53 protein-coding genes and 2 tRNA genes (2 of these 55 running past the window's edge) are annotated in these 57671 nt (G+C 38.9%); 27 read left to right on the top strand and 28 right to left on the bottom strand.

Translation table 11 applies throughout. The annotated features are described in order from the left end of the window. Positions 1 to 1020, bottom strand: the start of a protein-coding gene (locus ABD000_RS09640) for a DUF4175 family protein (RefSeq protein WP_343766584.1). Its footprint begins 2469 nt before the window's first position; 1020 of the gene's 3489 nt are visible here — the first part of the coding sequence; the start codon lies at positions 1018 to 1020; the stop codon falls past the left edge of the window. Positions 1021 to 1117: 97 nt separating this feature from the next. On the opposite strand from ABD000_RS09640, the gene ABD000_RS09635 reads away from it, so the two are divergent. Further along, positions 1118 to 2188: an alkane 1-monooxygenase gene (locus tag ABD000_RS09635; RefSeq protein ID WP_343766581.1), complete on the top strand. Its 1071-nt coding sequence runs from the start codon at positions 1118 to 1120 to the stop codon at positions 2186 to 2188. Here the strand turns inward: ABD000_RS09635 and ABD000_RS09630 are convergent. Continuing rightward, entirely contained in the window at positions 2175 to 2873 is a 699-nt protein-coding gene (locus tag ABD000_RS09630) for a T9SS type A sorting domain-containing protein (RefSeq protein WP_343766577.1), read from the bottom strand. The genes ABD000_RS09635 and ABD000_RS09630 overlap by 14 nt on opposite strands. 209 nt (positions 2874 to 3082) lie before the next feature. Here ABD000_RS09630 and gltX point away from each other — a divergent pair, with 209 nt between their 5' ends. Next, a complete protein-coding gene (gltX, locus tag ABD000_RS09625; protein WP_343766574.1) occupies positions 3083 to 4600 on the top strand; it encodes a glutamate--tRNA ligase in 1518 nt (505 codons plus the stop codon). 85 nt (positions 4601 to 4685) lie between these two features. Next, positions 4686 to 5627, top strand: a complete 942-nt coding sequence (locus ABD000_RS09620; protein WP_343766569.1) for an SPFH domain-containing protein — start codon at positions 4686 to 4688, stop codon at positions 5625 to 5627. A gap of 51 nt (positions 5628 to 5678) precedes the next feature. On the opposite strand, the gene ABD000_RS09615 is transcribed toward ABD000_RS09620, so the two are convergent. Further along, a complete protein-coding gene (locus ABD000_RS09615; protein WP_343766566.1) occupies positions 5679 to 7352 on the bottom strand; it encodes a glutamine--tRNA ligase/YqeY domain fusion protein in 1674 nt (557 codons plus the stop codon). 99 nt (positions 7353 to 7451) lie between these two features. Here ABD000_RS09615 and ABD000_RS09610 point away from each other — a divergent pair, with 99 nt between their 5' ends. From ABD000_RS09610 to ABD000_RS09600, 3 genes are all read left to right on the top strand, one after another. After that, positions 7452 to 7661 (top strand): zinc ribbon domain-containing protein, encoded by a 210-nt coding sequence (locus tag ABD000_RS09610; RefSeq protein ID WP_343766564.1) that lies wholly within the window; start codon positions 7452 to 7454, stop codon positions 7659 to 7661. A 42-nt stretch (positions 7662 to 7703) separates the two neighbouring features. Then, positions 7704 to 8063: a dihydroneopterin aldolase gene (gene folB, locus ABD000_RS09605; RefSeq protein WP_343766562.1), complete on the top strand. Its 360-nt coding sequence runs from the start codon at positions 7704 to 7706 to the stop codon at positions 8061 to 8063. A gap of 46 nt (positions 8064 to 8109) precedes the next feature. After that, positions 8110 to 8180 (top strand) — tRNA-Cys (locus ABD000_RS09600). 49 nt (positions 8181 to 8229) lie between these two features. Here ABD000_RS09600 and ABD000_RS09595 read toward each other — a convergent pair. Then, the gene (locus ABD000_RS09595) at positions 8230 to 8967 is read right to left on the bottom strand and encodes a LysE family translocator (protein WP_343766559.1); all 738 of its coding nucleotides are present in this window, start codon (positions 8965 to 8967) and stop codon (positions 8230 to 8232) included. A gap of 55 nt (positions 8968 to 9022) precedes the next feature. Beyond that, positions 9023 to 11239: a ribonuclease R gene (gene rnr, locus ABD000_RS09590; protein WP_343766556.1), complete on the bottom strand. Its 2217-nt coding sequence runs from the start codon at positions 11237 to 11239 to the stop codon at positions 9023 to 9025. A gap of 196 nt (positions 11240 to 11435) precedes the next feature. Between rnr and ABD000_RS09585 the strand changes: the two genes are divergently transcribed. From ABD000_RS09585 to ABD000_RS09565, 5 genes are all read left to right on the top strand, one after another. Beyond that, on the top strand, positions 11436 to 11567 hold the full coding sequence (locus tag ABD000_RS09585; protein ID WP_343766553.1) for a hypothetical protein: 132 nt from the start codon (positions 11436 to 11438) through the stop codon (positions 11565 to 11567). Positions 11568 to 11627: 60 nt separating this feature from the next. Further along, positions 11628 to 11867, top strand: a complete 240-nt coding sequence (locus ABD000_RS09580; protein ID WP_343766550.1) for a DUF2007 domain-containing protein — start codon at positions 11628 to 11630, stop codon at positions 11865 to 11867. 524 nt (positions 11868 to 12391) lie between these two features. Further along, complete coding sequence (gene rpiB / locus ABD000_RS09575) at positions 12392 to 12823, top strand: ribose 5-phosphate isomerase B (protein WP_343766546.1); 432 nt, start codon at positions 12392 to 12394, stop codon at positions 12821 to 12823. Further along, a complete protein-coding gene (locus tag ABD000_RS09570) occupies positions 12823 to 13275 on the top strand; it encodes a GNAT family N-acetyltransferase (RefSeq protein WP_343766543.1) in 453 nt (150 codons plus the stop codon). The genes rpiB and ABD000_RS09570 overlap by 1 nt, the downstream gene beginning before the upstream one ends. Before the next feature lie 46 nt (positions 13276 to 13321). Then, positions 13322 to 15196: a M61 family metallopeptidase gene (locus tag ABD000_RS09565; RefSeq protein WP_343766541.1), complete on the top strand. Its 1875-nt coding sequence runs from the start codon at positions 13322 to 13324 to the stop codon at positions 15194 to 15196. Positions 15197 to 15227: 31 nt separating this feature from the next. On the opposite strand, the gene ABD000_RS09560 is transcribed toward ABD000_RS09565, so the two are convergent. The 9 genes from ABD000_RS09560 to ABD000_RS09520 all read right to left on the bottom strand — a co-directional run bounded on the left by ABD000_RS09560 (position 15228) and on the right by ABD000_RS09520 (position 26087). Continuing rightward, positions 15228 to 16058 (bottom strand): sterol desaturase family protein, encoded by an 831-nt coding sequence (locus tag ABD000_RS09560; protein WP_343766538.1) that lies wholly within the window; start codon positions 16056 to 16058, stop codon positions 15228 to 15230. Positions 16059 to 16060: 2 nt separating this feature from the next. Beyond that, on the bottom strand, positions 16061 to 16723 hold the full coding sequence (locus ABD000_RS09555; protein WP_343766535.1) for a hypothetical protein: 663 nt from the start codon (positions 16721 to 16723) through the stop codon (positions 16061 to 16063). Positions 16724 to 16733: 10 nt separating this feature from the next. Next, the gene (locus ABD000_RS09550) at positions 16734 to 18356 is read right to left on the bottom strand and encodes a S41 family peptidase (RefSeq protein ID WP_343766533.1); all 1623 of its coding nucleotides are present in this window, start codon (positions 18354 to 18356) and stop codon (positions 16734 to 16736) included. Positions 18357 to 18434: 78 nt separating this feature from the next. Then, positions 18435 to 18830 (bottom strand): ribonuclease P protein component, encoded by a 396-nt coding sequence (rnpA, locus tag ABD000_RS09545; RefSeq protein WP_343766531.1) that lies wholly within the window; start codon positions 18828 to 18830, stop codon positions 18435 to 18437. A 93-nt stretch (positions 18831 to 18923) separates the two neighbouring features. Beyond that, on the bottom strand, positions 18924 to 20621 hold the full coding sequence (locus tag ABD000_RS09540) for a T9SS type A sorting domain-containing protein (RefSeq protein WP_343766529.1): 1698 nt from the start codon (positions 20619 to 20621) through the stop codon (positions 18924 to 18926). A gap of 147 nt (positions 20622 to 20768) precedes the next feature. Then, positions 20769 to 21644: a WD40/YVTN/BNR-like repeat-containing protein gene (locus ABD000_RS09535; RefSeq protein WP_343766527.1), complete on the bottom strand. Its 876-nt coding sequence runs from the start codon at positions 21642 to 21644 to the stop codon at positions 20769 to 20771. A gap of 10 nt (positions 21645 to 21654) precedes the next feature. Next, positions 21655 to 23478 (bottom strand): M1 family metallopeptidase, encoded by a 1824-nt coding sequence (locus tag ABD000_RS09530; protein ID WP_343766524.1) that lies wholly within the window; start codon positions 23476 to 23478, stop codon positions 21655 to 21657. Between the two features lie 32 nt (positions 23479 to 23510). Next, positions 23511 to 25208, bottom strand: coding sequence for a S8 family peptidase (locus tag ABD000_RS09525; RefSeq protein WP_343766521.1), 1698 nt, complete (start codon positions 25206 to 25208; stop codon positions 23511 to 23513). 15 nt (positions 25209 to 25223) lie between these two features. Next, a complete protein-coding gene (locus tag ABD000_RS09520; protein ID WP_343766518.1) occupies positions 25224 to 26087 on the bottom strand; it encodes an MBL fold metallo-hydrolase in 864 nt (287 codons plus the stop codon). Positions 26088 to 26243: 156 nt separating this feature from the next. Between ABD000_RS09520 and ABD000_RS09515 the strand changes: the two genes are divergently transcribed. Further along, on the top strand, positions 26244 to 28103 hold the full coding sequence (locus ABD000_RS09515) for a cation:proton antiporter (RefSeq protein ID WP_343766515.1): 1860 nt from the start codon (positions 26244 to 26246) through the stop codon (positions 28101 to 28103). 64 nt (positions 28104 to 28167) lie between these two features. Here ABD000_RS09515 and lepA read toward each other — a convergent pair whose 3' ends face one another. Continuing rightward, entirely contained in the window at positions 28168 to 29964 is a 1797-nt protein-coding gene (gene lepA, locus ABD000_RS09510; protein ID WP_343766512.1) for a translation elongation factor 4, read from the bottom strand. Positions 29965 to 30222: 258 nt separating this feature from the next. Between lepA and ABD000_RS09505 the strand changes: the two genes are divergently transcribed. After that, entirely contained in the window at positions 30223 to 32622 is a 2400-nt protein-coding gene (locus ABD000_RS09505; protein WP_343766509.1) for a TonB-dependent receptor domain-containing protein, read from the top strand. Between the two features lie 16 nt (positions 32623 to 32638). Here the strand turns inward: ABD000_RS09505 and ABD000_RS09500 are convergent, their stop codons facing one another. The 3 genes from ABD000_RS09500 to ABD000_RS09490 all read right to left on the bottom strand — a co-directional run bounded on the left by ABD000_RS09500 (position 32639) and on the right by ABD000_RS09490 (position 36138). Beyond that, positions 32639 to 33547 (bottom strand): hypothetical protein, encoded by a 909-nt coding sequence (locus ABD000_RS09500; protein WP_343766507.1) that lies wholly within the window; start codon positions 33545 to 33547, stop codon positions 32639 to 32641. A gap of 1 nt (position 33548) precedes the next feature. Next, positions 33549 to 34970, bottom strand: a complete 1422-nt coding sequence (locus ABD000_RS09495; RefSeq protein ID WP_343766505.1) for an MBOAT family O-acyltransferase — start codon at positions 34968 to 34970, stop codon at positions 33549 to 33551. A 73-nt stretch (positions 34971 to 35043) separates the two neighbouring features. Further along, positions 35044 to 36138: a TolB family protein gene (locus ABD000_RS09490; RefSeq protein ID WP_343766502.1), complete on the bottom strand. Its 1095-nt coding sequence runs from the start codon at positions 36136 to 36138 to the stop codon at positions 35044 to 35046. Positions 36139 to 36178: 40 nt separating this feature from the next. On the opposite strand from ABD000_RS09490, the gene ABD000_RS09485 reads away from it, so the two are divergent. Continuing rightward, entirely contained in the window at positions 36179 to 37408 is a 1230-nt protein-coding gene (locus ABD000_RS09485) for a M20/M25/M40 family metallo-hydrolase (protein WP_343766500.1), read from the top strand. A gap of 1 nt (position 37409) precedes the next feature. Further along, the gene (gene dusB / locus ABD000_RS09480) at positions 37410 to 38405 is read left to right on the top strand and encodes a tRNA dihydrouridine synthase DusB (RefSeq protein ID WP_343766498.1); all 996 of its coding nucleotides are present in this window, start codon (positions 37410 to 37412) and stop codon (positions 38403 to 38405) included. Here the strand turns inward: dusB and ABD000_RS09475 are convergent. Next, entirely contained in the window at positions 38402 to 39598 is a 1197-nt protein-coding gene (locus ABD000_RS09475) for an ABC transporter permease (RefSeq protein ID WP_343766497.1), read from the bottom strand. The two genes, dusB and ABD000_RS09475, sit on opposite strands and share 4 nt — an antisense overlap. Continuing rightward, the gene (rbfA, locus tag ABD000_RS09470; RefSeq protein WP_343766496.1) at positions 39595 to 39993 is read right to left on the bottom strand and encodes a 30S ribosome-binding factor RbfA; all 399 of its coding nucleotides are present in this window, start codon (positions 39991 to 39993) and stop codon (positions 39595 to 39597) included. Before rbfA ends, ABD000_RS09475 begins: the two co-directional genes overlap by 4 nt. Positions 39994 to 40098: 105 nt before the next feature. On the opposite strand from rbfA, the gene mce reads away from it, so the two are divergent. The 3 genes from mce (at position 40099) to ABD000_RS14040 (ending at position 41219) form a co-directional block, all read left to right on the top strand. Then, positions 40099 to 40500, top strand: coding sequence for a methylmalonyl-CoA epimerase (mce, locus tag ABD000_RS09465; RefSeq protein WP_343766495.1), 402 nt, complete (start codon positions 40099 to 40101; stop codon positions 40498 to 40500). 79 nt (positions 40501 to 40579) lie between these two features. Further along, a tRNA-Ile gene (locus tag ABD000_RS09460) sits at positions 40580 to 40653 on the top strand. Positions 40654 to 41015: 362 nt separating this feature from the next. Further along, positions 41016 to 41219, top strand: coding sequence for a PID-CTERM protein-sorting domain-containing protein (locus tag ABD000_RS14040; RefSeq protein WP_425545358.1), 204 nt, complete (start codon positions 41016 to 41018; stop codon positions 41217 to 41219). Positions 41220 to 41223: 4 nt separating this feature from the next. Here the strand turns inward: ABD000_RS14040 and ABD000_RS09455 are convergent, their stop codons facing one another. After that, complete coding sequence (locus ABD000_RS09455) at positions 41224 to 41814, bottom strand: riboflavin synthase (RefSeq protein ID WP_343766493.1); 591 nt, start codon at positions 41812 to 41814, stop codon at positions 41224 to 41226. Between the two features lie 89 nt (positions 41815 to 41903). Here ABD000_RS09455 and pdxA point away from each other — a divergent pair, with 89 nt between their 5' ends. The 7 genes from pdxA (at position 41904) to ABD000_RS09420 (ending at position 48304) form a co-directional block, all read left to right on the top strand. Next, positions 41904 to 42944, top strand: a complete 1041-nt coding sequence (gene pdxA, locus ABD000_RS09450; protein ID WP_343766491.1) for a 4-hydroxythreonine-4-phosphate dehydrogenase PdxA — start codon at positions 41904 to 41906, stop codon at positions 42942 to 42944. Positions 42945 to 43030: 86 nt separating this feature from the next. Beyond that, positions 43031 to 43567, top strand: a complete 537-nt coding sequence (locus ABD000_RS09445) for a YceD family protein (RefSeq protein WP_343766489.1) — start codon at positions 43031 to 43033, stop codon at positions 43565 to 43567. A 9-nt stretch (positions 43568 to 43576) separates the two neighbouring features. Beyond that, positions 43577 to 43774, top strand: coding sequence for a 50S ribosomal protein L32 (rpmF, locus tag ABD000_RS09440; protein WP_343766486.1), 198 nt, complete (start codon positions 43577 to 43579; stop codon positions 43772 to 43774). A 219-nt stretch (positions 43775 to 43993) separates the two neighbouring features. Beyond that, on the top strand, positions 43994 to 44989 hold the full coding sequence (locus tag ABD000_RS09435; RefSeq protein ID WP_343766483.1) for a beta-ketoacyl-ACP synthase III: 996 nt from the start codon (positions 43994 to 43996) through the stop codon (positions 44987 to 44989). A 19-nt stretch (positions 44990 to 45008) separates the two neighbouring features. Then, the gene (gene accB / locus ABD000_RS09430; RefSeq protein ID WP_343766481.1) at positions 45009 to 45503 is read left to right on the top strand and encodes an acetyl-CoA carboxylase biotin carboxyl carrier protein; all 495 of its coding nucleotides are present in this window, start codon (positions 45009 to 45011) and stop codon (positions 45501 to 45503) included. 75 nt (positions 45504 to 45578) lie between these two features. Then, on the top strand, positions 45579 to 46928 hold the full coding sequence (gene accC / locus ABD000_RS09425) for an acetyl-CoA carboxylase biotin carboxylase subunit (RefSeq protein ID WP_343766479.1): 1350 nt from the start codon (positions 45579 to 45581) through the stop codon (positions 46926 to 46928). Between the two features lie 260 nt (positions 46929 to 47188). Continuing rightward, positions 47189 to 48304 (top strand): NAD(P)/FAD-dependent oxidoreductase, encoded by a 1116-nt coding sequence (locus ABD000_RS09420; RefSeq protein WP_343766476.1) that lies wholly within the window; start codon positions 47189 to 47191, stop codon positions 48302 to 48304. 1 nt (position 48305) lies between these two features. On the opposite strand, the gene ABD000_RS09415 is transcribed toward ABD000_RS09420, so the two are convergent. The 6 genes from ABD000_RS09415 to ABD000_RS09390 all read right to left on the bottom strand — a co-directional run bounded on the left by ABD000_RS09415 (position 48306) and on the right by ABD000_RS09390 (position 55021). Beyond that, a complete protein-coding gene (locus ABD000_RS09415) occupies positions 48306 to 49274 on the bottom strand; it encodes an ABC transporter ATP-binding protein (protein WP_343766473.1) in 969 nt (322 codons plus the stop codon). 8 nt (positions 49275 to 49282) lie between these two features. Next, a complete protein-coding gene (locus tag ABD000_RS09410) occupies positions 49283 to 51445 on the bottom strand; it encodes a prolyl oligopeptidase family serine peptidase (protein ID WP_343766470.1) in 2163 nt (720 codons plus the stop codon). Between the two features lie 203 nt (positions 51446 to 51648). Continuing rightward, positions 51649 to 52644 carry an aspartate-semialdehyde dehydrogenase gene (locus tag ABD000_RS09405; RefSeq protein ID WP_343766468.1) on the bottom strand — a complete coding sequence of 332 codons (996 nt, stop codon included), beginning with the start codon at positions 52642 to 52644 and terminating at the stop codon, positions 51649 to 51651. A 147-nt stretch (positions 52645 to 52791) separates the two neighbouring features. After that, positions 52792 to 53202 carry a large-conductance mechanosensitive channel protein MscL gene (mscL, locus tag ABD000_RS09400; RefSeq protein WP_343766466.1) on the bottom strand — a complete coding sequence of 137 codons (411 nt, stop codon included), beginning with the start codon at positions 53200 to 53202 and terminating at the stop codon, positions 52792 to 52794. An 80-nt stretch (positions 53203 to 53282) separates the two neighbouring features. Further along, positions 53283 to 54380 (bottom strand): alanine racemase, encoded by a 1098-nt coding sequence (alr, locus tag ABD000_RS09395; protein ID WP_343766463.1) that lies wholly within the window; start codon positions 54378 to 54380, stop codon positions 53283 to 53285. A gap of 2 nt (positions 54381 to 54382) precedes the next feature. Further along, the gene (locus ABD000_RS09390; RefSeq protein WP_343766461.1) at positions 54383 to 55021 is read right to left on the bottom strand and encodes a thymidine kinase; all 639 of its coding nucleotides are present in this window, start codon (positions 55019 to 55021) and stop codon (positions 54383 to 54385) included. A 187-nt stretch (positions 55022 to 55208) separates the two neighbouring features. Here ABD000_RS09390 and ABD000_RS09385 point away from each other — a divergent pair, with 187 nt between their 5' ends. Both ABD000_RS09385 and rsmI read left to right on the top strand, forming a co-directional pair. Continuing rightward, the gene (locus tag ABD000_RS09385; RefSeq protein WP_343766459.1) at positions 55209 to 56054 is read left to right on the top strand and encodes a hypothetical protein; all 846 of its coding nucleotides are present in this window, start codon (positions 55209 to 55211) and stop codon (positions 56052 to 56054) included. Further along, entirely contained in the window at positions 56051 to 56719 is a 669-nt protein-coding gene (gene rsmI, locus ABD000_RS09380; RefSeq protein ID WP_343767308.1) for a 16S rRNA (cytidine(1402)-2'-O)-methyltransferase, read from the top strand. Before ABD000_RS09385 ends, rsmI begins: the two co-directional genes overlap by 4 nt. A gap of 198 nt (positions 56720 to 56917) precedes the next feature. Here the strand turns inward: rsmI and metG are convergent, their stop codons facing one another. Further along, a protein-coding gene (gene metG, locus ABD000_RS09375) for a methionine--tRNA ligase (protein ID WP_343767305.1) crosses the window boundary here: on the bottom strand, positions 56918 to 57671 show its end. Its footprint extends 1334 nt past the window's final position; only the last 754 of its 2088 coding nucleotides appear in the window; the start codon falls outside the window, past its right edge; it ends in the stop codon at positions 56918 to 56920.

Raw genomic sequence — 57671 nt, 5'->3', positions numbered from 1 at the left:
TTGCTCAAACGCGTGCACGGTATCAGAAGTAACAAAATCAACATTGCTGGTCGATTTAGTATTAAGTTTCCAATTGATTACGGTGCCTTCTGGAATAGTGACTGTACCTGTAGAAGAAATAATCTCATCCTTTTTCAACGTGTATTTGGGGTAGTCTAAGATCATTTCAAAATTTAGTAGTGCAGGCACTTGAATGACTTTAATGGTATATAATTGACTTCTGACTTCGTTGGCAGCTAAATAAAATGTGAGGTCTTCCGTAATATTTTCAAATGTAAAATATAATGTACTGGATTCACTACTCTTCAAATAATACTCCTGATCATTGAAATAGATTTTGACATCTTGAGGAATGTATTCTCCTTCAGTTTTTACCTTAAGAGTTAAGGAGTTATTTTCATGAACTCTTAGAGAATTATTGATGACGAAAAACTGAAATGGCGCTGGAGGCAAATAAGCTTTGTCATAGTTTACGACACGCTCATAACTTTCAGAAAAAATAGATCCATTTCCTGAAGCCCATACTGCAAAAAAAACTAAAACTGGTATTGTCGCGTATTTTACGTAGGTAAGATTCCTTTTAAAGTTGATTGCCAACCCAAACGGAATCGGCTGTAGCTCTGCAGATTTTTGATCAATACTTGCTAATAAAAGATCAGAATCTTTATGTTGATTGTTAAGTTGTAGTACATTAAGCAACTTATCATCAACCTCATGAAAATAGTTCCCTATGATGTGTGACGCTTCTTCATAGTTAATTCCCTGAGCCAATTTGAAAAGTTTTGATAGTGGAATAACTATAAAACGAATTAATAAAAAAACAACCAAAACAATAAAGCTCCAAAAAAGGATACTTCTACCTAAGGTTCCTAACCACAAATAATACTCTAATATCAAAGAAACTACAACATAAATCAGCCCTAACCCTACAAAAAAGATCGCTCCCTTGATAAGCTGATTTGTGTAATACTTTCTAATAAAACTTTCTAGCTTTGAACAAAGCTTTTCGTAGTTTGTCATACGTTAAAATTGGATTGATGTTGAGTATGTTACAGCAATTATCTTGCTAAATTATTAACTTTGTTTCATTACAGTGACCTTTTAACGTTAAAATGACATGAAAAATATCAAATATCTTTTCGCCTATACCATACCTATTTCTGCTATACTAGGTATTTACTTTAAGGATATTTGGTCTTTTACAACTCCAGTATTCGCCTTTGTCTTAGTTCCAGTTATTGAATTACTGGCTTACCAAAACACAAAAAATTTAGATGCTGAAGAAAGAAACAAAAAAAGCAATCTTATTTGGTTTGACATTTTACTGTATCTCAACCTCCCTATTGTCATTAGCATTTTAGTGTATTCCATCTATACTTTTAATACCTATGCGCTTACCTCTATTGAAATTATAGGTTTAATTTTAACAACCGGAATCGTTCTTGGTTCTAGCGGAATCAATGTAGCACATGAACTTGGTCATCGTAGCACTGTAGCTGAAAAAATTATCGCTAAAATTCTACTCCTTCCCTCTTTTTATATGCATTTCTACGTTGAACACAATTTTGGTCATCACTTGAAAGCTGCTACTGCCGAAGATCCGGCAACTGCCCAGTATAATCAAAGTTTATATGAGTTTTGGGTAAGCTCTGTCATAGGGCAATATCTCAGTGCATGGCGTATTCAAAAAAAATTACTTGTAACTAATGGCACTGGTTTCATATCAATCAAAAATGATATGCTGTGGTATATACTAGCTCAGCTGGGTTATCTGGCTACGGTAGGTTTCTTTTTTGGAATCACTGGAGTGTTGTATGCGATTGCCGTAGGGGTAGTTGGCTTTTTATTATTAGAAACCATCAACTACATAGAGCATTACGGCTTACGAAGAAATAAAAAAGAAAGCGGTCGATATGAACGCGTTACCGAAGTTCACTCATGGAATTCCAATCACATTATTGGTCGTATCCTCTTGTATGAACTAACCCGCCACAGTGACCATCACTATAAATCAACTAAAAAATATCAATTATTGGATTACCATGATATAAGCCCACAGTTGCCTTATGGTTATCCTACTTCTATGGTTATTGCATTAATTCCTCCCCTTTGGTTCAAAATAATGAACAAAAGAGTTCCTCAACACATGAAGGAAAATTTGATAGAATATAAAGTTACTCTACAATGAGTTTGTACGTAGCAAATTCATCACTAGCGGCCAGATTCAAATAATAGGTTCCTTTACTCAACTTCTCTTTTATCGAAATACGGGAGTAATTTAAATATACATTTCTAAACGTTAAGAATCCTCTTTCATTGAATATCGAAACTTGGATGTTTCGTTTTGTTTCTCCAAAGTCTATTTGAAACGCCCCTTTTGTAGGATTAGGATAGAGGTTTACATTATGCTTAAAACTATTATCGACCTCTTGAACAGCTTTGTCCGTATCGATAAAAGACAATAAGCTTTTAGTCTCTTCATCACTAACCTCGACATTATCTTCAATATTCTCAATAACTGTTGGTGTTGACTTAGGATATACAGGAACTAACTCTTGAAGCTTTTTAGGATCCTTAATGGCTACATACTTCTTTGGCTCTTTCTTACCAGGTAGAATCTCATTTTTCTTCTTGGTAGGGTCTTCGTCCTCAATTATTATTTCACGTGTATTCCCATCTTTATCGGTTAATGTAATATTAGAGGCATTTTTTAAACGTTCTCTAAAAGAATTGTCAACTCCTCTGTAATAACTAAACTGTTGTTTTTCGTTTACCGTTTTCTTCTTAAACACCTTATTTTCGATTTCAAGCGCTTGCCCAAACCCAACACAGCATAAGAATAAAGCGATGATAAAACTCCCCGATTTTTTCATACAATATATTTACTATACAAAGCTAAAATTATCTAAACCCCTGTAAACAATAGGGTTTCTGAGGTTTTTAAAAGGTTATCAACAATTGTATCTAGCCGATATTTTTAAACCTCTCGACCCAATATTTACCACAATGTGTGCCGTTTTTAACGACGAAAAGCATTTTTACGCGAAGATTTAGGTCGTATCTTTGAAGTTAAAATCCAATTATGACCAAAAACGTTCGCGTAAGATTCGCGCCAAGTCCTACTGGACCTCTACATATAGGAGGTGTGAGAACCGCCCTTTTCAATTATTTATTTGCCAAAAAACACTATGGCACCTTTGTGCTTAGAATTGAAGACACTGATCAAAATCGTTATGTAAAGGGAGCTGAACAATACATCATCGATGCCTTAAAATGGTGTAATATTCCGTATGACGAGGGTCCTTTAAAAGAAAGAGTTTTTAGTCCTTATCGGCAGAGTGAGCGTAAAGAAATATATCGGCAATATGCAGATCAGTTGATCGCTACGAATAATGCCTATTACGCATTTGATACGGCAGCAGAGTTAGACCATCACCGTAAAGATCACGAAGCAAAAGGAAAGACCTTTATATATAACTGGCACAATCGCCTAAAGCTTAAAAATTCCTTGGCACTTTCTTCTCAAGAAGTCCAAAAACGCTTAGATGCAAGTGAGGATTATGTCATAAGGTTTAAGACTCCCCAGGATGAAACTTTGACCATGTTTGACGAGATTAGAGGCGAAATTTCTATTGATACCAATACCTTAGACGATAAAGTTCTTTTTAAAAGTGATGGCATGCCAACCTATCACTTGGCCAATATTGTTGATGATCATTTAATGGAAATCTCTCATGTGATTCGTGGTGAAGAATGGTTGCCCTCTATGCCGTTACATATGCTATTGTATCGTGCATTTGACTGGAAAGCACCTAAATTTGCGCACTTACCTTTAATACTAAAACCTGTAGGTAAAGGAAAGTTAAGCAAACGTGATGGAGACAAAATGGGCTTTCCTGTTTTTCCACTTGCGTGGAAGGATCCCGCTACCGATGAACTGTCTGCCGGATATAGAGAAAATGGTTACCAGCCTGAGGCGGTGGTCAATATGTTAGCGTTTTTAGGGTGGAATCCCGGTACAGCACAAGAAATCTTCTCCATCGAAGAGTTAGTACAAGCCTTTGATCTTGAACGCATCAACAAATCTGGAGCTAAATTTGATCCTGAAAAAACTAAATGGTTTCAACAACATTATTTTCAAGAAAGAGATAATGAATCCATTGCGACAGAATTTAAGGAGCTTCTCAAGGACTACGATGTTCACGCGGCAGATGAGCGAGTCTTAAAAGCTGTAGAAATGCTCAAAGAACGTGCGGTATTTACCAAAGACCTCTGGGATTTAGGTCACTTTTTATTTGTTGCTCCGGTTGTTTTTGATGAAAAAGCAGCTAAAAAAGCCTGGAAAGATGGAACTGCAACCCTAATGGGAGAACTTGCGCAGAAAATAGAGACAATCGAAACCTTCAATGTAGAAAATCTAACAAACCAAGTAAAAGAGTGGATTGGTCAAAAAGAAGTGGGCTTTGGTAAAGTGATGATGCCCTTTCGATTAGCATTAGTAGGTAGCTTACAAGGACCAGATGTTTTTGAAATCACAGCGTTTGTTGGGAAAAGAGAAACGATTGAGCGAATTCGCTTCGCAATAGATTCTTTATCTTAAAAGTCTCCAAAACCTTAAATTGTAACAATGTTACACTTATTGCGACATATAATTTACGACGATCACTAACTAAACTTTGACTATTATGGGCTACATCTTTTTTATTGTTCTATCCTTTTTTTCGCTTATCATTCTTATTTCAGCAATTTTTATTGTTCGTCAGCAAACCTCTGCCGTCATTGAACGTTTTGGAAAGTTTCATAGCATTCGATCCTCAGGGATTCAATTAAAAATTCCGTTGGTAGATCGCATTTCAGGGCGGGTAAATCTGCGTATTCAGCAATTGGATGTGATTGTAGAAACTAAGACCAAGGATGATGTCTTTGTACGTCTTAAAATTTCGGTTCAGTTTCAGGTACTGTCTCAAAAGGTTTACGAAGCTTTTTATGAACTCCAAAATCCGCAAGATCAAATTACCTCTTACGTCTTTGATGTAGTACGTGCCGAAGTACCTAAAATGAAATTAGACTACGTTTTTGAGCGTAAAGATGATATCGCCATCGCAGTTAAAGGAGAATTGAATGAAGCTATGGGGGACTATGGTTATGACATTATCAAAACTCTTGTGACCGATATTGATCCGGATCCGCAGGTAAAAGAAGCTATGAACAGAATTAATGCTTCTGAACGTGAAAAAGTAGCTGCTGAATATGAAGCTGAAGCTGAGCGTATCAAAATCGTAGCTAAAGCCCGTGCAGAAGCTGAAAGTAAGCGTTTACAAGGTCAAGGTATTGCAGATCAGCGTAGGGAGATTGCGCGTGGTTTAGAAGAGTCTGTAGAAGTCTTAAATAATGTTGGTATCAACTCTCAAGAAGCTTCTGCCCTTATCGTAGTAACGCAACATTACGATACCTTGCAGTCACTGGGTGAAGAAACCAACAGTAATTTAATTCTCCTCCCAAACTCTCCCCAAGCCGGTAGTGATATGCTTAATAATATGATTGCCTCTTTTGTCGCTTCAAACCGCATTGGTGAAGAGATGAAAAAGAAAAATGAAGATCAGGCGAAGTTGGGTGGGAAGAAATAAAATTTCAAAATTATCAGTCAATATAAAGATTCCCGCTTTCGCGGGAATCTTTTATTTCTTAACCCAAGAATCTCTTAAAGTAACCGTGCGATTGAAGACGATCAAATCCTCAGTACTATCTTGATCTACACAAAAGTATCCCTTACGTTGAAATTGTACACGCTCACCTGGTTTAGCCGCAGATAAGCTTGGTTCTGCGTAGGCAGTAATTACCTGTAACGATTCGGGATTTAAAAATTCAGTAAAATCCTTATCCTTGTCGCTATCTGGAGCCTCATGACTAAATAAACGATCGTATAAACGCACTTCCGTTTTCAGCGCGTGCCTAATGGAGACCCAGTGTAAAGTTCCCTTTACTTTACGCATGGAGGCTTCGGTACCACTCCCACTTTTACTTTCAGGGTCATAGGTACAGTGTATTTCGATAATATTCCCGTTATCGTCTCTTACTACTTCTTCACCCTTAATGATATAAGCGTTTTTTAAACGTACTTCTTTCCCTAAGGTTAATCGAAAGAATTTTCTGTTCGCTTCTTCTTTAAAGTCTTCGCGCTCAATGTATAGTTCTTTTGAAAATGGTACTTGGCGTGTTCCTGCTGCTTCGTCTTCCGGATTGTTTTCGGCTTCAAGCCACTCTTCCTCACCTTCCGGGTAGTTGGTGATGACTAACTTCACCGGATCCAATACTGCCATGACTCTGGGCGCTGTTTTATTCAAATCTTCCCTAATGTTAAATTCTAAGAGAGACACATCAATCACATTATCTCGTTTAGCCACCCCTACGGTATCAATAAACTTACGTATGCTCGCAGGCGTGTATCCTCTTCGGCGAAGACCACTAACCGTAGGCATTCTGGGATCATCCCAGCCACTAACTAAACCTTCTTCTACCAAACATAACAGTTTACGTTTACTCATGATAGTGTAACTCAGGTTTAAACGGGCAAATTCTCGCTGCTTAGGGCGTAACGTACCGGGCTCTACCACTTGATCTAAAAACCAGTCATAGAGGTCCCTGTGGGGCTTAAATTCAAGGGAACATAATGAATGTGATACGCGTTCTATATAATCGCTCTCTCCATGTGCCCAATCATACAGCGGGTAGATACACCAACTATTACCGGTGCGATGATGAGATTTATTAATCACGCGATACATCACCGGGTCGCGCATAAGCATATTTGGGCTAGACATATCAATTTTTGCTCGCAACACGTGAGTTCCTTCTTGATATTCCCCTCGCTTCATTCCTTCAAAAATAGCTAGGCTTTCAGTAATAGGTCGATCCCTAAATGGACTATTTGTACCAGATTGTGTAGGAGTTCCTTTTTGTTCTGCCATTGCTTCACTGGACTGTGAGTCGATATAGGCTTTATCGTTTTTAATAAGAAGAACCGCCCAATCATATAATTGCTGAAAGTAGTCTGAAGAATAGCATTCTTCTGCCCATGTATATCCTAACCAAGCAATATCACGTTTGATCGCATCTACATATTCCTGCTCTTCTTTTGCAGGATTGGTATCGTCAAAACGCAAATTAACCGGAGCACCATATTTTTCGCCTAATCCAAAACTGATGCATATGGCTTTACAATGACCAATATGCAGATAACCGTTGGGCTCTGGCGGAAATCGAAACTTTAGATCTTCACGTGTGTAGTCCTTTGACAGGTCCTCCTCTACGATTTGCTCTATAAAATTCAGCGGAATATATTCCTCATTCATAATGTCTCATTAAGTCTGGCAAAATTAGTGAAAAGCATTGAGGTGACCACTTGTAACAAAAAGCATTTGCTCAGTACTAATCTATAAAACAGTACACCTATGAAACCCTTACAGTATACCTGTCCAAAATGCCGACATCACCAATATACCATTGGAGAAATGCGTGCAACAGGAGGACGATTTTCCAAATTATTTAATATCCAGACCGAAAAGTTTAGTTCTGTTACGTGCAAACAGTGTAAATACACCGAATTTTACAAAGCTCCCTCTAGTGCACTAGGTAATTTCTTTGACTTTTTTACCAATTGATGTAAACCTGTTAGATTTATTACTTTTGTTTAAAATTATCATATGGGAAAGATTACCTTAGAAAACATTCGAGTATACACCAATCACGGATGCCTAACGGAAGAAGAAAAAATAGGTAGTGATTATCGGGTAGATCTAAGTGTCCAGGGAAATCTTTCTATCTCTGCTGAAAGTGATCAACTAAGCGATACCATAGATTATGTTCACCTTAATGCTATTGTAAAAGATGAAATGGCGGTGCGTTCTAAATTGTTAGAGCACGTCGCTCAACGGATTCTAGACCGTATATTTAAGGAATTAATCTTAGTTCAAAAAGCAACAATTACTGTTTCTAAAATTAATCCACCCTTAGGAGGCGACGTCGCGTCGGTAAGTGTAGAATTAACTAATTCGCGCAATTAGTTGATGGTTGCCGCAAAATCTTCTTATATTTGCGCAACCTTTTAAGGGTGTCGTGGCCGAGTGGCTAGGCAGTGGTCTGCAACACCATCTACAGCGGTTCGAATCCGCTCGACACCTCTCACTAGTACTAAACCTTCTCAAGAAATTGTAGAAGGTTTTATATTTTCTAATTTTTTTCTATCTCTTGTCGTGACTTACCTTGTTTGATTGTTGGGATTTTATCCTTTTCTTCTTGTTGCCGGATTTGATCAATTCCTTTTTTAAGGTCTAATTTTTCAGCAGGAATAAAGCCTTTTACGATAAGTACCAATCCACAAATGATTAGAATTAGACCCATGAGTTTTTTAAGCTTAAATATTCTTCGTGGTGTTAATTTTCTCTTGAGTTGTTTGGCTAATAAAATTTTTAAAATGTCTGTTACAAAGTAAGAAGCTAACATAGTTCCAAAAAACAGCCCCATTCTACCTTGATCATTATCTAGTGAAGGTCCTACAATTATAATCACACCCATCCAAAAGACAAGAACTCCTATATTGATAAAATTGAGTAAAAAACCTTTTAAAAATAGACCTGCGTATTTGCTTTTGGTAATACTTACTCTACCCGGATCCAAGGCTTTACGCGTAGGTTTTTGCATATATACTACGATCCCGTAGATGGTAAGAATCATTCCACCAAAGACGTACAAACCAGGCTGATTACTTAAATTCTCAAGGAGCTGAAAACTACTAAGATAAGCAACTAAGATAAAGAATACATCTGCTAATAGAACACCTAGATCTAAGAAAATAGCCGCTCTAAATCCTTTTATAGCTGCAGTTTCAAGCAGTACGAAAAAAACGGGACCTATGAGAAAAGCTAAAGCAAATCCTAAGGGAATCGCAGTAGTGATATCTTGGAGCATTAAAACAAAGTGGTTTTACACAAAGCTATGAAAAGTTAAGCAGAATATGAGATTGTTACTTTTCTACTTCTGCTCTACTTCCTAATAAGGTGAAATCTAACGTTCTTCGGATTAGATCAGTATCTTTTACTTTTACGTATACTTCATCTCCCAGTTGATAGACTTTTTTTGTTTTTCTACCCACGGCAGCGAAATTTTCGGCATCATACTCATAATGATCATCTTCAATATCTCTCAACCTAATCATTCCTTCACATTTATTAGCGATAATTTCAACGTAGATTCCCCATTCTGTAACTCCAGAAATTACGCCTAAAAACTCCTCATTCATATGATCCTGCATGAACCTAATTTGCATAAACTTTATGCTATCACGTTCTGCTCTGGTCGCCAAATATTCCATCTCGCTTGAATGGGCACACATAGCTTCATATTTATCTTCGTCGGCAGATTTACCACCATCCAAATAGTGCTGCAATAAACGATGTGCCATCACATCTGGATAACGTCTAATAGGCGACGTAAAATGCGAGTAATAATCAAAGGCTAATCCATAATGACCTATATTTTCGGTTCCATAATACGCTTTACTCATCGTACGAATGGTCAAAGTATCTACCATATTCTGCTCCTTGGTTCCTTGAACATCAACTAGGAGCTTATTTAAGGAAGAAGCAATTGAGTTGCGATCTTTAAAATTTAATTTATGTCCAAATTGTCCTACAATGTTTTGCAACGCGGCAAGTTTTTCTTCATTAGGTTCGTCGTGACAACGATAAACAAAGGTTTTCTTAGGCTGTTTTTTTCCAACAAATTCTGACACCTTTTTATTAGCCAACAGCATAAATTCCTCGATGAGCTTATTGGCATCTTTTGAGGTTTTAAAGTATACTCCGGTAGGATCATTATTCTCATCAAGTTGAAATTTCACTTCGACTTTATCAAATGAAATAGCTCCATTGCGCATACGTTTTGCCCGCATGGTCTTTGCTAGCTGATCCATAATGATAATGGCTTCAGCTATCTTCTTATCTGGAGCGTATTCTTTTCCTGTGAGAGAAATTTCTTTTGGGATTTTAATCTCCTGATCAGTCTGATGTTCAATAATATGCTGAGCTTCTTCATAGGCAAAACGTGCATCACTGTAGGTTACGGTTCTACCGTACCATTCTTTTTTTAAATTGGCTTTTTTATCCAATTCAAAGATGGCAGAAAAGGTATATTTTTCTTCATGAGGCCTTAGTGAACAGGCATTATTTGAAAGTACCTCTGGTAACATGGGTACCACGCGATCAACCAAATAAACCGAAGTAGCTCTTTCTAAGGCTTCATCATCCAGAATAGTTCCTGGTTTCACGTAGTGAGAGACATCTGCAATGTGAACGCCTATTTCATAATTGCCATTTTCTAAGATTTTGAAACTTAGCGCATCATCAAAATCTTTGGCATCCTTAGGATCGATGGTAAAAGTTAGTGTATCCCGTAAATCTCTTCGCTTCTTAATTTCTTCAGGAGTGATTGAAGTATCAATTTGATTGGCAAATTCTTCAACTTCTGCAGGAAATTCATGCGGAAGACCATTTTGGGCCAGTATAGCGTGAATTTCGGTATTATGTTCACCCGGTACTCCGAGGACATCGGTAATTTTTCCGACAGGAGAATCTGCTTTATCCGGCCATTCTAAGAACTCTGCTACCACCATCATACCGTCTTCTGCATCCTTGGTTTGGCTTTTCGGAATAAAAATATCGGTATACATTTTTGAATCTTGTATTTCTACAAATCCAAACTTTTCTTGTAATCGAAGTACGCCAACAAAAGATGTTTTTTTGCGTTCAATTATTTTGGTGATTTCGCCTTCAGGATTTTTTCTTCTTCGTTGTTTATACATGTAGACTAACACTGTATCGCCATTAAAAGCTTTATTAAGCGCATTTTGCGGTATATAAATATCTTTCTCAAGCTCTTCAACCACAACATATCCGCCATTTTTAGAAGACATATCTAAGACTCCCTGATAATAATTTTGATTACCAGAAAGTTTAAACTTACCGTGATCTACCTCTTCAATCTGTTTTTTAGCTGCTAATTGTGCTAAACGTTTGATAATTTGATTGCGACTACTGGCATCATCTACTCCTAATTTGGCAGCTATCTGTTTATAATTAAGAGGTTTAGAGTGATCTTGACGAAGGATATCTAAAATTGCCTTAGAAATGTTAGGAATTTTAGTTGAACTGCGCTTTCTATTTTTGCTTTTGCGTTTTGCCATATAATGCTAAATGTACTAACTATTATTAGGATGAGCCTTTGGTATATCTTAAGAATAATAGAAAAAAGTAAAATAAGGACTCAATTGATGAAATAGTAATCTTTTTTAAACGTTTTAGAAACAACATTTGTTAAATAAACACTAATTTTGATCCAGTGTTACCTGTAAGAGAATGTCTAACCTAAATCTTACATCTATGAAAACCTATAAAAATCACGTATACCTTATCGTTTTCCTTTCCATTTTATTGGTGGGTATTTCATTGGTAGTTCTATACATCAATCGTTTTTTAAGTACCTCTTCAGAACAATTACTGCTTAGTCTTTAATTTTCTCTAAAAACCTGAATTTACTAGTACGAATAGCGTATTTTAGTAGAAACCTTTTTTGTGGATACTTACATTACCATAGCGCATTATACGTTTACGCATGAGTATGCCGTATTAAAACTAATCTTGCAGCAAGAGCATATTCGGTTCTTTTTTCAAAATGAAACGATGATCGGGGTGCTTCCTTTTTCTTCTAATGCCCTTGGCGGTATAGCCCTTAAAGTACATCCAGCAGATATTTTACAAGCTAAAGAAATTCTGGATAACTTCAACTTTAATACAAACCTTACTGTGGTATAACCTTATAAGGTTATCAACACATAATACTATATTATCTTTTTCTTCTTTTTAAAAAAATAAAAAATGATGATAATGATGTAGTGTGAATAGCGGTATAATTATTTCTCTTTTTGTTTTGTATTTAAATTATGAGCAGATAGTAACAGGTTGTAAACAGCCAGATTAAATCTAAACGGTTAAGTGTGAAGCATCTTCTAAAAATTTATTCAGGTTTGTTTAAGAATTTGTTAACAGCATTTTACTCATAGTTTATACGATAGTTAAGTGTTTAGAAACTCCTTTAATTGCTGGATAAATTCAGTTTAAATAATGATAGATAAGAATTGATTTTAAGAAAACATTCACATCTAGAAAATTAATTGACATATCAAAATAAAGTAATGATAATTGATTCTTATTTTATTGACATCGTCTTACTCATAATGCATCCTTGATCCTTAACGCATTAAAGATTTCTATTAACAGTGCAATAAAATTGAATTACACTCGCGGTTTAGTTAATTTTGTTGATCTAAATAAATATTATGAAAATAGCTATTGGTAATGATCATGCAGGTACATCTTATAAACACGCCATTGTAGATTACCTTAAGTCAAATGGATTTAGCGTCATTAATCATGGAACAGATAAAGAAAACAGCGTAGACTATCCAGACTTTATTCATCCTGTCGCTAAAGATGTAGAAAACAAGGAGGTGGATTTTGGCATCATAATCTGTGGGAGTGGTAATGGTGCATCAATGACTGCCAATAAGCACCAGGGAGTAAGGTCTGCATTATGCTGGACAAAAGAAATTGTAGCCCTAGCCCGAGAACATAACGATGCCAATATCTTAAGTATACCCGCGCGTTTTACCTCTCAACCGCAAGCAGTAGAAATGGTTAAGACGTTTTTGAACACCACTTTTGAAGGTGGTAGACATCAACGCAGAGTAGAAAAGATTGCCTGCCAATAATGAACCTTCATACATATTCGTTTCAAGATTTATCTACACAACAGGTATATGACATTCTACAATTACGGGCAGAAGTATTTGTTGTAGAACAAGACTGTGTGTATCAAGATGTGGACGACAAAGATCAAAAGGCACTACACGTTTTAGGGTATGATAGCCAAGAAAAATTGATTGCGTATACACGTTGCTTCGCCCCGGGTGAGTATTTTGAACAAGCAAGTATAGGTAGAGTGGTGGTAAGAAAAGATCAGCGTAGTGAGGGGTACGGCTATGATCTAATGAAGTACTCGATAGCCCAGATACAATCAAACTTTTATACAACTACAATTAAAATATCTGCTCAAACCTATCTTCATCAATTTTATACTTCACTAGGTTTTATTCCTATCGGAAAAGAATATCTAGAAGACGGTATTCCTCACATCGCGATGATTTATTCCGATAATTCGTAACAAAAAGTGAACACAGGCGTCTATTTAACTGAAAATTAAAAAACACATGAAACCTATTTTAGTTACAATTATGCTATCTGCTGTAATTATTTCCTGCGGAAGTAAGCCAACTTCAAATGATCTGGCTGGAAATACACCCATAGTCACTTCACTGGATTTGGGTGACTTATCAGATGATCAAATTAAAGTAGAAGTAAACCCCGGAAGATTCCAGACCGATACAGTAACCTATTATTTACCACTTGTCGTTCAAGGAACCTATAGTGTAAGTGATTTTGGTAAATACGTCAAAAATTTTACTGCCTTTAATTACGACGGTATTCCAGTAGATGTAGAAAAGCTTGATACAAACTCTTGGCAGATTACCAATGCCACTACGGTAGATAAAATCATCTATTCGGTCGAAGATACGTTTGATCAAGAGGCTGGGGGAGGAGCCCCTTTTTCTCCATCTGGAACTAATATAGAAGAAAATGTGGTTGTGCTTAACCTGCATGGTTTTGTAGGTTATTTTGATGCACTCAAACAAAACCAATACGAAATTAACATTACCGCCCCGGCGACTTTTAAAAAAACGTCTGCGTTACCCCTTTCTAAAACTACACCAACAGAAGACGGCGCAACTGTAACTGATACTTATCTGGCTGCACGTTATTTTGATGTGACTGATAATCCTATGATGTATGGAGATCTGGATGTAGAACGTTTTCAAGTGGGAGATATAGAGATTGTACTTAGTGTATATTCTCCAAATAATGTTCATACAGCAGCTGCGATCAAAGAAAATGTGTTTACCATGATGCAGGCCCAAAAAGAATATATGGGCGATATTAATAGCACACCACGGTATGATATTTATCTGTACTTAGCTGAAGCTGGTGAAAATGCACCTAGAGGATTCGGAGCTTTGGAACATCATACGTCTACGGTGGTGGTGCTACCAGAGCAAATGCCGAAAGAGCAATTGGATGCCAGCATGACTGATGTGGTTTCTCATGAGTTTTTTCATATTGTAACTCCACTAAGTGTTCATTCTGAAGATGTGCATTATTTTGACTACAACGATCCCACCTTTTCAAAACACCTTTGGATGTATGAGGGTGTAACCGAATATTTCGCAACGCTCTTTCAGATTGATCAGGGATTGGTCGACAAAGAAGCATTTTATAGTAAAGTCATGGGCAAAATTAAGTCTTCCATGAGCTATAACGATAGTATGAGTTTCACTATGATGAGTGAAAATATTTTAGAAGCTCCTTACGACCAAAATTATGTCAATGTTTACTCTAAGGGAGCGCTTATAGGCATGTGTATTGATATTTTAATGCGAGAAGAAAGTAACGGTCAACGCGGGATCTTATCTCTTATGAAAGAGCTATCCACAAAATATGGAGTAAACAAGCCTTTTGAAGATGATAATCTGATTGCCGAAATTACAGCCATGACGTACCTCTCTGTGGGCGAATTTTTACGCACACATGTAGAAGGAACCACACCAATTGATTATAACAGATTTTTTGAAAAAGTGGGTCTTACGATAAAAGAGGCACGTGTTGAGACCAATTATATTCAGAATGACGGAGCTCTAATCGTTGCAGCGAATAGAGAAGAAGGAACACTTTATTTTAATGATTTAGTAGCAAAAAACAGTTTTTGGCATGATGCCGGAGTCAGATCTGGAGATGTGATCAAATCATTAAATGGTACCGATGTAACTTTAGCAAACGCTAATATGGTCATTTCACAAACCTTTTCATGGCAAGTAGGAGATGACGTAACCCTTAATGTAATGCGAGAGGGTGAAGAAAAAGTGATTAGCACTAAAGTGGCGAAAAGCTATACACAAGGACAAAAACTAACTGAAGTAGAAAATCCAACTCAATCTCAAAAGGAATTAAGAAAGGCCTGGTTGAAGGGGTAAGTCTTCTTAATTATAAAAAAATAAAAAGCATTCACATCGTGGATGCTTTTTTACTTCTAACACTTTTATTAAAAGGTATTCCCAATTGAACGCCTACATGTTGGTCATCTAAATGATCGGCAATATCAACACCGTATACAATTTTAGAAGGGTCATCATAAAGAAAAGTTCCAAAGAATCGGTCCCAAATACTAAACATGTTTCCAAAGTTGGTGTCTGTCCAGGGCATTTCTCTGTGATGGTGAAATTTGTGCAGGGTAGGAGTAACAATCACATAGCTCAATGCTTTATCTAGTTTTGCAGGTAATTGAATGTTCGCGTGGGTCCAATAAGTAAACAACACAGATAAGATGCGATAAAAGAGATAAAACGCCACTGGCATCCCGGTGATAAAGACCGCTAATAAGGCAAAAGTTTCACGCAGGACAAAATCTAACGGATGATGACGCGTACCGGTAGTCACATCTACATTTTTATCACTATGATGAATAATATGTAATCGCCACATGGCGGGAACTTTATGTAATAAATAATGGACTCCGTACTGAGCAATAAAATCCAACACTAAAAGAGCGATAAGTAATTCTAGTATCACCGGGAGTTCAAAAAGATAAAGTAACCCGAACTCTTGCTGATTTGTCCATACAAAGACACCTACGGTAAGAATACCAAACACTACATTAATCAACATGGTAAAACCCATAAAAGCAGCATTGCTTAACGCATGTCGCCACTTTTTATAGCTTTTCTTAGAAAACGTATAATATCCTTCAAGAATCCAGAAAAAGGATAAACACCCTATGACCCAGGCAAGTTTTTGCAGGGTAGTGAGTTCTTCAAAAAAACCAAGAAATGATTCCATTTTTAGTTTGATTCATTGAGTTGATCTAAAAACCTAATAACTTCTTCGAAAGGAGTTTCTTTAATTTTAGTAGTATCAGAAATTGTTGGGTTTAACTCTCTGTATTTTTTTCTTCTGAGCCAATTAGCTTTAGCGAATTGATCCTCCTTACCATTCCATTTTCCTCTTCTATCCTCTAAATCAATCAAAACAATTTTATTTTTATTTCCAAGAGAGTCTGTCCAGTTCTTATTCCATTTATTTGCTTCTTTAACCACGACATTTGTTAGAACACCACCGTAACTACCTGACAACTGGGACAAAACTGGATGAGAATCAGGCTCTACAATAACGTAAGGATATGGTTTCTCATATGAAGTAAGTTTTACAAATATAAAAGAGCTCAGATGATCGTCCGAATGAAATAAGTGAAAGTATTTTTCACCCTTATACTTGAGCCCCCATAAAACACCCATTTTCTTTATTTTTTTCTTAGTGTTTTTATCTATCAATTTTCTTACTGCTATGTGATCTGGACTCATAGCCTTAATGACGGCAATGACAGTTTCCGATTTATCGTTAAAAAAATCATCTGTCGTTCGATAGATTTCAACCTCACGTTCAATCGTCCTGTTGAAAGAGGTGGTGGAAAAAACCACCATTAATAACAGTAAAATTTTTTTCATTAAGTAAATTTTAATTCCCTAAAATAGATTGATACTTCTGTGAGTTATTCAGCAACTTTTGTGCCTCTTTAATCTCTTTGTTATTGGTGGTATAATAAGAATAAAGTCCTTCTCTGTAACCGTAACGTAAAATAATTTCATCGGTGAGTTGATCAATAATTTCAGCTTTTTTGTTTTCCAGCGCGCGTTCTTTTGCTTTATCTACTGTAGCGACCAAATCGTTGTAGGCACTCATAATTTCTTCAGAGAGCTCTTCTTTTTCAGCTACGGCATAAGCTTCTTTGAGTTCTTTTTCAGTATTGGTCTCGTAGGTAAACCCTGTCTTGTTTAAATACTTTTTAAAATCGCTGTAGTCTTTTTCCGCGAAAGCGAAATTTTCTACGGTCGTAGTAGGGTTTTCGTAATAGTGTTGCGTGGCATAATCAAAAATCACGTTTTCCCTTAGCAACGCTTTAGTGATCTCGCTCAATTTTGCGCTTTCCAAGGAGACGTCAGGATCAATTCCACCACCATCGTATACAGATCTTCCGTTTTTGGTTTTGAATTCGGTGTAGGTTTCAGCAGACTTTCTAATGGCGTCTCCGTCACGATAATCCAGGGCCTGTATACATCTTCCACTAGGCGTATAGTAGCGCGAAATAGTTACTTTAAGCTGAGTTCCATAGGTCAGTTTTTTTGGACGTTGTACCAGTCCTTTGCCAAAACTTCGCGCTCCTACGACTACACCTCTATCCAAATCTTGCAAACTGCCTGAAACGATCTCACTGGCCGATGCACTGCGACCGTTGATTAATACCACCACAGGGATATCAAGATCAACAGGCTCACGCTTTGTCGTGTAGGTACGGTTATATTTTTGAATATTTGATTTGGTTGTGGTGACTAACTGCCCTTTAGGGATAAAAATGTTCACCACGTTGATGGCTTCAGACAAAAGTCCGCCGGGATTACCACGCAAATCTAAGATCAGTTTATCAGCACCTTGTTTTTTTAGATCTAACAACGCATCAATGGTTTCTTTTGAGGCGTTTTTATTGAATTTTGATAATACAATATACCCTGACTTATCGTCTAAGAGGGTATAGTAAGGAACCGCCTTTACATCGATGGATTCCCGGGTAAGCACAGTTTCATTAATTTTTCCCTGGCGTTTGTATGTAATAGTAATTTTAGAGTTAGGCGCACCTTTAAGCAGCTCTCCCGCGTCATCATTGTAATTGGTTACATCAACATCACCTATTTTGATTATTTCATCCCCGGCTTTGAGTCCGGCTTTATCGGCGGGATATCCTTTATAGGGTTCAACGATGGTAATTTTTTCATTTTTAGTACGCACTAAAGCACCAATCCCGGTGTATTCTCCGGCATTTTGAATGCGTGCTTTCTCTACATCCTGCTCGTTCCAGTACTTAGTATACGGATCAAGATCATTAAGCATGTTTTTGATGGCTGTATCCATAAGTTCTGCAGGATTGACCTCATCCACATAGTTCATGTTAAGTTCTTTAAAGAGCGTGGTAAATATTTCAATCTGCTTAGCGATTTCAAAAAAGTCGCTTTTAAAGCTTACCGTGGTAAAGGTTATTCCCAGAACTAGTAAGGGGATGAATATTTTCTTTTTTAGTAGCATCATTTTGTTATTTTTAGAATGTAAGCGAACCTAACCCATTAATTATCACAATTTATACTTATTTAGAAATGGCTCAAGGTATCATTCATTCAATTTTGATAAGAGCTTCTTCATGCATCGTTCAATTTCTGTATACGAAAGAACTTGCTTACTTTGATAGAGAAACATAAGCGAGTAAGAAAAAGTTTCAGTTTTATGTACAAGATACTTATTTTTTCGATATGCTTCACGCATTAAACGCTTTACGCGGTTACGATCTACAGCATGCTTAAAGATTTTCTTAGGAGCAGAAAAGGCAGCTTTATTGTTGCTTTTAGAAGTATTCTTGGAGGCAGAAACTTTTGTACTCTGTTTTAGATAGATCAACCTAACAGGAAACGCTTTAAGCGATTTGCCTTGTTTGAAGAGTTCTTCAATGGCTAGTTTGCTTTTAAGTCGTTCAGATTTTGAAAAAGATTCATCTCGTTGTTCCTGCATGAGGCAAAAATACTATTGTTTATAGACTTATTGGAGTATAAACAAAAACACCCGTTGAGGTAAGTCAACGGGTGTATATTGAATTAGAAAACCTTATCTTTTTATAAACCGAAGCGTTTTTGTATTCTTTCCAAGGGAAAGAAAATACACCCCAGGAGAAAGTGAACTTACATTAACTTGATTATCGGTACTTAATACCCCTTTTTCAAGGGTTTTTCCCGAAAGATCAATAACACGATAAGCAGATTCGTTTAAGTCTGCCGGTGCGTCTATAGTAATAGATGTAGTGGCAGGGTTAGGGAAGAGGCTAATGTTTGCTAATTCTTCCGCATTGAATTCTTGTATATCTAACTCCTGTTCTACGGTAGCCATAAACATACCATTGCCATGAGTCCCAATCAATAATTGCTGATCGGCTTGTCTATATTGTAAATCACTGACCAGCGCCATTCCAATAAGATCGGGAGCTTGCATTTCCCAATCACTTGTAGTGGGATCGTTTGTAGCAAATAATCCTCTCGCCGTACCCACAAAATATCTAGTTTCTCCATTTACTTCTGTAATCACGGCAGATCGTATACTGTAATCGGCCAAATTACGCTCTACTACCGTCCAATCTGGATCATCACTGGTGGCGTTGGTCGTAAGAAAGATATTTTCAATCCCGTAGTTAGAATATGTAAGCAGAACGATATCTGGATTAGTTGGATGAATTGCCAAACCGGTCGTAATGATATTTGCACCCTGATTTACTTGAGAAGGGGTAATATTAACCGCATCTATTAAATCATTATTTTGAGGATCATCTAATCGAATTACTAAACCTTCATCACCTCCAGCTAACAGATAACTATCAGCTGTGTAAGTACCTGGTGAAAAGTTAAACCTTCTCCACCAGTCTGAGGCTCCAAGCTGTCCAGAATTTCCTTTGTTATCCCAAGTGCTCTGAGTCACATCAGAAGCTTCAAAAGTAGCGTAAATGCGATTTCTCGCAGCATATAATAAATGATTTTGATTATCATTATCCAGTCTAAAGTAAGTTACAAACTGGCTTGAAGACCCGTTGGGAGTAATTTCTACAAATGAATTACATGAGCGAAAAACTCGGCCGTTTTGAAAACCAGCAAAAACTGCGGCGCCTCCGCCACAGGATGGATCTGCTCTTGAAATCTCTGAAGCAACTCCGTCGCCTCCTAAAAAGCCGAACATGGTTGAGTTGTTTGGATTTCCGGCTTGTGTACCTCCTACGACAGTTCCATTATCTTGTGCACCACCTATTACAATATTAGAATTAGGAGCAGGATCTATACCTACGTGGTAAAATTGATAGGTTTGATAATTATTGTTGAGGTTTTGCCAATTTATGATGTTCGCTGTAATGTCATCACTTAAATGTACTCCTCCATCTGTACCTGAATATAATTCGTTGAAATTAAACGGATTAAATTCATACGCATGAATATCTGGATGATGCTCATCTCCATTTGGAGTATTGTATAAAGCATAGCCTGAATTATTGAGATATCCACCGATTCTTAAAAACTCAGGATCTGATTCAATATTTTCAATGCGATAAGCATTACTCCCACCAATCAAGACAAAATTTTCATTATCTGGTTTCACCGAAACAACTAGGTCATATCCGCCTTGCCCTGAGAAAGGATCGTTAAATGCACTATCTCCCCCCGGCTCATCAGGCATTTTTGAGGAAAAATCAGTCCAGCTTTGATTATCGTGGTCGTACTTCCATAAATCTGAAGATATTTCTGTCCCATCTTGTAAATTATTCATGTATAAGGCATAAATTACAGATGAGTTTGAAGGGGCAGCAGCTAACACCGCTCTGCCGGTAGACGTCCAATCTGTAGGATTACCATTTTGGGCAATTCTAACCCAATTACCAATACCATCTTCACTTCTCCAAACTCCATTAGTTGATCAACCGCTATTCCCTGCAAAAGCAGCATATACCTGTCCATCTGTAGTAATGGCTATATCTGTAAATGCTGAGTTGTCATTAAGCTCATCAAACCAGTTCGTTCCATCATAGCGGCGAATTCCTCTCCAGGTTGCTGCGTACAAGTCTCCAGTAACCGGGTGAACGATCACGTTAAATACAAAATCAAAATCACTGTCTAAATCACCAAGGTCAGAATCTGTCCCGGGAATCTTACTCCAGGTTAGTCCGCTATCGATAGACTTCCATATTCCATTTCCAAAATAAGCACCGGTTACACTGGCAGAATTACCAAGGGCTTCTCCCGTTGCATAGTACCAAATATTTTGAAAACCAGATCGAGGATCTTGTGCTAAAGCAGAGGCGTTATTAATATCACTGTTTGAAGAGACTTTTACCCAGCTTGCACCACCATTAGTTGTTCTAAAAACACCGCTGCTGATTCCGCCCGCAAGTAGCGTATTACCTGTGGGATCGCTAATATCAACCTTTAAAGCTCTTGTTCTCCCTCCCAGATTTGAAGGCCCCCGAGTTTCAAACGTAGTTGCGTTGGTCACAGAATTTCTTGAACGAGACAAACTCAATTCCTGTCGTGCCAGTTGCTTTTCTCTTAGAATTAGCCCTAAGGGTAGTTCTCCCGTAGTAGGATTAATCTGCATATTTCGTTCATGCAACACACGCTCTTCAGCAAATCTCATTTGTTCTTGTGGAGTTTTCTTTGTCTTTTTCTCCACGATGGGAGGAGTGAAAAGTTCTCTACTATTTTCTTCTTTATCAGCTTTATCTGCGCAACTTTGCGCAGCTAAGGCAAGAAAAAATAATATTAATCCTCGTGTAAGTAAACCTGTATTTTTCATAGCATTTTGTCTACTCTTTAGTGTATGTATTATCTTCTTTGTTAACATCTGCCAGTAAGCCGGAAGGATCTATTTCTACTTGTTGCACGTTTTTTTCTTTTAAAATAATATCATAGGTAGGCATTGCCCAAGCCCAATCGTTTAATACTCTTCCATCAAACGGCTTTTCCCAGCGCATCATTTGTAGCGGGATCAACATCATTTTAGAGCTTCCATCTGTAAAAGTCACCTTAAGATCTATAGGCATCGGTACCAAACCTTTTCGTTTTAGTACGATTTTGGTGCCTTCCTTTATTTCCTGCACCGTATCAATCGCATAGTCAATTTTATTAGTTGTTTGAGTCCAATCCATCAAATACCAGTCCAGTTCTGCACCGGTGTGCTTTTCGGCTACGCGAATAAAATCGGTTGGGGTTGGATGTTTAAATTTCCACTGATCGTAGTATTTCTTAATAACGTCATCTCTGTTTTCTTCTCCTATAACATATCCTAACTGAGCCAGGAACACAGCTCCCTTACTGTACGCTGAAAGCCCATAAGCCTGATTAAACTCATAACGATCGGCATGGGTAGACTGGGGTTGTTCCTTACCAGAGTTCGCTAGAAACGTATATCCTCTATACGAACCATCAGCAGGATTTGCCTTATTCGTTCCCATGATCTCATCCATTGCATGACTGGAGATATAAGAGGTAAATCCTTCATCCATCCATTCGTGCTTCCCTTCATTGGTAGCTAATAAAAACTGAAACCAGGTGTGTGCCATTTCGTGCGCCGTAACACCTACCAAACTTTCAAACTTTCGGTCTCCTGTAATGAGTGTGCACATGGCATATTCCATACCACCATCACCACCTTGGATGACAGAATACTGTTTGTACGGATACTGGCCAATGTGTTCGTTAAAGTAGGCTAAAATCTCTTCGGTTTTAGGCTGAAGATTTTTCCAGTTCTCTTTGATTTTAGCATCATCCTGATAGAAGAAATGAAGTTCTGTCCCATCTTTTGCAGTTACGCGATCGTGAATATAATCTGGATCTGCTGCCCATGTAAAATCGTGTACTTTAGGAGCCTTAAAATGCCAGGTATTTTTTTTCTTGTCAGAAGAGACCTTTATTCCGTTATCTTCATACCCATGACCGATCTCATTGGGATTTTGAAGGTAACCTGTGCCTCCTATTGTGTAATTACTATCCAACGTGATTTTGACATCAAAGTCACCCCAAACCCCGTGAAACTCTCTACCTATATAAGGATCCGCATGCCAGCCCTCAAAGTCGTATTCAGCCAATTTTGGATACCACTGCGTCATAGATAAAGAAATACCTTCTTTATTATCTCGACCAGATCGTCTCACTTGTAAAGGCACCTGACCGTTGAAATCCATATTAAAGGTGGTTGAAGTTCCCGGAGCGATTGGTTCTGTTAAGCGTACCTCAAGTACAGTTCCGGCAACATTAGTTTTGAGCGATTTACCGTCTTGCGTAAGCTTATTTACGTTCAAGAAACCTATCTCTTCCTTCGTTAATTTATTGATACGATCGCCCACTCTTGGGTCTGCATCAGCGATTGTTCTGGAGCGAACATCCATTTCACTCCCGGGCTGAAATGCATTAAAATATAAATGATAGTATACCCTATCCAGTGTATCTGGCGAGTTATTGGTATAGACTAAGGTTTGTTTACCGGTATAGTTAAAGTTTTTGACGTTCATGTCAATCTCCATGGTATAATCAACATGTTGTTGCCAATAGCCATTTTGACGTTGTGCAACAGAAACTGTTACACTACACAAACAAATAAGGAATAAAGCACTTTTTAGGGTACGAATCATAGCTTTTTTTTAAATAATGTTAATCGCAGGGATTAGTTTAGTTTTACTTCTTTTCTTGAAACTTTATCAGCTAGCAATAAAGCGTTATACAAATTTGCCATTCTCCCAGAAACTGATAAATCAGCAAACTTTGCTTGCTTTGAAGGGTCTCCACTTACTACAACAGATGTTGTTGTAGGCAATCCACTTTGGATAATGATCTCTTTGACCTGTGTCGCAGATAATTTAGGAAAATAAGAACGAACCGTAGCCGCTAATCCCGCTACTGCAGGAGCTGCCATTGAGGTTCCTTGTAAAAATTCGTATTCATCTAAGGGAGTTGTTGACCATATTTTTGTTCCGGGAGCGAATACGTCTACGTTGGTTTTACCATAATTTGAAAAACCTGCAACCAGCTCTGAACCATATTTGTAATTTAGCGCACCAACCGTTAAGAAGGTATCAGAAATTTCCTGACCATTAGTGGGTGTTTGATCATTGGGGTATACTTGGGTAGTATCTAAATCTAACCCTTCATTTCCTGCAGCATTCACAATGAGCACATCTTTTTTAGCGGCATATGCGATAGCATCCATCACCCATTCAGGATTGGTAGAAAAGTACTTTCCAAAACTGGAATTGATCACCTTTGCACCATTGTCTACGGCATATCGTATGGCTAGCGCGATGTCTTTATCATATTCATCCCCATCTGGCACGGCGCGAAGCACCATGATTTTAGCATTATCTGCAACGCCATCGATTCCTTTCCCATTGTTACGGGCTGCTGCAATGATACCGGCAACATGCGTACCGTGCATCGCATCTTCTTTCTTTGGGTCTGGACCGTCTACATCGTTATTTCCGTAGTTGGTGTCTGTAAGATCTTCAACATTATCACCTACTACAGCTCTTCCATCAAGATCCATATTGAAATGTGAATTAAGTCGACCTGCATAATAATCTATTCCACCTTTAAGTTGCTCTCTGGCATCCTCTAAATCTTCGCCTATATTGTTCATTACCTGAAGCAGGAATCCTTTGTAGTTTTTAAGCTCCTCAGTGTCAGCTTCCATGGCATTGAGCTCTTTTAGCGTGTAATTTTCTTTTCCTAGCTTAGCAGAAATGGCTTTATCGGCCATGTTTAATTGATTCAGTAGGTTTTCATAGTATTGCTTTGTTTCAAAGGCTTCTTTATATTCTTTGTCATATTCTGCCTGAGCTCTTTTGTACAGTTTGAATTCGGCTAAATTTTCTGCAGCGACAGAAGCTTCGGTTTTACCTTCGTATTTAGGTTTTAGTTTCTTGATGATGCGCACATACTCCATATTTTCCTTTACGGCATCTCCAAGAAAATTCCACCCATGTATATCATCGATATAGCCATTTTTATCGTCGTCTTTTCCATTATTGGGAATTTCGTCACTATTTCTCCAAATAACGGATGCTAAATCTTCATGTTCAATATCCACACCACTATCGATCACTCCTACGATAACCGTTTGCCCTTGTCTGCCTTGAAGCAATTCGGCGTAAGCCTTATTTACACTCATCCCTGGGATAGTATCGGTCGCGAGATCGGCAGCACCCCAGGCTTTATATTCGTCTTCAGAAAGCGGAATATTCTTTAACGGTGTTGCATCTATATTCTCAATAGGCGTAGAAACTAGTGCCGGAGCAGAGCTTCCACATCCTGAAAGCATGAATGAACCGGCTAAAACGATTGCGATAGGTTTGATATGTTTAATCATGATATATGAAAAGATTTAATTAAATACTTCGTTAAATGTAAAGGTTTCTTTTAAGCGAACACCTTTCTCGGTATGCTGGACTGTAGCTATTTCGTGGTGAGCGTCATGCTCTAGAAACAAATAATATTCCTGACTAGCCGCCTTATCTAAAAACAGTTTTTTTTCATCCAGCGTTAATAATGGTCTGGTGTCATATCCCATTACAAATGGCAACGGAATGTGACCTGTGGTTGGCAATAAATCTGCCATGAAAACCAGCGTTTTGTTTTTATAGTGAATATGCGGAATCATTTGTTTATCGGTATGCCCATCCACAAAAAGCACTCCAAAATTCAATGCTGAAGTTGGTTGATAGGCTTCTTTTGATTTCTTCTGAATAAAATTCAATTGACCACTTTCTTCTAACGGAAGAATATTTTCTCTTAAAAAAGAAGCTTTTTCACGGTCATTAGGATGCGTGGCCCATTTCCAATGGTCTTCATTCGTCCAAAACTTGGCATTTTTAAATGCCGGAAGGTATCCTGTCCGATCCCCGTTCCACATCACACTTCCGCCGCAATGATCAAAATGCAAGTGTGTCATGAACACATCAGTAACATCATCACGATGAAAACCATGTTTTGCCAGTGAGTTGTCCAGCGTGTAATCTCCCCATAAATAATAATATCCAAAAAATTTATCAGATTGCTTATTTCCTAAACCGGTATCAATTAAAATTAACCGATCGCCATCTTCAATTAAAAGGCATCGTGCGGCAATATCAATCATATTATTACTATCTGCAGGATTTGTTCTTGTCCATAAGGATTTAGGAACAACACCAAACATCGCACCGCCATCAAGTTTAAAATTTCCGGTTTCTATAGGATACAGTCTCATCTGGATTATAAAAGGTCTGCAAAATAGAAAAAAGGAGGCTAAAAACAGAGCTGATTGCATTTGATTTAACGCGCTTAAAGTCACAAAACCGCAAAAAAATCTGAATATGCTTACATATCAATTGAAAAAAAGTTATTTTTCCAACAAAAGAGCATTATGGTCGAATTAGCAGGCATTATCATTGCCGGAATTTTAGCGCAGTGGGTAGCCTGGAAATTTAAGATTCCCGCGATTTTACCCCTTATTCTTATAGGTTTAGCGGTAGGACCATTATCCACTTTACTTACAGAAGATGGTGGAAAAATCATAGAGCCTATTTGGAATGGATCCAAGGGATTATTCCCCGGTGATGGGCTGTATTATTTTGTTTCTCTGGCCATTGCTATTATTCTTTTTGAAGGTGGCCTCACCCTTAAACGGGCCGAAATAAAAAATATAGGCCCGGTAATTACTAAGCTTATTACAGTAGGATCTATCGTAACCTTTTTTGCCGCTGGTTTTGCGACGAACTTAATCTTTGGATTAAGTTATGATATCTCTTTTCTATTTGCTGGGTTGATTATTGTAACCGGTCCAACTGTAATTACTCCAATACTCAGGAACATTCCCTTAAAAAAGGACGTCTCCACCGTTTTAAAATGGGAGGGAATTTTAATCGATCCCATTGGTGCTCTTGTAGCGGTATTGGTATTTGAATTCATAAGCGTAGGTGAGGGTGCAGGATACACTAAAACCGCGCTAATCGAATTTGGAAAAATACTTCTTTTTGGAACCACGTTTGGGTTCACATTTGCGCACGCCTTGGCTTTTGCGATAAAAAAGAACTGGATTCCGCATTATTTACTTAACGTTGTTTCACTTTCTGTGGTGTTGCTAGTCTTTGTAGAGTCGGATCTATTTGCGCATGAATCTGGTCTATTAGCTGTTGTCGTTATGGGAATGGTAATGGGAAATATGAATCTTCCAAACATAAAAGAGCTACTTTATTTCAAAGAATCCCTCAGTGTGCTATTAATTTCTATCTTATTTATTCTTCTTGCGGCAAATATAAATATAGAAGATCTACTGCTTGTATATAATTGGGAAACAGCTATTCTATTCGCTTTGATTGTTTTTATCATAAGGCCTTTGGGAGTGTTCCTTAGTACAATAAACTCACGGTTAAATGTTAATGAAAAATTGTTTATTAGTTGGGTAGGGCCACGAGGTATTGTAGCTGCAGGTGTTGCATCGCTTTTTGGATCAAAACTATTGGCTAAAGGTGTCCCAGGAGCTGAATATATCACTCCGCTGGTATTTGTTATTGTATTGGGAACAGTTCTGCTCAATGCTACTACCGCTAGATTATTCGCTAAACTAGTAGGTGTATTCCTCACCTCTTCTAACGGAATCATGATCATAGGAGCCTCAAAAGTGTCGCGACTTATCGCTTCATACTTAAAGAATAATGGAAGACATGTAGTAATGGTAGACAGTAATACCAATAACATTCAAAAAGCCCGAACTATGGGATTAGACGCTATTGAAGGCAGTATTTACTCTGATGATTTAGCGAACAATATTGAGTTGAACGATGTGGGATATTTATTAGCACTAACAGGTAATGCCGAAATCAACAAATTTGCTATTAATCGTTTTAAAGACATTTTTGGGGAGAATGGAAGTTACCGTTTGATAGGATCAGATGAGATTAGCACAGAAAATGAAGTTCCTTCTGAAGGGTTATTCTCTATCACTGATGACTATTTACATTTAGTAGAGGTCACAAACCGCTATCCATCTATTCAGGAAATTGAAATTACTGAAAACCTCAGCTATCAGGACCTGCTGTTAAAAGCCCGAAAAGATCCGGCGGTGATTCCCTTGTTTATAAAGCGCAAAAAAGGATCCATAGACATCATTGCTGCCTTAGAAAACGCCGACGAAGAAATGAACCTAACAGGAGATAAGTTTGTGTATATGGGTAAAAAGCTAGAGCTAGAAAATACAACTATGACTCAAAAGGCGTTGGAGTAAATAGATAAAAATCCGCATCATCTTACCTTTAAAAGCAAAGCGATCTAATTTCTAATCCCTTAAATTAATCATTCAACTTCAGCACGGCCATAAAGGCTTCTTGCGGGATTTCAACGTTACCCACCTGGCGCATACGTTTCTTCCCTTTTTTCTGCTTTTCTAACAGCTTCCGTTTACGGGAAATATCACCCCCATAACATTTTGCGGTAACATCTTTTCGAAGTGCTTTTACGGTTTCACGCGCAATGATCTTTGCTCCGATTGCCGCCTGGATAGGAATATCGAACTGTTGACGCGGGATCAGTTCTTTCAGCTTCTCACACATTTTTTTACCTATATCATAGGCATTATCCTTATGAATAAGCGCTGATAAGGCATCAACGGTATTGGCATTAAGTAAAACATCAACCTTCACTAGCTGCGACTGTCGCATACCGATGGGTGAATAATCAAATGAGGCATATCCCTTAGACACGGTTTTTAAACGATCGTAAAAGTCAAATACAATTTCTGCCAAAGGCATATCAAAACTCAGTTCCACACGCTCTGTGGTTAAATAGGTTTGATTGGTAATTTCACCGCGTTTTTCAATACATAAAGACATCACGGGCCCTACAAAATCGGCTTTTGTTATAATACTAGCCTTAATGTACGGTTCTTCCACGCGATTAAGGGTCGACGGTTCTGGTAAATCACTGGGATTGTTAACCAAGATGATCTCATCGGGTTCTTTGTTGGTGTAAGCATAATACGACACGTTAGGTACCGTAGTGATGACCGTCATGTCAAATTCACGCTCTAAACGCTCCTGAATGATCTCTAAATGCAGCATCCCTAGGAAACCACATCTAAAGCCAAAACCAAGGGCGGCAGAACTTTCGGGTTGAAAAACCAATGATGCATCATTAAGCTGAAGCTTCTCCATGGAGTTTCTCAACTCCTCATAATCTTCGGTATCCACGGGGTAAATTCCCGCGAAAACCATGGGTTTCACATCCTCAAAGCCTTCAATCATGGCTTGTGTAGGACTCGCGGCATCAGTTATGGTATCACCTACCTTTACTTCTCGCGCATCCTTTATGCCTGTAATGAGATAACCCACGTCGCCGCTTTTAATTTCTTTCTTGGGAGTCTGTTTTAAATTTAAGGTTCCCACCTCATCGGCATAATATTTTTTGCCTGTGGCCATAAACTTAATCTGCTGTCCTTTTTTAATGGTACCGTCTATTACTCTAAAATACGTCTCTACTCCTCGAAACGGATTGTAAACTGAATCAAATATAAGTGCTTGTAGCGGAGCATCTGGTTTACCCTTTGGCGCCGGAATACGATCAATAATAGCCGCTAAAATCTCGCCTATTCCAATGCCTGTTTTTGCACTGGCAGGAATAACATCCTCAGGGGCACATCCAAGCAGATCTACAATATCATCTGTGACCTCTTCTGGATTTGCGCTTGGCAAGTCAATTTTATTCAATACCGGGATAATTTCCAGGTCATTTTCTAAGGCCAGATAAAGATTAGAAATAGTTTGCGCCTGGATGCTTTGAGCAGCATCAACGATAAGTAATGCACCTTCACACGCTGCGATTGAACGAGAAACTTCATACGAAAAGTCTACGTGACCCGGAGTATCAATGAGATTGAGCACGTAATCTTCACCTTCAAACGTATAATCCATTTGGATAGCATGGGATTTAATGGTGATCCCGCGTTCGCGTTCCAAATCCATATTGTCCAGCAATTGATCTTGCTTTTCACGCTCTGTTACGGCACCGGTAAAATCCAGTAGACGATCAGCAAGGGTACTCTTACCATGATCAATATGTGCGATGATACAAAAGTTTCTAATGTTCTTCATTCAATTGAAAATTTTCATTTTTTGTTAGGAAGGAAAAGAAATTTCTCTGCTTACATCAACCGCTTCACTTTCGCTAAAAAAATTAATCATCTCTGCACAGGGCGAACAATTAATTTTAGGTAAGCTTATTTCTTAGCAGTTGGAGATATTCAGCGTCTTTCCATCTTCAAAAACGTGTGCAAATATACGCTAAATAGGGATAGAAATTATGATGATTCAAAGTGCAACAAAACCTAAAAAACAGTACATTTACCACCCATGACCGTCAAAATCAAACTCTTTATCCTGTTTTTATGTATTGCTTCGGAAGGAGTCATTGCCCAGTTCAGCATACAAGGTACGGTTGAAACATCTTCAAAACAGCCTATTGCTTACGCAAATATTATTTTGTCGAATACTGAAGATGAAGGAGTTAAAGGTACAATCAGCAGTGAAACCGGAAGCTTCTCTTTAGAGAATATCTCCCAAGGTAACTATGTCCTTTCGGCTAGTTTTGTGGGGTTTACCAGCTTTGTTTCAGACACCTTACTAATCAATAAAGACCAATCTTTTCCTACAATAGTCTTAAAAGAAGATACCGAAAGTCTGACCGAAGTGGCGATTTACTCCAAGCGCCCTGTGATCACGAAAAAAGTGGATCGATTGGTGTTTACAGTAGAAAACACGATTGCTTCGGTAGGATCTACAGCAGAAATACTTAGACGCACTCCGGGAGTGGTTTCAGCCCAAGGGAATTTAATGATCAGGGGAGAGGCGGTAAGTGTCTACTTTAATGGACGTAAAGTGCAGCTAAGTGCCGATGAGCTTAATAATTACCTGGAAAATCTTTCCGGAGAAATCATTAAAGAGATTGAGGTCATTACGAATCCGCCGGCATCTTTCGAAGCCGAAAGCGGACCTGTACTTAACATCATCACCGGTAAATCATTGTTCCCGGGTTATAAAGGAAACATCAACGCCCAGGCTACCTATGCAGTTTTCCCTAAATATCAAATAGGAACGAGTCACTTTTATAAAAATGAAAAATTAAATGCTTTTTTCAACTACAATTATAATCCGCGAAAAGAATTTAAAGAAGACGAGAGTTTTATCAATTATCAGGAATTAAACGGAGATCCAATTGCCAACTGGAACCTGGATTTTGAGCGTACGACGCGAAAAAGGGCGCATAATGCGAACCTCATGTTGGACTACGAACTTAATAATAAAAATACGCTGCGTTTTTCTGCCACGGGATTCTTAAACCCTAAAATGACCTACGATAATAAGACGCTGGTTGATGTAGACGTCCAAGATGGGATAGATTATGAAATTACCACCTTAAGCAACCTGGATCATGATGAGCAGAATATTGCACTGGACCTAAGCCATGAACTTAGCCTAACTTCAGGAAGTTTGAATACAAATGCGCATTATACTAATTACAGCAGAGATCGATTACAGCGCTTAAACTCTGTGTATACAGATGGCAGGGAAGATGTACGGTTTAATACAGATGCAGTACAGGACATTGAAATTTTTACTGCACAAGTGGATTATAGTAAAACCTATGGTAAAATCGCTGCAGAGGCTGGCGCAAAAGCATCTTTTATAGATTCCAGAGCACGATTTGATTTTTTTGATGTAGCTCCTAATGGTACTGAAACATTGAGTACAACAAACTCTGATGACTTTATATACGACGAAGAGGTTTACGCTGCCTACATAAGTGCAACACGCGACTGGGAAAAATGGAGCGCTAAAGTAGGGTTAAGAGCGGAGCAGACATTTAGTACTGGAACTTCGCTATCTACCGATCAGGATGTGAAACTGGAATACCTGGAATGGTTTCCTTCCGCTTTTGTGCAATATACCATCAATGATAATCACAGCTTGTCGTTTGATTATAGTAGGCGACTAGAGCGACCAAAGTATCAGGATTTAAACCCCTTTGCCTATTTTATCAACGAAAATAGCTTTTCGAAAGGGAATCCTTTTTTAGTACCCTCTTTTGCTAACCGATTTAACCTCAATTATACGTTAAAAGGCAACTACCTATTCGATTTCTATTATCGGGATAATGGCGAAAACATTTTGACGTTGCCCTTGCAAAATAATCAGGCACAAAACTTACGCACAGATCGTCAAAACGCATTGGGTAGTAAATCCTGGGGCATTGATTTTACACATTGGAGATCTGTCAACGACTGGTGGTTTGTTTCTACCTATATGTCGGTTTTTCATGAAGAAGAAACATTTTTGGCCACAGAAACTAATAATGCCGAAGTCACGAATGAAGTTGATGGTTACTACGGCTACTTGGCGAACTATTTCACGTTGAGTAAAAAGAGAAACCTCACAGCTGAAGCCTCCATAGAATATATGTCACGCTTTTTGGTAGGATCATACCAAATAGAACCTTATGCAAACCTTATTGTAGGAATGCGCAAAACCTTTTGGAACAAACAAGCTGTACTTACCCTGGCTGCCGAAGATTTGTTAGGCGAAGCCAATTCTTTTTTAATATCCCGTTATCTCAATCAAGACAATGGTTTTAAAGCAGTGCCCGAAACCAGATTCTTTAGAATAGGATTTACCTATAATTTTGGAAACTTTAGGCTCAGCGATAACCAGCGTGCAATCGATAAGGCAGAACGGGATCGGTTAAGTGAGGAGTAGTGAAAAGATGACGTCATTAATCCTTTCTTATTTCCCTAAATTCATCTTCAAAAAGAGATGAAGTAATTTCTCTACCCGCCTTATTCACATGGATAGGATCGTAAAAATAACCATTGGTTTTAATCGCATTAGAATGGTTGATCAAATAAGCGTTATCAGGCAAAGAAGTAATAACGAGATTTTTCTTTTGATAAGGTGCGATATAGATGATTGGTATACATTTATTTTGTTGAGCCAATGAAATTAATTCATTCACCATGCGATTTGTGATACGGTGTTTTTCACTTTTAACGAGGATAGTATCACTTCGCTTTTCTTTGATTGAATTAGGATAGGAGTAATTTCCTTTGTCATCAAAGCGATTTCTTTTATTAGGTTGAAGCGCAACATTGATCGACGGAAAGAAAAGCTCCAGATTATAATACGAATAACCAAATAGAGGGAGATAATTGCTCCAGGTTAAGGGGCGTACGATTCCTATTTCATACGTTGAAAAATGATCATGAACATACTCTTGAGTTCCAAAAGGCATAAACCTATAATCATTGTTCCCTAAACTCGTAGACGATAAGGTGAAATGCTGGTCATCTAGAGTCAAGACGCAATAATCAGCAGTATATCCAGACTTAAAAAAATGCTGTAGCATCAATAGGTGGGTTTTCAAATCGGTGTCATCCATGGAAAGATTAAGGCCTTTTGTACTTAGACTATCATCAATTTGATTGGTGTCTAAGGTGGTTAGTCCACGGCTTGACCCCAATACGATATAATCTAACTTTTTGTTACTATCAATCGCATTAACCAAAAAACTGGGTTTATAAAAGGTAGATTTTTTAAGAAAATAATTTGCACCAAAAGCAAGGATGTTTCCTAAAACAAATAGGAGTAAACCATAGGCGAGAAGTTTAGCTAAAAATTTCTTCATGTTAAAACTGAAAATAAATAAAACTCGCCTGATTCTTAAAAGCTCCAAAAAATAAAATTAACAGACTGATCATCACGAGATAGCGAGGAGAAAGCTGAATCTCAATATGCTTTTTACGTTCAAAGATAATTTCTGTAAAGAGTAAGATTAGAATTCCTATAATGGCAATAAGCGATATTAAAAGGTATTTTTTGCTTTGCATAAAGAAATTTCCGGTGGCAGTCGTTCCAAAGATATTTGCAATATAGTTAACCGCATCGTTAACAGAATCTGCTCTAAAAAACACCCAGGCAAAACACACTATGGTAAAAGTCAATAGGGTATTAAGAAACACCCGCCATCTGGCTTTGGACACCTCTTTCTTTAAAAATTTGGTTTGAATAAAGAGTGGCACATACAATAAACCGTGAATTACTCCCCAAATAATAAATGTCCAATTAGCACCGTGCCAAAATCCACTAACGACGAAGACGATAAAAATATTACGTAGTGCTGCTACCTCTCCCTGCTTGCTTCCGCCAAGCGGAATATACAGATAATCTCTAAACCAGGTAGACAGCGAAATATGCCAGCGTTTCCAAAAGTCACTTACGTTTTTTGATAGATACGGAAACTTAAAATTAGTCATCAAATCAAAGCCAAATAAACGGGCCGTGCCAATTGCGATATCAGAATAACCACTAAAATCTCCGTAAATCTGAAACGCAAAAAACACCATACCAACAATAAGTGAAACGGAAGATTGTCCGCCATAATCTGCAAAGACGCCATCCACAATCACTGCAGCATTATCGGCGATCACCATTTTCTTAAACAAGCCCCAGATGATGAGTTTAACTCCAGATGTGGCTACTGAATATTTAAATTTTCGTGGCACATAAAATTGTGGAAGCAAATGAGCAGCACGTTCAATGGGACCCGCCACTAACTGCGGGAAAAAACTTACAAAGGAAAAAAATGAAAGCGCATCCTTAGTCGGGGTAAGTTGCTTGCGATAGATATCAATGGTATAGCTTAAGGTTTGAAAGGTGTAAAAGCTAATACCTACCGGTAAAATGATGTTTAAACGTGAGGCTTCAAAGGATTGTCCAAACAGGGTAAAGGCTTCGGCAAAGCTTTCTGTAAAGAAATTAAAATACTTAAAGAATCCTAAAAACCCCAGGTTGACCAATAGACTAAGGAGTAGATACATTTTACGCTTCCGCGCAAGCTGTTCTTTGTGGATTTGTATTCCCAACACATAATCCAGCAATGAACTAAATACAATCAATCCTAAAAACCTCCAATCCCACCAGCCGTAAAAAATATAACTGGCAATAAGCAGGAGAATGTTTTGTCCTTTTCTATTTCCTTTAAGGACAAACCAAAAGAGAAAAAATACCAGTGGCAGGAAAAGAGCAAATTCGATGGAATTGAAAAGCATGTGGACTATCTAGTAATGGGCAAAAATAGAATAAAGGGTGAAACTAGTAAACTTTAACTTTGCAAATCGCTGCTTATTCCTTCCACTCTGCAATAAATAAATTTGTATCTCTGCCACCACCATTGTTTCGGTTTGAGGAGAAGGCCAGTTTCATACCATCGTTAGAAAATACAGGGAAGGCATCAAAAGTTTCGCCGTGGGTGATGCGCTCTAAATTCTTTCCGTCAAGGTCAATCATATATAGATTAAACGGGAACCCACGTTCTGCCTCAAAATTAGAAGAGAAGATAATTTTCTCTCCGCTAGGATGAAAAAACGGACTCCAATTCGCATTTCCCAATTTGGTCAATTGGCGCAAATCACTACCATCTGCATTACAAATAAACAGCTCCATTTCAGTGGGCTGTACCAAACCTTGGGCGAGTAAATCTTTATATTCTTTGACCTCTTCGGGTGTTATTGGGCGTGAAGCGCGATAGATGATTTTGGTACCATCTGGAGAAAAGAAAGCCCCGCCATCATATCCCAGCTCATCGGTAATTTGCTTCACGGCTGTACCATCAATATTCATGGTGTACAGCTCCAGGTCTCCGCTACGCGTTGAGGTAAACACAATTTTATCACCTTGAGGTGAAACCGTGGCTTCGGCATCATAGCCGGGTTCATTGGTAAGTTGACTAGTTATATTTCCTTCTAAATCAGCTGTAAAAATGTCATAGCTATTGTAAATGGGCCAAACGTATCTTCCGTTTTTTCGCAAGGGAGCTTCGGGACACTCCTCATCCACTAAATGGGTTGAGGCGTAGACGATGTGTTGATCATCGGGTAAAAAATAGGCACAGGTTGTTCGACCTTTTCCGGTAGAAAGCATGGGTGGTGTTTTATCCAAAAAAGTTTCTTCGGCTTGCATTAAAAACATCTGGTCACAGCCTACATTCCATTTTTCGGCATTGGATTGAAAGACCAACATGCTGTCGTTAAAACTCCAGTAGGCTTCTGCATTATCACCTCCAAAGGTAATTTGACGTATGGACGCAAAGTATTTTTCTTCAGGATAAATAAGACTGTCGGGATTTTTTTCTAAAGCAGTATCTGGCAGAGGAGTAGTCTTTGACTCCTTACAAGAAGCCGTTAAAATAAGAACAAAAACAAGAAGAGGGAGTCGCATGAGAATAATTCATTAATTTTACACAAAAATAGTATTCTCTATGAACAAGAGCTGGTTAGGAGTATTTTTTATTATGATGGTTGGATGTAAGGAACAAACGCAGACTGCTATCAGTATGAAAGATGATGTGAAATTTCTTGCCAGCGACTCGTTGAAAGGACGAGAAACAGGCACTGCGGGTGAAATTGCTGCAGCTGAGTACATCGCTTCCAGGTTTGAACAGATCGGCTTATCCAAAAAAGGACAGCAAAACAGTTATTTTCAGACGTTTTCATTTAAGCCAAAGTCTGATCCTCATCAACAAATTACGTTTACTAATGATCAAGGGGATCAAATGATCACCGGAACCAACGTAATCGGGTTTTTAAACAACGAGGCTAAACATACGGTAGTGATCGGGGCTCATTATGATCATTTAGGTATGGGTGGCGAAGGTTCGCTTCATCGAGAGGGCGAAGCCATTCACAATGGTGCAGATGATAATGCCAGTGGTGTAGCCATTATGTTAGCATTGGCAGATACGTTACAACAAGCAAAAAACCTTCAGAACAACTATTTATTTATCGCATTTTCTGGCGAAGAAATGGGTTTGCTAGGATCTAATTATTTTACCAAAAACGCTACGCTTCCGCTTGACGGCATAAACTATATGATCAATATGGATATGGTGGGCAGACTTAATGAAGAAAGAGCATTGGCGGTTCACGGAGTTGGAACATCTCCCGTGTTTTCTCAAAGTTTATTCAGTTCTAATGAAGATTTTAAATTAGTAGAGCATGAATCTGGTGTGGGCCCTTCTGATCACACTTCATTTTACCTCAATGATATCCCTGTACTTCATTTTTTTACCGGGCAACACGCTGACTATCACAGACCCGGGGATGATGCTGAAAAGCTTAACTACACCGGGATGAAAGACATTAAGGACTTTATCTACACGCTTATGCTTGACCTTGATGATAATGGGGAGCTTGCGTTTAGAAAAACAAAAGATGAAAGTGAAGAAGTCCCCCGATTTAAAGTTGCTTTAGGTGTAGTACCCGATTATCTTTTTGATCGAAAAGGCATGCGTATTGATGGAGTGAGTGAGAATAAACCCGCTCAAAAGGCTGAGCTTAAAAAAGGGGATGTGGTGATTCAATTAGGAGCGCAAAAAGTAACTGATATGATGAGTTACATGAAAGCCCTATCTGCCTTTGAAGAAAAAGATACTACCACCGTGACCGTGAAAAGAAAGGATACGATATTAAAACGAAAAATTACCTTTTAATATGGGCGTTAAGATTGGAGATATAGAATTGAATGATTTTCCATTGCTGTTGGCTCCCATGGAAGATGTGAGTGACCCGCCATTTAGAGCATTGTGTAAAGAGCAGGGAGCAGATGTGGTGTATACCGAATTTATATCAAGTGAAGGCCTTATTCGAAACGCAGCCAAAAGCACCATGAAGCTGGATATTTATGAAAAAGAACGCCCCGTGGGGATTCAGATTTTTGGCGCAAACCTGGACAGCATGCTGGAGGCAGTAGATATCGTAGAAAAATCTAATCCAGATATTATTGACATTAACTTTGGCTGTCCCGTAAAAAAAGTGGTGAGCAAAGGTGCCGGTGCGGGAATACTTAAGGATATCTGTTTGATGGAAAGTCTTACCGGTGAGATCGTAAAACGCACAAAAATCCCGGTGACCGTAAAAACACGTCTGGGGTGGGATCATGATTCCATCAGAATTGTTGAAGTTGCAGAGCGATTGCAGGATGTAGGGATTAAAAGTATTGCTATTCATGGTCGTACTCGTGCGCAAATGTATAAGGGGGAAGCCGACTGGAAGCCTATCGCAGCGGTAAAGAACAATCCGCGGATGCACATTCCGGTTTTTGGTAATGGCGATGTCAATACACCAGAGCGCGCTGTAGAGATGAGAGATCAATACGGCTTGGATGGTGCGATGATCGGTAGGGCCAGCATAGGCTACCCTTGGTTTTTTAAGGAAGTTAAGCATTATTTCAAGACAGGGGAACATGCTGCACCTCCTACGATGGAAGAACGTGTAGCCGTTGCTCGCAGGCACCTAGAAATGTCGATCGCCTGGAAGGGTGAAAAATTAGGCGTTTTTGAAACCCGAAGACATTACACTAACTACTTTAGAGGGATACCAAACTTTAAACCTTTTAGAATGAAAATGGTTACCAGCGATCACTCTGCAGATGTATTCGCAGCGATGGATGAGGTATTAGAAGAATTTGGCGACTTTCAGTTTGCTTAAACCAGCGCTTTTCTAACGCGGCTGGCACCTATGTATGAAGCAATTAAACCTAAGCCCACAATGGTAACCAATACTAAGATAATATTAAAAGCTTCAATTTTCACGGGATAAGGAAGCGAAGGAGTAATCATTTTCAATGCGAATTCTTGTTGCAGCCAAATGATCAGGACTCCTAACAACAATCCCAGGACTCCGCCAACAATAGAAATTAGCGATCCTTGAAACATAAAAATCTTTTTAATGTTAGCCGGCGTAATGCCAAGATTATAAAGTGTTTTAATGTCTTCGCGTTTATCTAAAATAGCCATGATCAGCGCTCCTACCAGATTGAATAAAGCAACAATGACCACCAACACGAAAATGAGGTAAAGCGCAAGATTTTCTGTATTGAGCATTTTGTAGAGCTTATCATTAAGTTGGGCTCTGTTTTTATAGATCAGGCTTTCGCCGAAGATATCGTTTAGGGCGTTGATGACGTTTTCTTCGGAAGCGTTTTCGCTAAACTTGAGCGCTATGCCGGTATATTGATTATTCTCGTAATCCAGTAAATCCCGCATAAAATCTATGGATCCATAAATAACCGAAGAATCCAATTCTTCATTTACACTGTAAATCCCTGAAACAATCGCTTTTTTACTGGTAAACGCATCGGTTGGATTGGTGATTTGACCTTTCCCGGGTTTAGCGACAATCACACGCAATGGCGACACATAATCAAACGGAACTAATGATAAGGAGCGTGAGAGGGAACCTCCAATCACTAATTGATCTTCGGCTTGATTAAGCCAAACACCATAAACTAAAGCAGAGTCAATATTAGTAACTTCGCGGTAACGCGTGTCTACACCTTTTAAAATAGGCGTATCATTTTTATTTTTAAAATCGAGTAATACGCGCTCTTCAATACTATAAGAAAAAGATGAAATCAAAGAAAGTTGCTCTAGTTGCTTTTCTTGTTGAGCAGAAACATAAAACGACTTTCCCTTTGCAGGAAGAAGTTTTAGATCAGGATCAATATCATTAGAAAATGCCGTGCTGAATTCTTTTAATCCGGCAAAACCAGATAATACTACAAAAAGAGCTAGTGCTCCCGCAAAAACACCTGCACCGGCAATAAGCGTAATAATATTTATGGCATTATTAGAGCTTTTCGTTACGGCATAACGTTTAGCAATGTAGTAGGCAATATTCACTTTCCGGCTTGCTTGCGTTTTGGCAGTAAATCTCTGTCTTCAATAGGGTTATCATCACCTTTAAGTGCATTATCAATACCTTCAATATAATCTAAGCTATCATCTACGTAAAATCGTAGCTCAGGCATTCGGCGTAGCTGATTTCTAGTGCGTTGTGCAATTTGATGTTTTATGGAAGAAGAGGCTGTATTAATTTCAGAAATTAATATGGCTGTATTCTGCGTAGGGAAGATACTTAAGAAACATTTTGCATTAGAAAGGTCCGGGGTCACGCTCACTTTTGTCACTGAAACGATGATGTTATGATGACCACTCTCTTTTAATGCCTGTTGAATGACCTCGGCGAGATCTTTTTGAATGATCCCGGCAATTTTTTTCTGTCTGTTTGTTTCCATATTGCAAAATTAGTGGATTTGATTACAACATACGGCTATTATGCAGTAAAACATGTCGGTTTAAAAACCAATCCTTATTTTTGATCGTATATATGAAACAGTACGATGAATAAGATAGAGCATATAGGTATAGCAGTAAAAAATCTTGAAGAGGCAAAAAAAACGTTTGGGACTTTACTCAAGTCAAGTTGTTATAAAGAAGAAGAGGTTGAGTCAGAGAGTGTAATTACCTCTTTTTTCAAAACCGGAGAAAGTAAAATTGAGTTGTTGGCAGCTACATCACCAGATAGTCCAATCGCCAAGTTTATAGAAAAACGAGGTGAGGGAATTCACCACATCGCTTTTGATGTAGATGATATAAAAGGGGAAATTAAGCGGTTAAAGAAAGAAGGTTTTGACTTGATACATGAACAACCCAAAAAGGGAGCAGATAATAAACACATCGCTTTTTTGCATCCACGCGCGGGGCATGGGGTTTTAATAGAATTATGCCAGGAAATGTCATAATCTGGTAAAAATTTAGTGATCAACGCTAATTTGTTTGGTGTGTTAGATAATTTATATATTTTTGCAAGCTCAATTAACCGGACCCATAGCTCAGCTGGTTAGAGCATCTGACTCATAATCAGAGGGTCGAAGGTTCGAGTCCTTCTGGGTCCACAATTGAAGCTTAGTTTTAGATAAGTTCTAAGCAATTTGAAATAGTGAAAATATTGATGGACGAGAAGCCTGTCCTTAGCAAAGTCGAAGGGAGTCCTTCTGGGTCCACAATTGAAGATTAGCTTTAGATAAGTTCTAAGCAGTTTTAAATAGTATGATGCTTTTTAGAAGTATCTAAATAGTTGTCGAGTGTATTTCTTTTTGGCACAAGAAATGCAATGAGGTAAAGGAATAGTAATGCGATTGACGCCTGTTGAGAATGTAAAGAAATACTTAACATAGCAAGCGATAAAGATTAATAAAACCTTAAGGTTTACGTAATTTTTTGCTTGTAAGTTTGAAATCGCTAATTTAGCCAACGTATGAGCCCCAAATATAAGTACATATTAACCAGTCTTTTAGTTTGCCTGTTCTCGGTATCAGGTATTGCTCAAATAGGCGGTGGAACACCTCCGCCCCCTCCTCCAGGTCCACCCCCCCCACCAGGATTACCGTTGGATGCAGGTATTGCTATTCTTGCAGCAGCGGGATTATATTATGGTATTAGAAAGGTGCGAAGCAAGTAGTTTGCTATTTTCGTATTTCCATGAGGCGGGTTACATACTTTCCGATTACGTCAAATTCAAGGTTTACCAGAGTTCCCTTTTTGTACATATTAAAATTGGTGTGTTCGTAAGTGTAGGGTATAATAGCGACACTAAATTCATTTTTTCTTGAGCTTACAACAGTTAGGCTTACTCCATTCACGGTAATTGATCCTTTTTCAATGGTTACATTTTGTAGTGAACTATCATAAGAAAATGTGTATTCCCAACTCCCATCTTTTGTTTGAACATTAGTGCAGGTGGCTGTTTGATCAACGTGCCCTTGTACAATATGTCCATCTAACCGATCGCCCAGCTTCATGCCACGTTCAAGATTAAGCAGATCTGTTTCCTTCCAGTGCGACATGCTGGTTTTTTGCAGGGTTTCTTGAATTGCTGTGACAGTATAAGTGTTATCTTTTATGGAAACCACCGTTAAGCAAATACCGTTATGTGCTACACTTTGATCTACCTTTAATTCTGACGTAAAAGAGCTCTCAACCGTAAGATTTAAATTATCATTTTGGTATTCAAGGGATACTATTTTACCTAAATCCTCTATAATTCCTGTAAACATCTTTACCTTGTGTTAGATTGGTTATTTTTGTGTGAGCAATGTAGTATTAATACAACACAACAACGATTAAAAAAGTAATAAAAGAGCATATGAATCGCCTCAATGTAGGAATAAGTATAGGAGATATTAACGGGATTGGCCCAGAGATTATATTGAAAACCTTTGCAGATTCACGTATGACAGAATTCTGTACACCGGTAATATTTGCCAACGTTAAACTGATATCTTTTTTTAAAAAACAATTCAATTTACAGGGGATAAATGTTCACGGCATTGATGATGTTGCTAAAATTGTAGAAGGTAAAATTAATCTGGTGAACGTTTGGTCAGAAGCAACCGAAGTCAATTTTGGAAAAGAAGACTCTAAAGCAGGAGAGTACGCCATTCGCTCCTTAAAAGCTTCAGTAAAGGCACTTAAAGATCAAGCGATTGATGTATTAGTAACGGCCCCAATACATAAGAAAAACATTCAGTCTTCAACTTTTTCTTTTCCGGGACACACCGATTTTTTAGCGCAAGAATTGGATGGTGAGGCTCTAATGTTCATGGTGACAGATAGTTTAAAAGTTGGGTTAATCACAGATCACGTCCCCGTGAAAGACGTTTCAAGTAAAATAACTCCGGCGCTTATCAAACAAAAAGTGTTCAAAATGCACGATAGTTTGGTAAAGGATTTTGGTGTTAGAAAGCCTAAAATTGCGGTGTTAGGCATAAATCCCCACAGCGGAGATGATGGAGTGATAGGGAATGAGGATCAAGAGGTCATGATACCTACTTTAGATGAGCTTAGGGCTGCGGGTAAATTAGTGTTTGGACCTTACGCGGCAGATGCTTTTTTTGGCTCAGGAAATTATAAAAATTTTGATGCGGTGTTGGCAGCATATCACGACCAGGGGCTTATTCCATTCAAGACATTATCTTTTGGAGAAGGAGTAAATTATACTGCCGGTTTATCTCATGTAAGAACTTCACCCGATCATGGAGTGGCTTATGATATTGCAGGAAAAGGCATTGCAGATGAGAGTTCCTTTAAAAAAGCTCTGTTTGAGGCCATCTCAATCCATAGGAAAAGAGAGGAATATGCAGCGTTGACTGCCGACGTGTTGAAGAAACAAAAAAGAGCGCGATAAAATCCACATTGATAACTTGTTAATAAGATTTTTTTATATCTTTGCATCCGCTTTTTAAGAAGCGTGCCGTTCAAAAGAAAAAGAAGATGAAGGATTTAAAGGAATATACGATTCCTTTTGTAGGATTAAAAGTAGGTAATCACCTGTTTGAGTATAAAGTCGGCAAAGAGTTCTTTGAACATTTTGAATTTGATGAATTCAATGAAACCAATCTGGCCGTTGAGCTAAATTTGCTCAAAAAGACTACGATGATGGAATTGAGTTTTACCATTAATGGTACCATCAATATAAATTGTGACGTTACCAACGAACCTTTTGATCAATATATTGAAGCAGAGCATCACGTAGTAGTGAAGTTTGGCGACGCATATAACGATGAACATGAGGAAATTTTGATATTGCCTCACGGCGAATATGAATTACACGTTGCACAATACGTGTATGAGACCAGCGTTCTCGCGGTTCCCTCAAAACGCGTTCACCCGGGTATTGAAGATGGCACATTAAATTCAGACGTATTAGACAAGCTTGAAGAGTTAAGCATTAAAGAAAATAATGACCCGGCAGGAGAAGAAACAGATCCTAGATGGGACACCTTAAAAAAATTATTAAACGATAAATAATACAAAATTATGGCACATCCTAAAAGAAAAATTTCCAAAACAAGAAGGGATAAGCGTAGAACACATTATAAAGCAACTGTGCCTCAAATCGCTACAGACCCTACCACTGGTGAAGCACATTTATACCACCGCGCTCACTGGCATGAAGGAAAACTTTATTACCGTGGTCAAGTATTAATTGACAATACAGAAGAAGTAGAAGCATAAACTTATCTTTATTAGATAATAAAACTCCCTTAACATAAGGGAGTTTTCTTTTTTATATACCTTACAATACTTACATTGTGAATAGGTTTGTATAATTTGAGTTGAATAAGTTTGAAAAACAATTTACTTTGCGCACCTATTTATTAGAATTTTAGTAAATTTCTTTCTGGTTTACATTGAAATAATTTGCAATGCATACCAGTGAAAAAAACCGACTATATGTCTAAAATTAAAGCAGCCATTACAGCTGTTGGAGCGTATGTTCCAGAATTTGTTCTTTCTAACCAGGTGCTAGAAACCATGGTTGATACGAATGATGAGTGGATCACTACTCGAACCGGTATCAAAGAAAGGCGACTTTTAAAAGAAGAAGGAAAAGGGTCTTCTTACTTGGGGATTAAAGCTGCACAAGACCTTATCCAAAAATCACATATTAACCCTGCAGATATTGATTGCGTCATTTTTGCTACGGCAACGCCAGACATGCCTGTGGCCTCCTCTGGGGTTTATCTTGCATCTCAAATAGGAGCAACGAACGCATTTTCATATGATTTGCAAGCAGCATGCTCCAGTTTTTTATATGGAATGTCAACCGCTGCATCTTATATTGAAACCGGTCGATATAAAAAAGTCTTATTGGTAGGAGCAGATAAAATGTCTTCGATTATTGATTATGAGGATCGTGCTACCTGCATCATCTTTGGAGACGGCGCCGGGGCGGTTCTTTTTGAGCCTAATGAAGAAGGATTTGGATTACAGGATGAATATTTAAGAAGTGACGGTGTAGGGAGAGACTTTTTAAAAATTGATGCCGGTGGCTCAATTTTGCCACCCAGTCAAGAAACGGTAGCCAACAGACAACACTTTGTGGAGCAAGATGGTAAGACCGTATTTAAGTTTGCCGTATCAAATATGGCAGATGTAAGCGAAAAGATCATGCAGCGTAATAACTTATCACACGATGATGTAGATTGGCTTGTGGCACATCAGGCCAATAAAAGGATTATCGATGCCACTGCCAAACGCATGGGCGTTGATGATGATAAGGTATTAATGAATATCCAGCGCTATGGAAACACGACATCGGCAACACTACCTTTGCTCCTTAGCGATTACGAAAAACAACTAAAAAAAGGAGATAACTTAATTTTTGCCTCTTTTGGAGGTGGATTCACATGGGGATCCATTTACTTAACATGGGCGTATAATTCCTAACAACTAAACTGACATTAATATGGATTTAAAAGAAATTCAGAACTTAATTAAATTTGTAGCCAAATCTGGTGCGAGTGAGGTTAAGCTTGAAATGGATGATGTAAAAATCACCATCAAAACTGGAGAGGGCGAAACTAAAGAAACGACTATCTTACAGCAAATGCCTATGGCAGCGCAGCCAGTAATGCAAGCTGCACCTGCTGTCCAAGAAACAAGCGCACCTGCACCTGCCGCGTCAGATACTTCTGCTAATGCAGCTTCTGATGACAGCAAGTATATTACTGTGAAGTCTCCAATTATTGGAACTTTCTACCGCAGACCTGCACCAGATAAACCACTATTTTGTGAAGTGGGCGACTCCATAAAAGAGGGAGATGTACTCTGTATTATTGAGGCAATGAAGCTTTTTAATGAAATTGAAAGCGAAGTTTCTGGAAAAATAGTAAAAATCTTGGTTGACGATTCCTCTCCGGTAGAATTTGATCAACCTTTATTTTTAGTAGACCCTTCTTAAATAATCATTCTATCCTACTTTTAGGAAAGACCAATATTGTATAATATGACGGTTAAAGCTAAACCCAAAGATAGTATGTTTAAAAAAATATTAATAGCAAATAGAGGTGAGATCGCTCTTAGAGTGATTAGAACCTGTAAAGAGATGGGCATTAAAACCGTAGCAGTATATTCTACGGCTGATGCCGAGAGTCTTCACGTAAAATTTGCAGATGAGGCCGTTTGTATAGGCCCTGCACCAAGTAGTGAATCCTACCTAAAAATGGCAAATGTCATTGCTGCTGCAGAAATCACTAATGCAGATGCCATCCATCCCGGATACGGTTTCCTTTCAGAAAATGCTAAGTTCTCTAAAATTTGTGAAGAGCATGATATTAAATTCATTGGGGCTTCTGCAGAGATGATCAGCAAGATGGGTGACAAGGCAACTGCAAAGGCGACCATGAAAGCTGCCGGAGTACCTTGTGTGCCAGGAAGCGATGGGATTATTGAGGACTTTAAGGAGTGTAAAAAACTGGCTAAAGAAACAGGTTACCCTGTAATGCTTAAGGCCACCGCCGGTGGTGGAGGTAAAGGGATGCGTGCTGTGTGGAAAGAAGAAGATCTTCAGGATGCGTGGGATAGTGCCCGTCAAGAATCTAAAGCTGCTTTTGGAAACGATGATATGTACATGGAAAAACTCATTGAAGAGCCTAGACATATTGAAATCCAAGTGGTGGGAGACAGCAAAGGAAAAGCCTGTCACCTTTCTGAAAGAGACTGCTCAGTACAACGACGTCATCAAAAATTGACCGAGGAAGTTCCTTCCCCATTCATGACCGATGAGTTACGTGAAAAAATGGGTAAAGCAGCCGTAAAAGCTGCCGAGTATATTAAATATGAAGGTGCCGGAACAGTAGAGTTTTTAGTGGACAAGCACCGTAACTTCTACTTTATGGAAATGAATACTCGAATCCAGGTAGAGCACCCTATCACAGAGCAGGTCATTGATTTTGACTTGATCAGAGAGCAAATTTTGGTTGCTGCTGGAGTAGAAATTTCAGGAAAGAACTATACGCCTAATTTACACTCCATCGAATGTAGAATTAATGCCGAAGATCCATACAACAACTTTAGACCTTCACCCGGTAAAATCACCAACTTACATTCACCAGGTGGTCACGGGGTACGTTTAGATACGCATGTATACAGTGGATACAGCATTCCGCCGAATTACGATTCGATGATCGCCAAGTTGATTACCACGGCTCAAACCAGAGAAGAAGCGATCAATAAAATGAAGCGCGCGTTGGATGAGTTCGTGATAGAAGGGATCAAAACAACCATACCTTTCCATCGGCAGTTAATGGACGAACCAGATTACGTGGCGGGTAACTATACCACAGCCTTTATGGACACGTTCAAAATGAAACCCTTAGAACAATAATCAAAACCCTCCAAAGCTTTAGCGACGGAGGGTTTTTGTTTAGAGGTATTGATGTAAAAAGAAAACTAGAAATTTTCCTTCTACTTCCTTAGAACGCTTTTGTTTATCTGCAAAGAGAAGTTCTAGATCAATTTAGTATATATGAGAGTTATATAAATAATGATAGACTTGAAGAGGATGAAAACGAATCGTTTATATGTCTAATATCTAACAGCGCGGCCGTCTTTATTCTTTATTCTAAAACGCATTAGTAATTTTAAATGAATCTCTCCTATTGGGAATATAAAACTTGGCTTAGCAACCTGGATGCCGTTATCATAGGCAGCGGGATTGTAGGACTAACCTGTGCCATTGCCTACAAGAAAAAACATCCCAGCAAAAAAGTTCTTATCCTTGAACGTGGTCTCCTACCTCAAGGCGCCAGCACTAAAAATGCGGGATTTGCTTGTTTTGGAAGTGTTTCAGAACTACTAGATGATCTTAATACGCATACCGAAGAGGAGGTTATTGAACTTGTACAACAGCGTTTCGAAGGAATTCAACACCTTAGAGCATACTTAGGGGATCAAGTCCTAGATTATCAGCCGTGGGGTGGCTATGAGTTATTTCAAGAAAAGGACAAGGAGCTGTTTGAATCCTGTTTAGATCGCTTTCGCGGAATTAATGCCTTACTCAAACCCGTCTTTGGCGAAGCTATTTTCTCTATACAGCAAAATGAGTTTGGTTTTAAAAATGTGCTTCCGCAGTATATGTTCAATGCTGCCGAAGGGCAATTAGACACCGGAAAAATGATGCAAGCCCTTCTTCAAAAAGCCCAACAACTAGGGATCATCATCTTAAATGGCATAAGCGTAACTGATTTTGAAGATTCAGGATCACAGGTAACAATCAAAACAGAACAATTTGAATGTACTGCGCAACATCTATTTATCGCAACCAACGGCTTTGCTGCACAACTGGGACTGGAAACGGTAAAACCGGCAAGAGCCCAGGTACTCATAACAAAACCGATCGATAATTTAAACATCCAAGGAACCTTTCACTTGGACAAAGGATACTATTACTTTAGAAATATTGACCATCGTATTTTGCTAGGCGGAGGAAGAAACCTCGATTTCAAGGCCGAAGAAACTACAGAACTCAGCCAGACAGCTCTAGTCCAACATACATTTGAGGAGTTACTGGCTACAGTTATTTTACCAGATCAGAAATATCAAATTGATCACCGCTGGAGCGGAATTATGGGCGTAGGAGCGCAAAAGAAACCTGTGATAAAACAATTATCTAATCATGTTTTTTGCGGAGTAAGACTCGGCGGGATGGGTGTCGCCATTGGGAGTAGCGTGGGAAAAAAATTGTGTGAACTTGCTACATGATTTAACTTGAGAGATTACGTTTTAAGGCCTTTTCATCTACCAACAAACAAATGCTCTTCCCCCTAAAAAATCCTTTCTCGTGATAAATGAGTAATGTTCTCCCATGAGCGATTACTTCAATGAGATAATAATGCCCCTTTAGAAAGGAATTTTGAACGACTGCCTCTACACCTTCACTGCTAATATACAATTGATGCGGATATAAATAAACCTCACGATCAGGTAAGCTAGCGTCAAACCATTGTGTATTTACCCAATTGAGTTCTTCAAACAATCCCGCAACATAAGCAGAAGCGGGTTTTTCATAAATTTTCTTGGGTTTACCCTGCTGAACGATCTTTCCCTTTTGTAATACGATGGCCTGATCAGAATAGGCCAGCATATCGGTCGTATCGTGGGTTGCTGTAATACAGGTAACGCTGTGTTCCTTGCAGAAGGAGTAGATCATCCTGCGGAGCTTATTTTTTCTAAACTGGTCAATCTGGCTAAAAGGTTCATCTAGCAGCAGTACCTTGGGCTGAATGGCCAAAGCTCTGGCTATGGCAACACGTTGTTTTTGACCCCCACTTAAGGTATTCGCCTTTTGGTCTGCGATAGGAGTTAAACCTAATAATTCTAACAATTCAGCAGTGCGCTTTTTTCGCTCTTTGGCGAATCGCCGGGGCAAGTATTTGGCAATGTTTTGAGCGACAGAGGTAAAGGGCATCAGGTCAAAGTCCTGAGCCACGTATTTCATCTCTTCCTCACCTGGAATTAGCGAATATTCAGGACCTAAAAGCTGGGTTTCATTCAATGAAATGCTTCCTGTCTTAGGCTGAAGTAATCCGTAGATTACTTTTAACAGCGTGGTTTTACCACATCCGCTTTCGCCAATAATTGAGACGTTTTCGCCGGTTTGAGCTGAAAAACCAACGTTAGATAAGGTTGGTTTATCCGCATACGCAAACGCAATTTCTTCAATATGGAGCATAGGGGAAACTATCCTTTCACTTTGGTTGATGGCGGAGTCGGTAACTCCTTAAAGCCCATATTGTAGAGTGTAAACCCATAGATATCGGCATATTGATCTATGATCTTTGCCGTTGGCGTCCCGGCACCGTGTCCTGCGTTGGTTTCTATTCGTATTAAAGTTGGGTTTTCACCTGCTTGTTTGTCCTGTAATTCTGCAGCAAATTTAAAGCTGTGTGCAGGCACTACACGATCATCATGATCTCCTGTGGTGACCAGTGTTGCGGGATATTCTGACCCTTGTTTGACATTATGAACAGGCGAGTATTTTTTTAAGTATTCAAACATTTCTTTACTCTCTTCAGCCGTACCGTAATCATAGGCCCAGCCCGCACCTGCGGTAAACGTGTGATAGCGCAGCATGTCCAGCACACCCACAGCCGGTAAGGCGACTTGCATTAAATCAGGTCGCTGGGTCATTGTCGCACCGACTAAAAGTCCGCCATTTGAACCACCCCGAATCGCTAAATAATCAGAAGAAGTATACTTGTTTTCAATCAAATATTCCGCGGCAGCGATAAAATCATCAAAGACATTTTGCTTTTGAAGCTTGGTGCCGGCATCATGCCAGGCCTTACCGTACTCGCCTCCCCCTCTTAAGTTAGGTACGGCATAAATCCCACCTTGTTCCATCCAAACTGCATTGGTAATACTAAACGAAGGAGTAAGGCTTATATTAAAGCCACCATAGCCGTAGAGGATGGTCGGATTTTTTCCATCAAGGGTAATTCCTTTTTTGTGGGTGATGATCATGGGCACCTTTGTGCCGTCTTTTGAGGTGTAAAAGACTTGTTTGCTTTCGTAGTTTTCAGGATTGAAATCAATTTGAGGTTTGCGATACAGTTCATATTCGCCCGTATCGACCTGATAGGTGTAAATACTACCAGGAGTCACATAATTGGTAAACTGAAAATAAAGTTCATTATCCTCATCTTTTCCATTAAATGAACTCACGCTCCCTACACCCGGTAGTTCAATATTACGAATGAGATTGCCCTCATAGTCATATTGCTTAACCTGAGAGACTGCATCGACCATATATTCAGCAAAAAATGAGCCCCCGCCTTTTGAGAGTGATAAAACGTTTTTAGTTTCTGGGATGAGGTCCTTCCAGTTGTTGGGCGTTGGATTTTTTGCGTCTACGGTGACCACGCGTTTATTAGGAGCTTCTAAATCGGTAAGAATGTACAGCTTTCCATCCTTGTGATCGACGATATTGGTGTTTGAGTCGTAGTGATCCACCACTTCAACAAAAGGAGCATCTTTTTGAGTAAGATCTTTTATTAGTACTTTAGAACCATTGGTAGATTTTGATGCCGAAACCACCAAATACTGTTGATCCCGGGTTACATAACCACCCACGTAGCGGTGTTTTTCGGCTTCGGTGCCGCCATAAATCAATTGATCTTCAGCTTGAGGTGTGTTGAGCGTATGAAAATAGAGTTTATGTTGATCGGTCTTCGCCGAAAGTTCGCTTCCTTCTGGTTTATCGTAGCTGGAATAGAAGAAGCCTTCATTTCCCTTCCACGATACCCCTGAAAATTTTACATCCTTCAAGGTATCACCCTTTTTTTCCATGGATGCGGCATCCAGGATAATCACCTTCCGCCAGTCGCTACCCCCTTCTGAAATACTATAGGCCGCCATGCTACCATCTTTGGTAAAGGATAGTCCGCCGAGAGACGTGGTTCCGTCTTCACTAAAGCTGTTAGGGTCTAAAAATACTGTTGCGGTAGAAGGATCTTCGCCCGTTTTGTAGCGATAGAGAACGCTTTGATTTTGCAGGCCATCATTTTTACTAAAATAGGTGTAGTCGCCTTCTTTGAAAGGAGCTCCAATCTTTTCATAATCCCAGAGTTGAGTAAGGCGTTCTTTTAGCGCATCACGGTACGGGATGTTATCCAGGTAGTCAAAAGTGACCTTGTTTTGACGCTTCACCCAATCTTCGGTTTCTTCACTGCGATCGTCTTCCAGCCAGCGATAGGGGTCATTGACCTGTTCGCCAAAATAGGTGTCTGTGGTATCCACTTTTTTGGTTTCGGGATAGTTTATCGCCATAGTTGAATCGTTTTCTTTTTCGGTTTTACAGCTTATGACCGCAAGAGTTATACAAAGGATAGGGAAGTATCTCATTTTTTAAAAATTTACATTAGGAGTAAAGTTAAGGAATGAAATCATGGTATGAAACGTTAATCTACTCTAGTTGTTCTACGCTATGAAATTAGACCGCTGCGCCCACCTTAATAGGCGTGGCAAGCTGTTAGAATCAAGAATTAAGACTAATTCCAATTTAAATTATTTGTGAATCTCTTTTTAGTTGAAAGGTATAAAGTAGATCAACTCCGCACCACCATCTTCTCGATCAAATACTCGGCGATTTGAACAGCATTTGTCGCAGCACCTTTGCGCAGGTTGTCTGAGACAATCCACATATTTAAGGTATTGGCTTGGGAGTGATCACGTCGTATTCTGCCGACAAATACATCGTCCTTTCCTTCAGCATAAATGGGCATAGGATAGGTGTTCATTTCGGGATTGTCTTGTAACGTGACACCTGGAAACTCATGGAGTAATCGTTTGACCTCACTTAGGTCAAAATCCTTTTCAAACGCTACGTTGACGGATTCACTATGTCCGCCGACCACGGGGATTCTAATCGCGGTTGCCGTTACGGCTATGCTGCGATCATCCAGAATTTTTTGGGTTTCACGCACCAATTTTAATTCCTCTTTAGTATAGCCATTCTCCTCAAAGACATCGCAGTGAGGCAAGGCGTTGCGGTGAATGGGGTAGGGATAGGCCATTTCGGCTTTGGTGCCGTTTAATTCGGCTTCTAATTGTCGCACGGCTTTGACGCCGGTACCTGTAATGGATTGATAGGTGGAAACCACGATGCGTTTGATGCTGTACGCATCATGCAACGGTTTAAGTGCCATGACCATTTGGATGGTAGAGCAGTTGGGATTGGCAATGATGCGATCTTCAGGCGTGAGTTGTGCTGCATTAATTTCTGGAACTACCAACTTTTTATCAGGGTCCATACGCCAGGCAGATGAATTATCAATCACGATGGTACCTTGTTCAGCGAACTTGGGAGCCCATTCTAATGAAGTGTTTCCGCCGGCAGAAAATAACGCTAAATCGGGCTGAGCGGCTACAGCATCTTGAAGGGATACGATCGTATATTCCTTCTGTTTATAGGTTACGGTCTTTCCCACAGACTTTTCTGAAGCTACAGGGATTAATTCTGAAATAGGAAAATTGCGTTCTTCAAGAATGCTTAACATGACCTGGCCTACCATACCGGTAGCACCTACAACAGCTACTTTCATTTTAATCTGATTTAAATAGGCGGCAAAGGTAAATACTGAAACCTTGAAAGAAGTATAAAATAATCAAAAAAAGACCCCGAAGCCATCTCACGATAGTTCGGGGTTTAGTTAAACATCAAATGTGTAGTGTAGCGGTTCGCGAACTACCTATTTATTCTGCTTTTGTAACTCATCTCTAATTTGCATTAAGAGCTCTTCTTGAGTTGGTCCTGCCGGAGCTTCCTCTTTTGGTTCTTCTTTTTTCTTCATGCTGTTGACTCCTTTTACAATCATAAACATAACAAATGCTACGATAATAAAGTCAATCACATTGGTTAAAAATTCTCCGTACATGATGGCAACTTCGCCTACAGTTTCACCTGCGTCATTTACTGTTCCTTCTTCCAAAACATATTTTAAATCTTTAAAGTCAGCATTAAAAACTAAACCGATTAATGGGGATACAATCCCACCGGTAAATGATGACACCACTTTATTAAAGGCGGCACCCATGACAAAACCTACGGCAATGTCAACCAGATTGCCTTTCATGGCAAACTCTTTAAATTCTTTAAGCATTGGTTAGTAATTTATAGTTAGTGAATCTAAAGTAATAAAAAATTGTAAAATGCTTTTGGTAATCAGATAATAAACACAATTTATCGCTTAAAAACACGCGTAACACGATGACCTATGTCCGTCAATAGTTCGTAAGAAATCGTTCCAGCGCTTTCTGCAAAGCTTGAAGCTTTATTTTTTTGATCAAAGATGACGACCTCATCGCCTTCGTTACAGTCAATAGCTGTGACGTCAACCATGAGCATGTCCATACACACGTTTCCTAAAATGGGAGCCTTTTGGCCGTTAATGGTGACAGAAGCTTTTTTATTCCCATAGATACGGGTGATTCCATCAGCATGACCTATGGGGATGGTCGCAGAGCGCACGTTTTGTTCGGCAATAAAGGCACGGTTATACCCAACACTTTCGCCGGCTGCAATTTCGTGAATTTGAGAAATAACTGATGTTAAAGAAGCAATAGGGCGTAACTCTTCATCATATTTTGCAGCGTTTCCGTAGCCATACAGTCCAATCCCGGTGCGTACGATATCAAAGTGAGCTTCAGGGAAATTTAAAATTGCAGAAGTATTACTTTGATGTAACCAAGGCAAATGACTTAGCTTTTTGCTAAGTGAAGTAGAAAGTTTTTTAAACGCATTAATTTGTCCCAGCGTAAAATCGCGCTCCTTTTCATCTTCACTTGCCGCCAGATGCGAAAAAAGACTTTTAGCGATAATGGAGTTACTTTGATTGAGATGATTGGCAAGCCATGAAATATCTTTTTCATTAAAGCCTAAGCGGTTAAGTCCGCTATTGAATTTGACGTGTACCGGATAGTGTTCTAATTGCTGCTCATCAGCAATTTTTAAAAATGCTTTAAACACTCGCTTGCTATATAAGCCCGGTTCTAAACAATGCTCAATACAGGCAGAAAAGTTTTGAGGTTGAGGATGTAAGACTAAGATAGGGGTTTCAATACCTGCTTTGCGTAGGGAAATTCCTTCATCTACATAAGCCACCGCAAAATAATCAATAGCAAGCTCTTGGAGTTTTTTAGCAATCTCTAACGCATCGCTGCCATAGCCAAAGGCCTTAACCACCGCCATAATTTTACCGTTAGACTTAAGTTTGCTCTTTAAATAATGAAAATTATGCTCCAGTGCACGCAGATCTATGGTGAGAACAGTTACGTGCATGCTTACTTTTTTGAGGTTTTAGAGACCTCTTCTGCTTGATTGACATCCATTTTTCGGACTTTTTCAGAGAGCATAGCTTTGTAGAATGCCGCTCTGCTCAAAGGTTCATATTCATCGGTTTCGCCTAAAACCACAAGGTCATTATTGGCCGTTTTTCGATGACTGTATTGCGCAAGATTGCCCGTTTTTACACATACCGCGTGAACCTTAGTCACATACTCTGCAGTGGCCATAAGGTTTGGCATAGGTCCAAAAGGATTTCCTTTAAAATCCATGTCTAATCCTGCGACAATTACCCTAATCCCTTGATTAGCTAAATCATTACAAACCGTGACAATCTCATCATCAAAAAATTGGGCCTCATCAATACCAATCACATCACAGCCATCGGCTAAAATTCTAATATTAGCCGCGGCGGGAACAGGCGTGCTTCTAATTTCGTTGCTGTCGTGAGAAACCACCATTTCTTCATCGTATCGCACGTCAATGGCGGGCTTAAAGATTTCTACCTTTTGTTTGGCAAACTGGGCACGCTTCAATCTGCGAATGAGTTCTTCGGTCTTACCAGAAAACATACTGCCGCAGATGACTTCAATCCATCCAAATTGCTCTTCGTGATTTACGGTATTTTCGAGAAACATTTCGTAATTTTCAGCTGAAATAGATAAGAACGACGAATTTCGCTTTATCAGCGCATAAAGTTAACCAAAAAAATCATCTAAGTCCGGTTTAGATAGGTTATATGAAATGAGTGTCAATAAATCTTGATCCACGTTGAAATGATTATTGGCAAGTAACATCTGACCTCATAAAACAATAAAAACACGAATGAAAAAGTCCTTAGAAGCAGAATTAATGAGTATCGCTCATAAGATCCTTAAGATGAGAGATCGCAGTAATGTGCATGAACTCAAGGAAGAAGCAAGGTTAGTGTATGAAAAATTAGCGGTGCTGGCTTTCGCCGAAGATCATTTTGAAGGAGCAAAACCTACTATAGGACAGAAGCAGGTTGAAGAAGCATTAATGGAAACCGAAGAGGAAGATTTTATCGCCATTGACATTGAAGATCCAATCAATGCTGATCAAGAACCCGAAGCAGAGTCAAAAGATGAAGTAAAGGTTGAAGATAACATAGAAGGAGATCAAACGCACGAAGCAGATACTGACCAAGATGATGTAACTGAAGATGAGGACCCACACTTTAAAGATGGTACCTTATTCAATCAAGAAGGTTTAATCGAACCTAATACTGAAAAAATTAAGGATATTGTGGCTCAAATGCCACCAGAAGGTCAGCAAGTAGACGATATGCTGGATGAGATCTTACCTCAAGAAACTTTTGAAAAAAGAGACTTTGCGGCAAATGTAGGGGTAGATTATGACAACATGCCCGTCTTTGAACCTGTAGATGAGCAAGCTAAATCAGTTAACGATACGTTTAAACATGGATTGGATATTGGTCTAAACGATCGGTTAGCATTTATCACTCATTTGTTTGATGGTAAAGAAGAAGAGTATAAAAAAACGATGAATTTAATCGATAGCTATACCGATCAAAAAGAAGCGCACAACCTTATTAAGGTTATCATCAAACCTCAATACAATCATTGGGAGGGTAAGGAGTCTTATGAAGAGCGCCTTATAGAAATCGTCGACCGTAAGTTTGATCAATAAGCATGCTCTATCTTGTCCCAACGCCCATTGGTAACTTAGAAGATATTACCCTTAGAGCCATTCGTGTTCTTAAAGAAGCCGATCTTATTCTCGCTGAAGATACCCGCACCAGCGGTAAACTGTTAAAACACTTGGAGGTGCAAACACCTATGCAGAGTTTCCATATGCATAATGAGCACAAGATGGTAGACCGTATTTTAGAAAAGTTAAAGGCAGGTCAACGTATCGCCGTGATTAGCGATGCCGGAACCCCGGGTATTAGCGATCCTGGGTTTTTATTAGTACGCGAAGCGCTTGCCAATGATATAAGCTTAGAGACCTTACCCGGAGCCACGGCTTTTGTTCCTGCCTTGGTAAATAGCGGATTGCCTTGTGATAAATTTGTGTTTGAAGGTTTTTTGCCGGTCAAAAAAGGACGCCAAACCCGGTTAACTTTTTTAGCCGAAGAATACAGAACCATGGTGTTTTATGAATCTCCACATAAACTGGTAAAAACGCTGGGGGATTTTCAGCAGTATTTTGGAGAAGACCGAGGCATTTCGGTATCCAGAGAACTCACTAAACTTTATGAAGAAACCATCCGGGGAACTGCGAAAGAGGTTTTACAACATTTTACTGCCACTGCCCCAAAAGGTGAGTTTGTGATTGTGGTGGCTGGCAGATAGTCAATTTGTTTATGGCGGTGAACAATTCAAGCTAAAAATTGTTTTCAGTGATGAACAGTTCTTCGACTTTCATTTTAAAGAATGTTAAATAGAGAGGCTGATGAGGTTGTCGGTTCATCTACATGCACCCTTCGACTGCGCTCAGGGGGACAATAAATAAGCTTTATTCTAAAGAATTAATAATAGAACCACAGAACTCTAACTCACCACTGCTCCGGGTTCAACACCATCTTCATCTGGATTAAGAAAGACGAGTTTACCTGTAGCATCTTCGGTCATAAGGATCATGCCTTCACTTTCTACGCCACGTAATTTACGCGGAGCCAAATTAACCAGCACCGTGACTTTTTTACCTACCACCTCTTCAGCAGAGAAATGTTCTGCTATTCCCGAAACGATAGTTCTAGTGTCCAGTCCGGTATCTACTTGAAGCACTAACAGCTTTTTGGTTTTTGCCATCTTTTCAGCAGACACAATTTTACCTACTCTCATGTCCAGTTTGGTGAAATCTTCAAAGGTGCTGATCTCTTTTTGAGGCGTGAGGGTTTTTGCTTCAGCCATATTTAATTGTTTTGTAGCTTCAAGTTTTGCTAGTTGGGCTTCTATTTGGTCGTCTTCTATCTTGTTAAATAATAGGGAAGCTTTTTCAATTTGGTAACCCGACTTCAACAAAGGTTTATCTTGCGAAATATCCTGCCAATCTAATTTGACTAAACTGGTGCGCAGACGTGCTGAAGGTTCGTCGCTAAGATTAAGCATGCTTTTTAACTTAGACGACGTAAAGGGTAAAAAAGGTTCTGATAAAACCGCCAACGCCGCTGCAATTTGTAGTGAGACATACATGATGGTTTTCACGCGATCCTCGTCCAGCTTAATGACTTTCCAGGGTTCTTCATCGGCCAAATATTTATTTCCTAATCGGGCAAGATTCATCAGCTCCTGGCTGGCTTCT

The organism is Gangjinia marincola, from assembly GCF_039523415.1.
GTDB lineage: Bacteria > Bacteroidota > Bacteroidia > Flavobacteriales > Flavobacteriaceae > Gangjinia > Gangjinia marincola.
This window is presented reverse-complemented; position numbering and strand designations above follow the sequence as displayed.

Excerpts from the sequence above, each read along its gene's own strand:
- ABD000_RS09550 (WP_343766533.1), bottom strand. The coding sequence starts at position 18,356 with ATGATGCTACTAAAAAAGAAAATATTCATCCCCTTACTAGTTCTGGGA.
- ABD000_RS09455 (WP_343766493.1), bottom strand. The coding sequence starts at position 41,814 with ATGTTTACAGGAATTATAGAGGATTTAGGTAAAATAGTATCCCTTGAA.
- ABD000_RS09540 (WP_343766529.1), bottom strand. The coding sequence starts at position 20,621 with ATGAATAATTTACAAGATGGGACAGAAATATCTTCAGATTTATGGAAG.
- alr (WP_343766463.1), bottom strand. The coding sequence starts at position 54,380 with ATGCACGTAACTGTTCTCACCATAGATCTGCGTGCACTGGAGCATAAT.
- ABD000_RS09385 (WP_343766459.1), top strand. The coding sequence starts at position 55,209 with ATGAAAAAGTCCTTAGAAGCAGAATTAATGAGTATCGCTCATAAGATC.
- ABD000_RS09630 (WP_343766577.1), bottom strand. The coding sequence starts at position 2,873 with ATGAAAAAATCGGGGAGTTTTATCATCGCTTTATTCTTATGCTGTGTT.
- ABD000_RS09530 (WP_343766524.1), bottom strand. The coding sequence starts at position 23,478 with ATGATTCGTACCCTAAAAAGTGCTTTATTCCTTATTTGTTTGTGTAGT.
- ABD000_RS09555 (WP_343766535.1), bottom strand. The coding sequence starts at position 16,723 with ATGAAAAAAATTTTACTGTTATTAATGGTGGTTTTTTCCACCACCTCT.
- ABD000_RS09525 (WP_343766521.1), bottom strand. The coding sequence starts at position 25,208 with ATGATTAAACATATCAAACCTATCGCAATCGTTTTAGCCGGTTCATTC.
- ABD000_RS09485 (WP_343766500.1), top strand. The coding sequence starts at position 36,179 with ATGAACAAGAGCTGGTTAGGAGTATTTTTTATTATGATGGTTGGATGT.
- accC (WP_343766479.1), top strand. The coding sequence starts at position 45,579 with ATGTTTAAAAAAATATTAATAGCAAATAGAGGTGAGATCGCTCTTAGA.
- rnpA (WP_343766531.1), bottom strand. The coding sequence starts at position 18,830 with ATGCAGGAACAACGAGATGAATCTTTTTCAAAATCTGAACGACTTAAA.
- ABD000_RS14040 (WP_425545358.1), top strand. The coding sequence starts at position 41,016 with ATGAGCCCCAAATATAAGTACATATTAACCAGTCTTTTAGTTTGCCTG.
- gltX (WP_343766574.1), top strand. The coding sequence starts at position 3,083 with ATGACCAAAAACGTTCGCGTAAGATTCGCGCCAAGTCCTACTGGACCT.
- ABD000_RS09410 (WP_343766470.1), bottom strand. The coding sequence starts at position 51,445 with ATGAGATACTTCCCTATCCTTTGTATAACTCTTGCGGTCATAAGCTGT.
- ABD000_RS09490 (WP_343766502.1), bottom strand. The coding sequence starts at position 36,138 with ATGCGACTCCCTCTTCTTGTTTTTGTTCTTATTTTAACGGCTTCTTGT.
- ABD000_RS09405 (WP_343766468.1), bottom strand. The coding sequence starts at position 52,644 with ATGAAAGTAGCTGTTGTAGGTGCTACCGGTATGGTAGGCCAGGTCATG.
- ABD000_RS09595 (WP_343766559.1), bottom strand. The coding sequence starts at position 8,967 with ATGCTCCAAGATATCACTACTGCGATTCCCTTAGGATTTGCTTTAGCT.
- rpiB (WP_343766546.1), top strand. The coding sequence starts at position 12,392 with ATGAAAATAGCTATTGGTAATGATCATGCAGGTACATCTTATAAACAC.
- rpmF (WP_343766486.1), top strand. The coding sequence starts at position 43,577 with ATGGCACATCCTAAAAGAAAAATTTCCAAAACAAGAAGGGATAAGCGT.
- ABD000_RS09635 (WP_343766581.1), top strand. The coding sequence starts at position 1,118 with ATGAAAAATATCAAATATCTTTTCGCCTATACCATACCTATTTCTGCT.
- folB (WP_343766562.1), top strand. The coding sequence starts at position 7,704 with ATGGGAAAGATTACCTTAGAAAACATTCGAGTATACACCAATCACGGA.
- ABD000_RS09415 (WP_343766473.1), bottom strand. The coding sequence starts at position 49,274 with ATGCTCCATATTGAAGAAATTGCGTTTGCGTATGCGGATAAACCAACC.
- ABD000_RS09565 (WP_343766541.1), top strand. The coding sequence starts at position 13,322 with ATGAAACCTATTTTAGTTACAATTATGCTATCTGCTGTAATTATTTCC.
- ABD000_RS09560 (WP_343766538.1), bottom strand. The coding sequence starts at position 16,058 with ATGGAATCATTTCTTGGTTTTTTTGAAGAACTCACTACCCTGCAAAAA.
- ABD000_RS09570 (WP_343766543.1), top strand. The coding sequence starts at position 12,823 with ATGAACCTTCATACATATTCGTTTCAAGATTTATCTACACAACAGGTA.
- accB (WP_343766481.1), top strand. The coding sequence starts at position 45,009 with ATGGATTTAAAAGAAATTCAGAACTTAATTAAATTTGTAGCCAAATCT.
- ABD000_RS09500 (WP_343766507.1), bottom strand. The coding sequence starts at position 33,547 with ATGAAGAAATTTTTAGCTAAACTTCTCGCCTATGGTTTACTCCTATTT.
- dusB (WP_343766498.1), top strand. The coding sequence starts at position 37,410 with ATGGGCGTTAAGATTGGAGATATAGAATTGAATGATTTTCCATTGCTG.
- ABD000_RS09535 (WP_343766527.1), bottom strand. The coding sequence starts at position 21,644 with ATGAAAAATACAGGTTTACTTACACGAGGATTAATATTATTTTTTCTT.
- ABD000_RS09520 (WP_343766518.1), bottom strand. The coding sequence starts at position 26,087 with ATGAGACTGTATCCTATAGAAACCGGAAATTTTAAACTTGATGGCGGT.
- ABD000_RS09615 (WP_343766566.1), bottom strand. The coding sequence starts at position 7,352 with ATGAATGAGGAATATATTCCGCTGAATTTTATAGAGCAAATCGTAGAG.
- ABD000_RS09435 (WP_343766483.1), top strand. The coding sequence starts at position 43,994 with ATGTCTAAAATTAAAGCAGCCATTACAGCTGTTGGAGCGTATGTTCCA.
- ABD000_RS09505 (WP_343766509.1), top strand. The coding sequence starts at position 30,223 with ATGACCGTCAAAATCAAACTCTTTATCCTGTTTTTATGTATTGCTTCG.
- ABD000_RS09390 (WP_343766461.1), bottom strand. The coding sequence starts at position 55,021 with ATGTTTCTCGAAAATACCGTAAATCACGAAGAGCAATTTGGATGGATT.
- ABD000_RS09610 (WP_343766564.1), top strand. The coding sequence starts at position 7,452 with ATGAAACCCTTACAGTATACCTGTCCAAAATGCCGACATCACCAATAT.
- ABD000_RS09620 (WP_343766569.1), top strand. The coding sequence starts at position 4,686 with ATGGGCTACATCTTTTTTATTGTTCTATCCTTTTTTTCGCTTATCATT.
- ABD000_RS09495 (WP_343766505.1), bottom strand. The coding sequence starts at position 34,970 with ATGCTTTTCAATTCCATCGAATTTGCTCTTTTCCTGCCACTGGTATTT.
- mscL (WP_343766466.1), bottom strand. The coding sequence starts at position 53,202 with ATGCTTAAAGAATTTAAAGAGTTTGCCATGAAAGGCAATCTGGTTGAC.
- ABD000_RS09515 (WP_343766515.1), top strand. The coding sequence starts at position 26,244 with ATGGTCGAATTAGCAGGCATTATCATTGCCGGAATTTTAGCGCAGTGG.
- rbfA (WP_343766496.1), bottom strand. The coding sequence starts at position 39,993 with ATGGAAACAAACAGACAGAAAAAAATTGCCGGGATCATTCAAAAAGAT.
- lepA (WP_343766512.1), bottom strand. The coding sequence starts at position 29,964 with ATGAAGAACATTAGAAACTTTTGTATCATCGCACATATTGATCATGGT.
- ABD000_RS09585 (WP_343766553.1), top strand. The coding sequence starts at position 11,436 with ATGAAAACCTATAAAAATCACGTATACCTTATCGTTTTCCTTTCCATT.
- ABD000_RS09420 (WP_343766476.1), top strand. The coding sequence starts at position 47,189 with ATGAATCTCTCCTATTGGGAATATAAAACTTGGCTTAGCAACCTGGAT.
- pdxA (WP_343766491.1), top strand. The coding sequence starts at position 41,904 with ATGAATCGCCTCAATGTAGGAATAAGTATAGGAGATATTAACGGGATT.
- rnr (WP_343766556.1), bottom strand. The coding sequence starts at position 11,239 with ATGGCAAAACGCAAAAGCAAAAATAGAAAGCGCAGTTCAACTAAAATT.
- ABD000_RS09445 (WP_343766489.1), top strand. The coding sequence starts at position 43,031 with ATGAAGGATTTAAAGGAATATACGATTCCTTTTGTAGGATTAAAAGTA.
- mce (WP_343766495.1), top strand. The coding sequence starts at position 40,099 with ATGAATAAGATAGAGCATATAGGTATAGCAGTAAAAAATCTTGAAGAG.